Raw genomic sequence first — 57671 nt, 5'->3', positions numbered from 1 at the left:
CAAGTGCGCCCGGCTGTTCGTCGACGTGCAGACGATGTCCGCCGCGGCGTGGGACGCGGCGCGGGCGATGGAGCAGGGCGACGATCAGCTCGCGGTGGCCGCGGCCGGCGCGGCTGTCGCGTGCCTGCCCCGCGCGACCGGGATCGGGCTGGAGACGATCACGCTGCTGGGCGGGATCGGCTACACCTGGGAGCACGACGCGCACCTGTACTGGCGCCGGGCGATGACGCTGGAGAGCCTGCTCGGTCCCGTCTCCGGCTGGGAGCACCGGCTGGGCGCACTGGTGCACGGCACGTCCCGTGACTTCAGCGCCGATCTCTCCGCCGCGGACCCCGCCTTCCGCGCCCGCATCGCCGGGCTGCTCGGCGAGGTTGCGGCGCTGCCGGCCGAAGGCCCGGCCCGGCGCGAGCGGCTCGCGGCCGAGGGCCTGGTGGTGCCCCACTACCCGAAGCCCTACGGGATCGCGGCGACCCCGGTCGAGCAGTTGGTGATCCAGCAGGAGTACGAGCGGGCCGAGGTGGCGCCACCAAGGCTGATCATCGGAGACTGGGCGCTGCCCACCATCCTCGCCTACGGCACCGAGGAGCAGAAGGACTTCTTCGTCCCGCCGACGCTGCGCGGCGAGCTCGTGTGGTGCCAGCTGTTCAGCGAGCCCGGCGCCGGCTCCGACCTCGCCGCCCTGTCGACCCGCGCCGAGAAGGTCGAAGGTGGCTGGCGGCTCAACGGCCAGAAGGTCTGGACGTCGAACGCGCACGAGGCGCACTTCGGCATCTGCCTGGCCCGGACCGATCCGGCGGCTCCGAAGCACAGGGGAATCTCCTACTTCCTCGTCGACATGACCTCGCCCGGTCTGGAGATCCGGCCGCTACGCGAGGCGAATGGCGGCTACCTGTTCAACGAGGTCTTCTTCAACGACGTGTTCGTGCCGGACGACCGGCTCGTCGGAGAGGTCAACCGCGGGTGGGGGCTCGCGCGGACCACGCTCGGCAACGAGCGGGTGAGCATCAGCGGGATGCAGCACATCCCGACCGACCTGCTCGATCTCGCCGCCGGCCAGGCACTCGCCGCGGACCCGGGCGACGTCCGGCGGGACGTGGGCGCGACGTTCGCGATGGCCCACGCCCTGGCCGCGCTGGCCCTGCGCACCACGTTGCGCAGCCTGTCGGGGCTCCGACCCGGCGCTGAGTCGAGCGTCTCCAAGATCGCCTCGGCCACGCTGGTGACCCAGATCGCCGAGCGCGCGCTGCGATGGACCGGGCCGGCCGCGGCCATCGCCGACGGCCCCGGCGGCCAGGCGGCGGGGCGTTATCTCACCGTGCCGCCGCAGCTGATCGGTGGGGGAACGGTCGAAATCCAGCTCAACGTGATCGCCGAGCGCATACTCGGGCTCCCACGCGAGCTGATGCCCAGCTGAGGACGCGCACAGTTGACCTGGGAACTGATCGACTGACCTGGGAACTGACCGACGTCCACCGACGCCTGGTTGAGGGGTGGCCACCGAAATGGACAGCGATTTAGGAATCGAGCTTCCTGCTCTGCACCCGTTCGTGGGTATGGACGTGACCTCGGCGCTGGAGGAGCGGGCGCGGCGGTACGGCGAGCGCCCGTTCCTCGTCTGGGAGCCGCCGGACGGAGCGCGCCGCACCTGGAGCTACGGCGAGTTCGGCCGCGACGTGCGCGCCGTCGCGGCCGGGCTGGCGAGTCGGGGTGTCCGCGCCGGCGACGCCGTCGTGATCCATCTGGACAACAGCCCGGGCTTCCTGCTGGTCTGGTTCGCGTGCGCGCGGCTCGGCGCGGTCGCGGTCGACCTGAACACCCGGTACGTCGAGGATGAGCTCGCGCACGCCGTCGAACTGACCGGCGCCGTCGGGATCGTCACCGACCCGCGGCTCGGGCTCGCCGACTGCCCGGCGGTGACCGCGCTCGGGTGGACGGCTCTGCTCGACCCGGCTACCGGAACCGTGCCGGAGCTGGTCGGTGACCCTGAGCGGGCTCCCCGCCGGGAGGCCGACCCGGCGGCGGCGCTGTGCGTCCAGCTGACGTCCGGAACCACGGCCCGCCCCAAGGCGGCCCTGTTCACCCACGCCAACGCCCTGTGGGCGGGCCGGGTGGGGGCGATGCTCTGGCGGCTGGCGCCGGACACCGTCCAGCTGATCTACGCCCCGCTGTTTCACACCCACGCGCTGTGCTGGCAGCTGTTGCCGACGTTCTGGGTCGGCGGCACCGTGGTGGTCCAGCCCAGGTTCTCCGCCTCCCGGTTCTGGGAGGTCTCCATCCGCAACAGGTGCACCCATACCGGGCTGCTCCCGCTGCTGCTGAAGGTCGTCACCAGCCAGCCGGTTCCGGAACACAGCTACCGAAGCTGGATCTTCGGTCTCGAGATGCCCCGGCTGGACGCCCTCCTCGGCGTGAGGATCTTCAGCGCCTGGGGCCAGACCGAGGTCGTCAGCACACCTGTCGTCAGCGAGCTCGACAATCCGGTCGACGAGGGCGCGATCGGCCGGCCGGCGCCTGGCTATCAGGTCCGGGTCCGCCGGGACGACGGCGCCGACGCCGGCCCCGGCGAGACCGGTGATCTGCTCATCGGAGGCGTCCGTGGCCTTTCCGTGTTCGCCGGGTATCTCGCCGACCCGGCCGCCACCGCCGCCTCGTTCGAGGACGGGTGGCTGCTGACCGGGGACCGGGTGACGGTGCTGCCCAGCGGCGCCCTGAGGTTCGCCAGCCGCGCCAAGGACATGCTCAAGGTCGGCGGCGAGAACGTGGCCGCCGCGGAGATCGAACGCGTCATCACGACCGTGGCGGGAGTAGGCCAGGCCGCCGTCGTCGCCCGGCCGGACCCGGTTCGAGGTGAGGTCGCCGTCGCGTTCGTCATCGCCGCGGCCGCGGATGCCGACGAGACGGCGCTGCAGGAGGCCGTCGTCACCGCGTGCCAGCGGCAGCTCGCCGACTTCAAGGTCCCCCGCGCCGTGTATGTCGTGCCGGAGCTGCCGACCGCGACCCTCGAGAAGGTGGCGAAGGGGACGCTGCGGCAGTGGGCCGCCGCCCGGCACCTCACGGAAAACACCCCGCCCCACCCGGAGCTGCCCTGACGAGGGGGAGATGTCTTGATCTCGGGCAGTGTCGCGGGCGGTGCGGCGCCGAAGCCAGCACCCCGCCGTGGTCTCGCGACTATCGGTCCGGGCTGGCCGGTCTGCTGCCGTCGTCGGATGCCGCGTTGACGGACGCCGCGTTGACGGCGGCGGCGGCCCGGGTCACATGGGTCGCGATCTCGTCGGTTCGCCTGGCGGACAGCGCCCGCAGCGGATGGACGCCGATGCTCGCCGTGACCTGGCGGGTATGCGGGTCGAACACGGGCGCGGCGATCGCCGTGACGGGCCGCCGGTCGTGATCCGTCACAGCGGTCGATCGCACGCCGAGGCTGGCGATCTCGGCCAGGAGCCCGTCCATCGCTCGCCGAACCGGCTGGGCCTGCGGGTCACCGCGCAGGGCCGCCATGGCCTTGGCGGCCTGCGCCATGGCGGGGTCCATGCGCTCGAGGGTGTAGCCGCGTTCGCGGGTGGCGGTGAGCAGGCCGTCGAGGCGCTCGGCCAGCACGGGGTCGGTGATCGCGCCGCGGTCCATCCAGGCGCGGCGCCCCTCGCTGTTCTCCCAGGCGGCGAAGGCGACGCCGAGCGGCGCCGCGAACGGGAAGCGGTCTCCGGCCGCGGCGTCGGCGACCTGGCACGGGCCCAGGTCGATGGTCGTGATGACGAGCTCGTCACCGACGCGCTCGGTCACCGCGGCGGGGTAGCCGAGGTCTTTCGCGAGTCGGTGGACCGCGGCCCTGGCCGGCTGATGACGCGAGCGCTCGGCGGCGGCTCGGGCCGCCACCGCCGCGAGCGCGGGGCCCAGGGTGAACGTCCGATGATCCGGGTCTCTGACGGCCCAGCCGCGTTCGCAGAGGGTTGCCATGATCGCGTGGGCGGTCGCCTGGGTCAGGCCGAGGTCGCGCACGAGGTCACCCAACCGCGGAGCGGGCCCGCTCTGCCCGCGCTGGGCGAGGAGTTCGAGGACGTCGAGCACCCGCGTCGTCGGCGGCGATGCGGCGTTCGGCACGGCTTGACCTTTCTCTCGCAGCCACTCTACGGTATCGAATTAACGATGAAATCTCATCGAATATTCGACACCTTTGTTTTCGATCTCCACTTCGGAGGCCGAGCGCCCCGGCCGGGCGCAGTAGAAGAGAACGCCGACATGAGAGCGAGGCCTCGTGCAGCCTGACCTGATAGGCACCCAACGCCGGGGACGTCGGATCGCCCTGACCTCCGACGAGGTCGACGCGCTGCTCACCGAGCAGCGGGTGTGCCGGGTCGCGACACTGACCTCCAGCGGCGCGCCGCACGTCAGCCCACTCTGGTACGTCTGGGACGGCACCTCGCTGTGGCTGTACTCGATCGTGCGCAGCCAGCGCTGGGCCGACCTGCTGCGCGACGGGCGGGCCGCCGTCGTCGTCGACGCCGGTGACGACTTCGGCGAGCTGCACGGTGTGGAGCTGCGCGGCAGGTTCGAGCAGGTCGGCAGCGCCCCCCGCACAGGCGAGGAGGACCACCCCGAGCTGGCTACGCCGGAACGGCTGTTCGCCGCGAAGTACATCGCCAACCCGGACGGGTCGATGTACCACGACGGCCGGCACGCCTGGCTTCGCCTGACCCCCGACAAGGTGGCCTCCTGGGACCACCGCAAGATCTAGTTCTGGCGCCCGCCTTCCAGCCCCCACCGACGAACATCCCGCAGGACGGAGGCCAGGTACACATGAGCTATCTGAACGGCAAGGTCGTGCTGGTCACCGGCGGAGCGAGCGGCTTCGGCCGGGAGATCACCACCCGACTCGCGCGGGGCGGCGCGACCCCGGTCGCGCTCGACGTCGACGCCGAAGGCGCCGAGAAGCTGGCGGCATCCCTCACCGCCGAGGGCCACCAGGCCCGCGGGCTCGGCCTGGACGTCCGCGACCGCCGGGCGTTCTCCGAGGTCGTCGACCGCGCGGTAGCCGACCTCAGGCGGGTCGACGTGCTCGTCAACAACGCCGGCATCATGCCCCTGGCCCACTTCGCCGACCACGAACGGGCCGCCGACGCCTGGGACCGGTGCATCGACATCAACCTCAAGGGCGTGCTGCACGGCATCTACGCCGTCCACGACCACATGCTCCGCCAGGGCGGCGGGCACATCGTCAACATCTCCTCGGTATACGGCAACGTCGGCATCGCCGGGGCGGCGGTCTACGGTGCGACCAAGGCCGCCGTCGCCACCGTGTCGAACGCGCTGCGCGTCGAAAGCCAGGGCCGCATCAAGGTGACGGTCGTCCGTCCCAGCGGCGTCGTCGACACGAACCTGGCCAGCGAGATCATCGACTTCACCGCGCCCGCCGCGCTCACGGCGCACCGCGTCGACGCGTTCCAGGAGCACGCCCAGGCCTTCTTCGGCGGCGGCACGCCAGCCGCCGGGCTGACCGACCCTGAGGACGTCCGCTACTGGTCGCTGACCGCCGCCCAGGTCGCGGACGAGATCGTCCACCTCATCGACCAGCCGCTCGGCGTCGCGGTCACCGACATCACCCTGCGAGCCACCGGAGAGGACTATGTCTTCTGACGCCGCGACGTCCGCCGCCTCCGCACCCTCCGCCAGCAACAGCCTGGTGGCGCTCGAGCAGACCCTCGCAGAGACTCTCGACGTGTTCGGCGCTCTCAACGCCGAGGAACTCGCGGCGCCGTCCGCCTGCGCCGGCTGGACGGTCCACACCACTCTCGCGCACCTCACCATCAGCGTGGCCGGGTTCGCCGGGCTGATCCCGATCACGCCCTACGACCAGGGCCTGGAGTTCGAGGCGGCGGTCGACGCCCACACCCAGGAGGTCGCCGAACGGCCGACCGCGGAACTCCTCGACATCATCAGGTCGTCGATGCCAGCCGTCCTGGCCATCTTCGGCGGGCTTACCGACGAACTCGCCATCACGCCCGTGAACATGGGCACCGCCGGCACCTACCCGCTCGCGAGCCTCGCCGACGCCATCGTCTTCGACCACACCTGCCACACCCGCTGGGACGTCATCACACCCCGCGGGCCCGTCCGGCGCACCCTGCCCGGCCTCGACGGCGATCGCCTGGCCGCCGCGAGCCGCTGGCTCATCGGCGGCATCCGGCAGATGACCACCGAACAGTTCCGTGAGCTGCTCACCGACCCGCTGGCCCTCGTCCTCACCGGACCGGGCGGCACGGCGCTGCGGCTCCTCCCCCACGCCGAGGCGACCGAGATCCACCACGACGCCACGGCGGCACAGGACGGGACGCGCGCCACCGTGCGCACGAGCGTCACCGACTTCATCCTCTGGGGAACCGGCCGGGAGGCACGACACGGTCGAGTCGAGATCACCGGCGACACCGCCTACGCCGGCACGGTCCTCGACGCCTTTCGCGTCTACTGAACCGCACATTCCCCGCCTGACGTCAAGCCGTTGCGGCCTGACGTCAGGGCACGGGCCTTCAGACAGTCAGAAGTTGCTTCTGCGCGTTGAGCAGGGCGCTGTTGGAGTTCTCCGGGAGCGCGTCGAGCGGCTCGGCGATCTCCTCGGCGCTCGGCCCGTACTGTTCGGCCAACGGCGCGAGTGCGTCGAGGTCGAAGTCGTAGAGGCGGGCGGCGTTCCCGGCCAACAGGTCGCGCAGCTCCGGCTCGGGCAGGTCGTGCATCACCTGACGCAGCGCCTGGCGGGTGTACGGCCCGGTTCCCTCGTCGTGCGGGTAGTCGCTGCCCCACATCCACCGGTCACGGCCGATCACCTCGCGGGCGGCGACGTCGTCCGGCCGCGGGAAGCTGGCGCCGACCCAGCAGTTCTGGTGGAAGTACCCGGTCGCCGAGCGGGGCAGCGCGTTGTCGCTGGTGTACTTCAGCTCGCCGATCTCACCGCCGCGGATCTTGGCGATGATGTCGTCGAGCTGTCGCAGCAGTGGTGGAACGGCCGAGGCCGAGGCCTCGGTGATGACGAACTTCAGCCGTGGGAAGCGCTCGAACACACCGGCGAGCAGCATGTGGACGAACGGGCGCAGGCCGTAGAAGCCGACCTCGCTGATCATGATCGCCGGCACCGCGGCGAAGCGGCCGTAGTTCGGGGAGCCGGTGCCGCCGTGCAGGTTGACCGGGATCTCAAGATCCTGAAGTGCCGCCCAGAGCCGGTCGTAGTCCGGGTGGTAGAGCGGCTTCACCCACTTCACGTCGGGTGCCACGTTGGGCAGCAGCACGCCGCCGCGCAGGCCGTGCTCCTTGATCCAGGTCGCGTCCGCGATGGCGTCGTCGATGTCGTTGAGGAAGATCTGCCCGACGCCGGCGCGCTGCGCCGCCCTGCGGGCGCAGAAGTCCGCGAGCCACCGGTTGTGAGCCTGGATGCCGGCGCGGCGGTGCCGGTACTCCTCGGCGGTGGGAGGGCCGGCGAACAGCACGAAGCCCGGGTAGAACGGCGGTACAGTATTCGGGAAGATCACTTCGCCGACGACGCCGTCGGCGAGCTGGTCTCGGTCACGCCGCTCGTCGTCCCAGTTGCGGACGCGAAGGTCGGTGTCGCGCAGGTCCTTCCAGGGGTTCTTGTACTTCCCCCGCCAGGCGTCGAAGTCCTCCCGGAAGGACGGGTCCAGGTACTCGCGGTAGGTCTCGTGGTTCGCGCCGGCGTGGGTGTCGGCGGAGATGATCGTGTACCGGGCGCCCATCGGCACTCCCTCGGCTCGAACGGACTGGGCTAGACAGATGCTAGAACACGAATCTATTCCGGGTCCTGCGTAGCCGCCCTGTCAGCCGTCGCGGCAGTACCCGCGCGGCCCGTCGACCGCGGCAGGAACGGGCGGGCCGCCCCGGCCCGCCGTTTCGTGGTTCGAACTGACGCCGGCCGGACAGCGCGGCGGCCAGGCCGAGTTCTGCGGCAGGAAACAGACCCCCCGGAGGGAGCCCGCCGGGTTTCCTACCCGGTCCCGCCGCGTACGACCGACTCGACCAGCGTTCTCATCCACTCCCGTACCCGACGGTCGACATCGGAGGTCGCCTCGACACCGGCGCCGGTGAGGCCGATCGAACCGAACAGCCGCCAGCCGAGCGCGACCACCTGCAGGAAGGCGGCGAGCAGCCGCGCCTCGTCCTCCGGCAGGTCCAGGCCGTCCTGCCGCGCGGCCCGGACCATCATCGAGGCGACCTGCTGGAGTCCAGGCGAGGGCCCGAACACGTCGGCGGGATCACCTTCGAGCGCCGCCCAGCCCATGATGCGCCCGACGCTGTCGTCCGCGGTCAGGAAGATGTCGATCGCGTCGGCGAGATCGTCGATGTGCTCGAAGCGGGTCGCCGACCTGGCCGAGACACGCTGGTACACAGCCCGCAGCAGCTCTTCCCGGGTGCCGAGGTACTGGTAGACGAGGCCGAAGTTCACGTCGGCGGCCTCGGCGATCTCACGCAGCCGCACCTTGGACGGCCCCTGCTGCGCGATCAGCCGCTGCGCCGATTCCAACAGCGCCTCGCGTACCTCCGCACGACCGCGCGGCCGCCGAGCGCGGCCCGCGCCTTCGGCCACCGAGTCCGCGTCGTCCGGGCACGGCCCGGACGACGATTCCGCTCCGCTGCTACCTGGGGCCACAGGGTCGCATCCTAGGCGCTCCCGGACGGCACGGCCGGAGTCCTCGATGACCGACAGGATGGCCCTTGCGTTGAGTTAGTCGCCCGACTACAGTCACCTGACTAGATTACCAATTAGAACCTCGATACAGGATCGCCGACACGGCGATTCACGTGGTGCCGGCAGCCCTGACCAGAGACTCGCCGCAGGGCTCCCCTCGGCGATCCCGCATCGACGCCCGCTTCGGCCTGCACACGCACCACCCCGCGGCCGGCAACTCGCAGCTCAGAATCGACATCACCTACGGACGCACGGACCGGAGTCGCTTCGTGGCAGACCACCTCACGTTCGACCAGCTCTACATCGACGGCCGCGCCGTAGCCGGAGAGTCGGATGCCCTCGCGGTCGAAGACCCAGCATTAGAACATAGTTTCACTCATGTGCCCACGGCCTCGCTGGCCCAGGTGGACCAGGCGGTCGACGCGGCGCGGCGGGCGTTCGACGGCGGCCCGTGGAGTCGCCTCCCGGTAGCCGAACGGGTCACCGTGCTGCGGCGCCTCGCCGATCGGCTTCGGGAGAGCCGCGACGAACTGATCGAGACGGCGATCCGGGAGACCGGCGCCACCAAGCTCGTCGCGCAGTGGGCGCAGGTCGACATGGCCCTCGACCAGGCCCGTCAGCTGGCGGACCTGTTCGCGACGCTGCCCGAGTGGGAGCACAACGAGCTGCCGTTGGCGGACTCGTTCGACCCGGCCGGCCGCGACGTGCTGCTCAGCATCCGCCGTTACGAGCCGTGCGGGGTGGTCGCGGCGATCAGCCCGTACAACTTTCCGCTCCAGACGAACGTGTGGAAGGTGGTCTCGGCGCTGGCCGCGGGATGCAGCGTCGTCCTGCGGCCGAGCCCGCTGACGCCGCTGACCGCGCTGGCGCTGGGTGCCGCCGGGCTCGACGCCGGCCTGCCACCCGGGGTGCTCAACGTCGTCGTCGAGCGTGACTCCCACGGCGCGGAACTGCTGACCAGCGACCCGCGGATCGACTGTGTGTCGTTCACCGGGTCCACGGCGGTGGGCCGGCGGATCGCCGCCCAGGCGGCACCGACGGTCAAACGGCTGCTGCTGGAGCTCGGCGGCAAATCGGTGCAGCTCTTCCTTCCCGACGCCCTGGGCGGCGTCGAGGCCGGGGTGTCGACCGTCTTCGGCTCGCAGAGCGGACAGGGCTGCGCGCTGCAGACCAGGGTGCTGGTGCCGCAGGAGAGCCTGGACGAGGTCGCCGGGCGGCTCGCTGCCGTCGCCGGCGCGCTGCGGGTGGGTGACCCCCACGACCCGGCGACCGTCGTCGGCCCGGTCATCTCGGCGGCGCAGCGGGACCGTGTCGAGCGGCTGGTGGCCGCCGGCGTGGCGGCCGGTGGGCGGCTGGTGGCCGGCGGGGGTCGCCCGGCTCATCTGCCGGTCGGGTACTACGTCGAGCCGACCGTCGTCGTGGTCGACGACAACCGCAATCCGCTCGCCCAGCAGGAGGTCTTCGGCCCGGTGGTGACCGTGCAGGGCTACCGCGACGTCGACCATGCCGTCGCGATCGCGAACGACAGCGAGTACGGCCTGTCCGGCGGCGTTTACACCGCCGACCTGCGGCTCGGGCTCTCCATCGCCGAGCGCATCCGCTCCGGGACGGTGCAGGTGAACCGGGGCGCGGCCAACGCCTACACCCCGATGGGCGGGTACAAGCAGAGCGGGATCGGCCGCGAACGCGGCGTAGCGGGGTTCCGGGAGTACCAGGAGCTCAAGCATGTCGTCGTCGCCGGCACCCGCTGACCCGATGGCCACCGACGGCAACCGGGGTCCTGACGTGGGCGGATCCAGCCTGCACGTGGACCGCGACCTGTGCATGGGCTCAGGGTCCTGCCTGTTCCAGGCACCCGCGACCTTCGACCTTGACGACGAGATGAAGGTCGTGGTCCTCGACGAATCCGACTCCGCGGACGCGGTGCGCGCCGCCGTCGAGTCCTGCCCGTCCGGTGCGCTCAGATTCGTCGCCCGATCCGAACCAGGGGAGAACTCGTGACATCACCATCGTTAGCCGGACAGACAGCAGTGATCACCGGCGCCGGCTCCGGTGTGGGTCGTGCGTCCGCCCTGCTGTTCGCCGCCGCGGGTGCGCGCGTGGTCTGCGCCGACGTCCGAGAGGACTGGGCGAAGGAGACCGCGCGCCTGGTCGGCGCGGCGGGCGGGACCGCGGTGGTCACCCGCTGTGATGTCGCTGTGGAAGCCGAGGTCGCCGGCGCGATCGCGGTGGCCGTCGAGAACTTCGGCCGCCTCGACATCATGTTCAACAACGTCGGAATCACCGGCTTCAAGCCGGGCGCGTCGTTCGAGGACTTCACCGCGGACGACTTCGCCCGGCTGACGGACGTCAACTTCCGGGGCGTCTTCAACGGCTGCAAGTTCGCGGTGAAGCAGTTCAAGCAGCAGGGCCGCGACGGTGACCGCGGCGGTGTCATCGTCAACACCGGTTCGGTCGCGGGCATCGTCGGGTTCGGCAGCGTCGTCTACGGCGCGACGAAGGGCGCGGTCAACCAGATCACCCGCGGTATCGCCATCGAGTGCGCACCGTTCGGCATCCGGTGCAACGCCATCTGCCCGGGTGCCATGCCGCTGACGAACTTCACGCCCGTCTCCCCCGGCGCCGAGTTCCAGCCGCCGGCGCAGCAGTACCTCGACGAGGTCGCCGCCCTCCAGCCACTGGGCCGCTACCTCACCGCCGAGGACTGCGCCGAGGCGGCGCTCTTCCTGGCATCGGACGCGTCGAAGAACATCACCGGCGTCCTGCTGCCGGTCGACGGCGGCTACACCGCCCGTTGAGGACGCGAACGGGGCCCCGTTCCGGTGGCCCCAGGGAGAGGAGGCGAGATCCTTGACGGAAAATCCCGCACCGACGACCGGCGGCGGTTACACGGCGCCCGATCTGGCGTTGTTCGGCGCGGAACACGTCCGCCGTTATGTCGAGACCGGCGGCGCCGCCGGCCACAGCTGGAACGGCGTGACCTGCCTGGTGCTCTGGACGACCGGGCGACGCACCGGGCAGCGCCGGGCGACGCCGCTCATCTACACCCAGGACGGCGACCGCTTCGTCGTCATCGCCTCCCAGGGAGGCGCGCCGGCTCATCCCGGCTGGTACCACAACCTCCTCGCCCAGCCCAAGGTCGAGGTGCAGGTGCTGGCGGACCGGTTCACGGCGACCGCGCGCACCGCCGAGGGCGCGGAACACGAGCGCCTGTGGAGCCTGATGGCCCAGCGGTGGCCCAACTACAACGAGTACACGAAGCGGACGACACGCAGGATTCCCGTCGTCGTTCTCGAGCGAGGCTGACATGGTCGCGAGTGACGTTCCCACCCTGGACCCGCAGCGCATCCGCGAGCTGTTCGACCTGCGTAGCGACGTCTACGCCGCCCGCGGCGGGGCCTTCGAGACGGACCTCTACCCGGCGTTCCACCAGCTCCGCGAGACCGGGCCGGTGCATCCCGGCATCGTCGGGCCGCTGGTCGGATTCCACGGCGAGGCGTTCTTCCAGGGCCTGCCCTACCCGGAGCTGGCGCACTTCTCGGTCTTCGACCACGCCACCTGCCAGGCGGTGCTGCGCGACAGCGAGACGTTCGTGTCGGCGCCAAGCGCACCCGGCCCCGAACGCGCGATGGCCGACACGTTGCTGCTCTACATGGACGGGGTGAGGCACCGCCGCTACCGCGCCCTGGTGCAGCCGTCGTTCGTGCCGAAGCGGGGCGGCTGGTGGAGCGAACGCTGGATCGAGTCCACGGTGCACGCCCTGATCGACACGATCGAGCCGCTCGGCCGTTCCGATCTCAACGTGGATTTCTGCGCGGCGATCCCGCTGCTCACGATCTGCGGCAGCTTCGGCATCGGCGTGTCCGACGCGTTGCGGATCCGCGCGGCGGCCACCGCCGACGGACGCGACGCCCACACCCTGGTCGACATCCTGGCCCCGATCATCGCCGAGCGCCGCCGGGAGCCGGCGGACGACCTGATCAGCGTGCTGGTCCAGGCGGAGGTCACCGAGGAGGACGGCGAGCGCCATCGGCTCTCCGACGTGGACATCCTGGGTTTCTCCCATCTGCTGCTCGCCGCCGGCTCGGGCACGACGTGGAAGCAGATGGGCATCACCCTGTTCGCTCTGCTGACCCACCCACAGTGGCTCGCCGCCGCCCAGGCGGACCGGGCGGTGCTGCGCGCCGCGATCGAGGAGTCGCTGCGCTGGACGCCGACCGACCCGATGTTCTCCCGCTACGCGACGAAGGACACCACGCTCGGCGGCGTCGACGTCCCGGCCGGATCGGTCGTACACCTGTGCTTCGGTGCGGCGAACCGCGATCCGGCCCGCTGGGAACGGCCGGACGAGTTCGACCCGAGCCGCCCGCCCGGCGCCCACCTCGGCTTCGGCGGTGGCCCGCACATCTGCCTCGGGATGCACGTCGCCCGCGCGGAGATCCTCACCGCGATCTCCGCGCTGCTCGACCGCCTCCCGAACCTGCGCCTCGACCCGGACGCCGAGACGCCGCGGATCATCGGCATGTACGAGCGCGGGCCGACCGCGGTGCCGGTGGTGTGGGGATGACGACGAGGCAGGCCGAGCACGTCGAGGCCGCCGAGCACACCGCGGCCGGCGAAGTGGAACCCGGGCAGTCGTGGGTCGAGGGGTTCAGCCGGGTGGCGCCCCCGCTGACGGAACGGACGGCACCGTTCTGGACCTCGGGCGCGGACGGCGTCCTGCGGATCGCGCACTGCCGTGACTGCGGGCGCTACCTGCACCCGCCGCGGCCGGTCTGCCCGGCCTGCCGGGGCCGCGACGTCGGGTTCGACCCGGTGTCCGGCCGGGGCACGGTGTGGTCATGGACGCTGAACCGCTACCAGTGGGTTCCCTCCATGCCACCGCCATATCTGGTCGCGGACGTCGAGCTGGTCGAGCAGCCCGGGCTGCGCCTGCTGACCAACGTGGTCGACTGCCCGCCGGAGCGGATCCACGTCGGTCTGCCGGTGCGGGTGTGTTTCAGCCAGGCCGGCGACGCATACATCCCGCTGTTCCGTCCGGCGAGCCCGGCCAGCGAGCTTCGAGGAGCCGGCGATGCGCGGGAGTGAGGGCCGGCGGGCTGAGGACTCGGCACTGATCACCGGGGTCGGCCGGTCGGCGATCGGCCGTCGGCTGCGGGTGGACCCGTGGGTGCTCACCGCGGACGCCGCACTGGCCGCGATCGCCGACGCCGGGCTGACGCCGGACGACATCGACGGGGTCTCGACCTACCCGGGCGCGTTCTGGTCGACGCCCGGCATCACCGGCGCCGGTGTCGACGACGTCCGGGCGATGCTCGGGCTCAACCTGCGCTGGCACACCGGCGGCGGCGAGCTCGCCGGCCAGCTCGGCTCGATCGTCAACGCCGTGCTGGCAGTCGCCGCGGGGCTCGCGACCCATGTCCTGTGTTTCCGGACGGTGTGGGAGTCCACCGCGCAGGAGGGGTACGGCAGCCGGTCGGCGACGCTGCTCGGCGGCGGCGGAACCCAGGGCCAGCCGGTGCGCTTCGGCCGTGAGCTCACCCAGTGGTCGACGCCGTTCGGGATCGGCTACCCCTGCTACGCGGCGATGGAGATGCAGCGGCGCATCGAGCTGGCCGGCGCCAGCCGGGAGAAGTACGCCGCGCTCGCGCTCGTCACCCGCTCCTACGCGGCCCGCAACGAGGCCGCCGTGTACCGCGATCCGCTCACCCTCGACCAGTACCTCGGCGCCCGGATGATCTCCGATCCGATCTGTGTCTACGACTGCGACGTCCCGGTCGACGGTTCGGTGGCGTTCGTGGTCTCGAACGCGGCCGCGGCCGGGGACCCCGGTCGGGCGCTGCGGCTGGAGGCCATGGGCTCCGCCTCCGGTTTCGACGAGTCCGCCGCCATGATGTGGGAGCGGACCGACCTCAGACCGGCCGACGTCGACCTCGCGCAGGTCTACGACGGCTTCTCGGTCTACGCACTGCGCTGGCTGGAGGCCCTCGGGTTCTGCGGCCGCTACGAGGCGCTCGACTTCATCGAGGGCGGCGACCGGATCGGCCCCACCGGCGATCTGCCACTGAACACCGGCGGTGGCCAGCTCTCCGGCGGGCGGCTGCACGGCTACGGCGGCCTGCTGGAGGCCTGCCTGCAGCTGCGCGGCGAGGCCGGCGCCCACCAGCTGCCCACCGCCCGTCAGCTTGCCGTCGTCACCAGTGGCGCGGAGTCGTTCACCTCGTCCCTGCTCGTCGGGGCACCGCACTGAGCGTGCGTCCCCACCAGCGGCACGGTCGCGAACAGGAGTAGTGCACATGTTGCCAACGACCACCCGAATCATGTCGGCGGACGACCATCTGATCGAACCGGCCCACCTGTGGGTCGACCGCGTCCCGGCGAAGTACCGCGACGGCTGCCCGAAGATCGTGGAGGTCGACGGCCGGCAGGCCTGGCTCTACGAGGGCGAGCTCACCTACATCCCGATGGGCTCGTGCCGTGCGCTGCCCGGCTTCTCCGAGGCCGGCTACCCGCCGGCGCCCGGTACCGCCCGCTTCGACGAGATCCGTCCCGGCTGCTACGACCCGGTCGAGCGGCTTAAGGACATGGACGTCGACGGAACGTGGGGCCAGCTCTGCTTCCCGAACTACGCGCGGTTCGCCGGGCACCGCTTCTTCCTGAACGTCACCGACCTGGAGCTGGGGCTCGCCTGCCTGCGCACCTACAACGACTACCTGCTCGACGAATGGTGCGCGACCGACCCCGAGCGGCTGTTCGGCGCCGTCATCCTCCCGCTGTTCGACGCCGAGAAGGCCGTCGAGGAACTGAAGCGGGTGCTCGCCAAGGGCGCGCGGGCCATCGCCTTCTCGGAGAACCCGACCGTGCTCGGACTTCCCTCGGTCCACACCGACCACTGGGATCCGCTGTGGGCGGTGGCGAACGAGGCCGGCATTCCCGTCTGCATGCACATCGGCAGCTCGTCCCGGCTTGTCACGACCTCGGCGGACGCCCCGCCGACGGTGCTCGTCGCGCTCAACGGCGTGAACTCGATGATGGCCGGCGTCGACTGGCTGTTCGCCGGCATTCTGGAGCGCTTCCCCCGGCTGAAGGTCATCCTCTCCGAGGGCGGCGCCGGGTGGATTCCGTACATTCTCGAGCGGGCGGAGAAGGCGTTTCACGACGGCCGCCTGAGCCAGGACATCTCCATCGGCCAGGCCGGCGTCAAGGCCAACCGGTCGCCCCGTGAGGTGTTCGCCGAGCACATGTACGTCTGCCTGGTCGACGAGCAGTTCGCGCTGCGCAGCCTCGCCGACGTCCCGGTCGACAACCTGCTGTTCGAAGGCGACTTCCCGCACGGGGACGGGCTGTGGCCGAACAACCGCGCCTACCTGGAGAAGGCACTCGCGGACGTGCCCGACGCGGACGCCGTGAAGATCGCCGAAACGAACCTGCGCGGTCTGCTGCAGGCCTGAGTTCGTTCCTCGTCCCGCCTTCGCCGATCGGCGTTCCCGTAAACGAGAGACCGACGAGAAACCGGAGAGTCATGCCCTACGACCTGCTTGCCGGTGTGCGCGTCATCGAGGCGTCGATGTACGCGTTCGCGCCGTCCGCCGGCGCCGTGCTCGCCGACTGGGGTGCCGACGTCATCAAGATCGTGCCGCCCGACGTCCGCGACCCGATGAGCGGCAACATCATCGCCGGGCTGCCGGAGCGCGAGGTGGGCGTCGCGTTCATGTGGGAGATCACGAACCGCGGGAAGCGCTGCATCGGCGTGGACCAGCGCACGGAACAGGGCCAGAAGATCGTGGCGGAGCTGGCGCGAGGCGCCGACGTCTTCATCACCAACCTGCTACCGGACGCACGCCGTCGGTTCCGGGTGGACGCCGAGGACCTCACCGCGATCAACCCGAACCTCGTCTACGCCCGGGCGAGCGCGCACGGGCCGGCAGGGCCGGAACGTGACGCCGGCGGCTTCGACCACACAGACTTCTGGGCGCGCACCGGGATGGCCCACGCGGCCAGCCAGGTGAGTGACGAGTTCGTCCCGCAGCCCGGTCCGGCGCTCGGCGACCTCGCCTCGGGCGCCTTCCTGGCTGGCGGCATCGCAGCCGCGCTCTTCCGGCGAGAGCGCACCGGCCGCGGTGCCGTCGTCGACGTCTCGCTGCTCTCCTCGGGCATGTGGATGTTCGGGCCCGGGGTGGTCGCGAGCCAGCTCTACGACGTCGACGCGATCCCCCGCAACCGCCACCATGAGCTGCCGAACCCGTTCGTCGCCGCCTACACCACGCGGGACAGAAGGCTCGTCTACCTCTCCGGCATCCAGACGGAGAAGCACTTCGACCGCTTCTGCGAGACCGTCGACCGCACCGACCTGCTCACGGACCCGCGGTTCGCGACCGCCGCGGGCCGCGCGGAGAACGCGCCGGCCTGCATCGCCGTCCTCGACGAGATCTTCGCCTCCCGCGACCTCGCCGAGTGGATCAGCCTGCTGGAGAAGATCGCCACCCCGTGGTCGCTGGTGCAGACCGCCCGGGAGGCGGCGGACGACCCGCAGGTGCGCGCGAACAACTTCGTCACCACCGTCCAGAAGGACACCTTCTCCTACCCGCTGGTAGCCAGTCCCGCGCAGTTCGACGGCGTCGCTCCGGCCCTCGCGCCGGCCCCCGGCCACGGCGAGCACACCGACCAGGTCCTGCTGGAGCACGGCTACAGCTGGGACGACATCGTCCAACTCAAGGTCGACGGAGCCGTGCTGTGACGACCGGACGGAGGCTGCCCCGTTGACTAGCGCCGCGTCACCGATACCGGATTCCACCGCGCCCGGTCTGGCCGCCACCACCCTCTGGCAGCTCGTGCAGCGGCGTGCCGACACGACGCCGGACGCACCGCTGCTGCTCGACGACCTCGGCCGCACCCTCACCGCCGCCGGGATGCGCGACGCGGCGGCGGCGACCGCCGCCGGGCTGCTGGACCTGGGGGTCGGCAACGACTCGGTGGTGAGCTGGCAGCTACCGACCTCCCTGGAGGCGGTGGTGCTGGCCGTGGCCTGCGCGCGGCTCGGGGTCAGCCAGAACCCGATCGTCCCCACGCTGCGCGAGCGCGAGGTCTCGTACATCGTCGAGCAGGTCGGCACCACCCTGCTGGCCGTCCCGCCGACATGGCGCGGATTCGACCACCAGGCGATGGCCACGGCGATCGGTGCCGCGCAGAGCGCTCGCATCGTCGCGGTCGACCACCGTGCCGCCGCCGCTGCCGGTGGGCTCGGCCTGCCGACGGGTGTCGGACCGCTCCCGCCGCTCCCCCTTCCCCGCGGCTCTCGGCCGCTGTGGGGCAGCCGGTCCGCTGGATCTACTACACGTCCGGGACCACGGCAGCGCCGAAGGGCGTGCTGCACACCGACGCCTCGGTGATGGCCGCCGCGGCCGGCTCGGTCACCGCGATGCGCCTCGGCCCGGACGACGTCTACCCGATCGCCTTCCCGATCGCGCACATCGGCGGCACCGTCATGCTCGCCGCCGCCCTGGCGTCCGGCACACGGCTGCTGCTGGTGGACACCTTCGACCCGGCGACCAGCCCGCTGACGATGGCCGCGCACGGCGCGACCATCCTGGGTTCGGCGACACCGTTCCTGCGGGCATACCTCGCGGCTCAGGCCGACCAGCACCGCAGCGACGCGGACAGCGCGGACGGCGGTGACGCAGCGCTGTTCCCGCGGCTGCGGGTGGCGGTCAGCGGAGGCGCGGCCAAGCCCGCCGGCCTGCACCGGGAGATCGCCGACCGGCTCGGTGGACGTGGCCTGGTGTCGAGCTGGGGTATGACCGAGTTCCCGCTCGCCACCCACGGCGCCCTGGACGACACCGACGACGACCTGGCCCGCACCGAGGGCCGCCCGACGCCCGGCGTCGAGGTGCGCGTCGTCGGGCCGGACGGCCGGGACTGCCCGGCCGGCGTCGAGGGCGAACTGCTGGTTCGCGGTCCGCAGATGTTCGCGGGTTACCTCGCCGCCGCCGAGCCGGATGCGGGCCGGGACCGGCCGATCGGCGAGCGGCGGTCACGCCCGGCGGACCTGTTCGACCCGGACGGCTTCTTCCGCACCGGCGATGTCGGCATCGTCGGCCCGGGCGGGCATGTCCGGATCTCCGGCCGGCGCAAGGACATCGTGATCCGCAACGCCGAGAACATATCGGCGAGCGAGGTCGAGGAGGTCATCGCCACCCACCCGGCGGTCGGCGAGGTCGCCGTCATCGGACTGCCCGACCCACGCACCGGCGAACGCTGCTGTGCGGTGATCACCCTTGTTCCCGGGGCCACGCCGGTCGACCTCACCGATCTGGCCCGTCACTGCGAACACGCCGGCCTCGCCCGCTACAAGATCCCGGAACAGGTCGAGATCGTCGAAGCGCTCGCGCGCACCGACATGGGGAAGATCGCCAAATCCGTCCTCCGGAATCGCTTCCAGCCCTGACACCCCGACCGACCGCCACCCCCCAAGGCCCGGGGCTCCCGTAGCTCTCCGGCCCTGTGTCCCTTTCCGCGCCTCGGCAGGGGCACCTGACACCCGGCTTCCCGCACCTGCACACCCACGGAGGAACCGATGAGACGATCCAAGGCCGGACTGGTCACTGCCAGTGTTCTCTTACTCTGCATCGCCGCGTGTGGCAGCGGAGACGACTCCACTGCCCCAACGGCGATCGATCAGAAGATGTTCGACCCGGGACCGGCCACCGGCTGGGACAACACAGGCATTTCCGTGGACCCGGCCAGCCTGAAATGCGCCGACCCGGGCGGCCCGCAGGCCCGCGGCGTGACCGACACCGAGATCCGGGTCGGTGGCCTGTTGAGCATGACCAGCCCCGCCGGGGTGGCGCTCGCGGCTGCCGAGGCCGGGGCGAAGGTCCGGTTCGACCGGGCCAACGCCGATGGCGGCGTGAACGGCCGAAAGATCAACTATGTGGGCACCCTCGACGACGGCAGCGACCCGGCCCGCAACGTCTCCCAGGCCAAGGCACTCGTCAACGAGGATGTCTTCGCGGCCGTTCCGACGATGGTCCGTTCGCCCAACTATCGGGACACCTTCTGTGACGAGGGCGTGCCGTACTTCGGCTGGGGCACCCAGGAGGCGTACTGCGACACCGCGATCGGCTTCGGTATCACCGGCTGCCTCGTTCCCAGCTCGGGGCACAGCACCAGCTCGGCGTGGGGCATGGTCGGGCGGTCGATTCTCGGTGACAAGGCCACCGGGGCCAGCGTCGCGGCCGTCGGGACCGACCAGGACAACGCACGTCTCGGTCTCGCGAGCATCACCAAGTCCTTCAAGCAGTCCGGGATGGAGATCGTCTACGACAAGAGCCCGGTTCCGGCGGCCGGGCTGGCCGACGCCACCCCGATCATCGGCGACGTCATGAGCGCCGACGGTGGCGCGCCGCCCGACCTGGTCGTGCTGACCACGGACTTCGGGCCGACCGCGAAAATCGCCGAGGCACTCGCCGCCGCCGGCTACCAGGGCGCGGTCCTGAGCGCCGTCGGCTACGACCCCCGGCTCGAGGGGTACGCAGGACTCCAGGGCACGTACACGCTGCTCCAGTGGTCACCGACACAGGCCGACTCGCCCGCGGTGGAGCAGCTCAAGGCCGACTTCGCCAAGTACGCCCCGGACCAGGCGATAGGGCTGGTCGCGATGGCCGGTTACTGGTCTGCCGACTTCTTCCTCGACGCGGCGGCCAAGACCGGCAAGGACCTCACCGTCGACAACCTGTTGAACACCATCAACGGTGGTGACTACACCTTCCACCGGGACGGCGCGCTCGCCGAGACGCAGTGGCCGCTCAACCACACCATCTCGGCGCCGTGTGCCAGCACCGTCAAACTGCAGGACAAGAAATACGTCGAGGCCCTGAAGCTGTCCTGCGGCGCCCCGCTGCCCAGCAGCTGACCCCCGACCGAGCCGGCGCCCGCCACCTGGTGCTGCTACCGGCCGTCCGTGACGGCGGTGACGACCTGCTCCTGCGTCTCATGACGGACATCGCTCCGCGGCTGCGCACAGCACCCGCGGAGCAGCCGTCCACCACCAGCCCACCGAGGCCGGACGGCGGCGACAGCGGCGACAGCGATGAGAGAGGCTACGTATGACCGTTCCCGTTCCTGGCACGCTCGACGAGATGCTTTCGCCGGACTGGCTGACCGGCGCACTCGGCGCCCGGTTCCCCGGCATCACGGTCACCGCGGTCAGGCCAGGACCCGTGATCAGCCGGATCGCCACCAACGCCCGGTTCCGAATCGAGTGCGCGGATGGTGTCCCGGCAGGGCTTTCCCCCAATCTTTGTGGCAAGGGCTACTTCACCGAGGCGGGCCACGCGTTCCGGCACGCGGGGATTCCGGAGGCCTCCTTCTACCGGGACGTCGCGGCCAGATCCGGCGTCCGCACGCTGCGCAGCGTCTACGCCGACGTCGACCCGCAGGAACAGCAGGGTGTCGTCATCACCGAGGACGTGATCGTCGAGCACGCGCAGTTCCTCGACGCGCGCAGCGACTACACCCCCGACCAGGCCGCCGAAAGCCTCGCGCAGCTCGCCACGCTGCATGCCTCGACCTGGGGCGCCGCCGACCTCGCCACCACCGGATGGCTCGCCCCGCGGCTGACCAGCTATCTCCAGCTGCGCGGGGTGGACGACATTCGGGTCAACTTCGACGGGCCGATCGGCGCCGGCGTGCCAGCGGAGGTGCGCGACGCCGAGCGGCTGGTGCACGCCTACCGTTCGCTTGCCGCGCTGACCAGGCAGGACGATGAGCCCTGGTGCGTGATCCACGGCGACGCCCATGTCGGGAACGTCTTCCTCGACGGCGCGGGCCGGCCGTCCTTCCTCGACTGGCAGCTGGTCCAGCGCGGGCCGTGGTACCTCGACGTCGGCTACCACATCGCGTCCGCGCTGACCGTTTCCGACCGCCGCCGAACCGAACGGGATCTCGTCGCGCACTACCTCGACCGGCTGCGGGCGGCGGGAGTCGAGGCACCGCCCGACAATGCCGTCTGGCAGGGGATCGGGCGCGGCATCATCCACGGCCTCTACCTGTGGGCCATCACCCTCAAGGTCGACCCGGCTGTCACCAGCCTGCTGCTGACCCGGCTGGGTACCGCGGCGGCTGACCACGACGCCCTCACCGCATTCGACCGATGACCCGCGTCAGTGCAACCACCCACCTCGCCGGACACGACCGATGAAAACCGGGAACCAGCGTCAAACCGAACAGGACGGAGTACGGACGATGACGACGTCAATCGAGGACCGCTGGCTACGCCTCGAGCCGATCAGGATCGGCTGGCTGGGCATGGAATGGCAACGTTTCAAGCGAGAAATTCAACTGGCCTTCGACGAGGGCATCGAGCGCGGCCTGCTCGACCGCCGCTACGAGTTCCTCTTCGAGGACAACGCTGGCCTGCCCCAGGGCACCGCCAAGGGCGGCATCGACGCGTTCAACCGGCTGGTGGACGCCGGCTGCCTGGCGGTGGTGGGCGCCAACTACACCGATTCGGCGATGGCGCTGGCCGAGCACGCGAACGCCCGGAAGGTCCCGCTCATCAGCATGTGCGGAACCGACGCGTTCCACGGCGAGTACTGCTTCCGGCTCGGCAACGGTGACGTCGGAGGCGACCCGGCGTTGATGGTCAACTGGCTGAAGCGCGAGGGTCACCGACGCGTGGCGGTCGTCATGCCCTGGTCGCCGATCAGCCCCGAGTACGTCCGGTTCTTCCACCAGGAGTGCCGCCGGCTCGGCATCTCGGTCGCCGCCGTCGAATCGATCACGAACAAGACCACCACCGACGAGCTCGCGGAGAAGTTCGCCCTGCTGCGCGATTCCAAGGCCGATGCGCTGGCCTGGCTCGGTTACGGCGGCCTGGTCGTGAACGGGACGGTACGCGCAGCACTGGAAAAGATCGACTGGGATCCGCCGCGGATCATGACCACCGCGTTCATGCAGTACATCTGGGGCTTCGAACAGCTTGAAGGCTGGGTCGGCATCGACCAGTGGTGCCCGGAGAACCCGCGCATGCACCGGTTCCACGAGCGGTTCGTCGCCCGCTACGGCGAGGACCCCTGGATGTGGCCGAACGCCATTCCCGGCCTCGCCTACGATATGGCTGCCACCACCGTCGAGGCCCTGCACCGTGCCACCGTCCTGACTGGCGAGGGCGTCAAGGAGGGCATCGAACGGATCCGTTTCATGCCGGCCGTCACCGGTGGCCCGAACACCCATATCGCCGGCGGCCCGTTCGACCACCAGCTGTTCAAGGGCGACTGGCTGCATTTCGGCCGGGTCCGCGACGGCAAGCTCGAGTTCGCCGGCCTCTTCGAGCCGACCGACGACTACTGACGGCTGCTGAGCACTACTGACGACATTCGGGGCGCCCGGGCATCTGGTAGATACCGGGCCGCACCGCCGATTTCATGAGAGCAGACGCCGGCCGGCCCGAGCGCAGCCGCCGGCCGGCCCGTCGGCGTCGATCGGAAGGGCAGAAATGCTTCGGTGGCCCGACCTTCACCGAGTTCCAGAATCAGTTCGCCCGAGGCTCGTCGGGCCCGGTGCGCCATTCGAACTGGCCCGCGAGGACGTTCGCGGCGTCGAGATGACGGTTTTCGCGAACCGGCCGCGCAATGTGGTGGAGGTGCTGCGGGCCGCGGGCCGCGACCACGCCGACCGGCCATACCTCATCCTGGGCGACCGCACGGTCACCCACGCCGAGGCCGCGGCGGTCGCGGAACGCGTCGCCGCCGTGTTGCACGGCCGGCACGGCGTCCGGCGCGGTGACCGGCTGGCGCTGGTCGGCGCGAACAGTGTCGAACATGCCCTGACCATCTGGGCGGTTGTCCTGCTCGGTGGGATCGTCGTCGGCCTGAACGGCTGGTGGACCGGTCCCGAGCTGCGCCACGGCCTCGTACTGACCGACCCCAGGCTGCTGGTCGGGGACGAACGCCGGCTCGAGCGGATCGCCGGGATGCCGGACGCCGGCCTGCCGGTGGTGGCTTTCGACGAGCTGGCCGCCTCGGCCGCTGTCGACGCCCCGGCCGGCGTCGTCGGATCCCGATCGTCGTCCGCCCGGGACGGGGGTGCGGACGAGAGCCTGTTCGCCGGCGACATCGGCGAGGACGAGGCGATCGCCGTTCTGTTCACCAGCGGGACCACCGGCCGCGCCAAGGGCGCGGTGATGAGTCACCGGGCGGTCGTCAACTTCGGCCTGGACGCGGGCCTGCGCGGCGCGGTCGATGTGGTCAGCGGGGCGGCGCCGCCGCCCGCCGGGGCCGCCGTCAGCGTGCTCGCGAGCCCGCTCTTCCACATCTCCGGGCTCGGCCCGCTGCTCGGCGCGGCGCCACGGTCCGGCATGACACTGGTACTCGCTCCGCCCGGCCGCTGGGATCCCGCCGCGCACCTGGAACTCACCCGCCGGTACGGCGTCACCCAGTGGACCGGCGTCCCCACCCAGTTTCTCCGCCTGCTGGAGCATCCCGACCTCGACCCCGCCACGCTGGTCACCCTGCGGGGCATCGGATGCGGCGGCGCGCCGATGCCCCCGGAGCTGCCCCGGGTCGTCGCCGAACGGCTGCCGGGCGTGCGGGTCGGCGGCGGCTACGGGATGACCGAGACCTTCGGGATGGGCACGGCGATCGGCGGTCCCCGGCTCGTCGCGCATCCCGGCGCGGTCGGGGTTCCCACGCCGACCTCGGAGCTGATGCTGCGAGACGCCGACGGCGCCGAGATCACGGCAGACGGAGCCGTGGGCGAGATCTGGCTCCGTGGCCCCAGCGTCTTCCTCGGCTACTGGAACGACGAGGGTGCCACGGCGGCGGTCCTCGACGCCGACGGCTGGTATCGCAGCGGGGACTACGGCCGGATCGTGGATGGCGTGGTGTACCTGGAGAGCCGCCTGCGCGACATGATCATCCGTGGCGGCGAGAACATCTACCCGATCGAGATCGAGAACCGGCTGATCGAGCATCCGGACATCGCCGAGGCCGCGGTGATCGGAGTTCCCCACGAAAAGCTCGGCCAGGAGGTGCTGGCCGTCCTGGTCCCGCGCGACGGGACCACCCTCGACCCGGCGGATGTGCGCGACTGGGTTGCGGCCACGCTGGCCGCCTTCAAGGTCCCCAGCCGGGTACGCGTTGTCGACGCGCTACCCCACAATGCGTCCGGCAAGGTCATCAAGCACGATCTCGAGGTCCGTTTCGCCACGGACGCCGATCTTCCACACCATTGACGAGACTATTAGTTTGTCGTCTACTGGCGGAGTCACCTATCCGCAGGATGCGCCGAGGCGCGCTTCGCCATCCGCCTGACACCGACGACCAGCGGTCCCCGCGGGTCCGCAAGGCGGGATTTCACAGCAGATGATTGGGCCTTCAGCCGGCGCCGCGGAGTCGGGCACGGCCCCGCTCCCGCGGGTGCGCCAGGTACGCACGGGGGAAGAGAAGACCGCCCCCACGCACGCTCACAGCGAGACTATTAGTCTCGCAACAGATGGGGCTCGGGAGCTTCGCGCGGCCGCCGCGGGCATACCGTTCGCCCCACGCACGCCGCTGACCGAGCCTTTCTGGGTCGGCTGCGCGCGGGGGGATCTGCTGTTCCAGCGGTGTTCGGACTGCGGACGTCCGGGCTTCCCGCCGGCGGTGGCCTGCCGAAGCTGCCTGTCGCGGGCGCTGCGCTGGGAACGCTCAGCCGGCGGCGGCACCCTCTACAGCTGGACCGTCGTGCACCGCCCGGCCAGCCCGGCGTTCCGGACCCCCTACGCTCCCGCGATCGTCACCCTGGACGAGGGCTACCAGCTGATGACCTGCCTCGTCGGTCTGGATGTCGCCGCGATCCGGGCCGACCTGCGGCTGCGGGTCGTGTTCCACGAGATCGAACCCGGGACGTCCCTCCCCTACTTCGCGCCCGCCCACGCAGCGTGAAGCCGGCGCACCGGCCCTCGGCCCGGGCCGCCACCTGCCCACAGCACACGAACAGGAGCCGTCATGCAGGTCGACGATCTGATTCTCATCAGCGTGGACGACCACATCGCCGAGCCCCCCACCATGTTCGACGCGCACGTCCCGGCGAAGTTCAGGGAACTGGCACCCCGGGTCGTCGAGGAGGACAGCGGCGCGCAGCAGTGGTATTACGGCGATCGGCGCGGTCGCAACCTCGGGCTGAACGCGGTGGCCGGCAAGCCTCCGGAGATGTTCAACATCGACGCGAGCCGCTACGACGAGATGCGTCCAGGCTGCTACGACGTGCATGAGCGGGTCCGCGACATGAACGCCGGCGGGCAGCTCGCCGGGCTGAACTTCCCGAACTGGACCGGGTTCTCCGGCCAGGTCCTCAATCAGGGCCCCGACCGCGACGTCAACCTCGTCATGATCAGGGCGTACAACGACTGGCACGTGGACGAGTGGTGCGGCGCCTACCCGGACCGGTTCATCCCGTGCGGGATACTGCCGCTGTTCGACGTCAACGAGGCGGCCAGGGAAATTCACCGGCTCGCCGCCAAGGGCTGCCACGCCGTGACCTTCTCGGAGAATCCCGAGGCGCTGTCGATGCCGAGCATCCACACCGACTACTGGCATCCGCTGTTCCGCGCCGCCAGCGACACGGGAACCGTGCTGTGCCTGCACGTCGGTTCCTCGTCCAGGGCGCCCATGTTCTCGTCCGACGCCCCGCCGAGCGTGAACATCGCAGCCTCGTCACTGATGTCGTCCTACTCGCTGCTGGAACTGGTCTGGGCGGAGTTCTGGGCGGACTTCCCGGACCTGCGTTTCTCCCTCACCGAAGGGGATGTCGGCTGGATCCCGTACTTCCTCTGGCGGTCCGAACACGTCCGCCGCCGGCATTCCGCGTGGGCCCGGCCAAGCTTCCCGGCCGGTATGGACGGCCCGATCGACATCTTCCGCAAGCACATCCTGACCTGTTTCATCAGCGACCGCGTCGGTGCCCGCCTGCTCGACTGGTTCGAGCTCGACAACCTGTGCTGGGAGTCGGACTTCCCGCACTCCGACTCGAACTGGCCCCACGCTCCGGAGGACGTGCTGGAGAACCTCGGCGGCCTGCCGGAAGACGCCGTGAACAAGATCACTCACGAGAACGCGATGCGGCACTACCAGTTCGACCCGTTCCGGCACCGGTCGCGAGAGCGCTGCACCGCCGGCGCTCTGCGCGCCGAGGCCGGCGACGTCGATGTGGTCACCCACGTCGGCCGGCTGGCCGACCAGCGTGACCGCGACGCCTGGGCGCGCCTGACCGCCCGCCCGCGGAGCTGACCGTGACGGTTTCCGACCTCGGGTGGTCGGCAGGTCGGGACGTCCCGAAGGGCGACGTTTCCGACTGGAAGGACGGAGCATCCATGGCTGGCCACCCACTCGGTGGAGTCCGCGTGCTGGAGCTGGCCACCGGCATCGCCGGGCCCTACCTCGGGAAGATGTTCGCGGACGCCGGCGCCGACGTCGTCAAGATCGAACATGGTGCCGGCGACCCGATGCGCGGCTGGTCCGCATCCGGCGCACGTGCCGACAGCGACAGCGCGTTGTTCCGGTACCTGAACACCTCGAAGCGCTCGGTCGTCGCGGATATCGCCGGCGCGCCGGTCGCGGACCTGGCGGCGAGGGCGGACGTCATCGTCATCGGCGACGGCCTGCGCTGCGCCGCCGCGGGCGAACCCACCGCAGCGCGCATCGCCGAGCTGGCCCGGAGCCTGCATGACGCCCATCCTCAGGCAGTGGTCGTCGCGATCACGCCGTTCGGGCTGACGGCGACCGGCGAGGACCAGGAGCAGCCGGTGACCGAGTTCCTGCTCCAGGCGCTGAGCGGGTCGACAGCCGGCCGTGGCTCACCGCAGGGCCCGCCGCTGGCGGCAGGCGGGCGGATCGGCGAGTGGGCGACCGGCGCCTACGCGGCAGTCGTCGCGCTCGCCGCGCTGCGCGGCGCCCGCCGTGACGGCATCGGTGATCTCGTCGACGTCTCCATGCTGGACTGCATGACCGTCATCCTCGGCGGGCTCAGCGTCGTCGGCCCCACGGTCATGGGCACACCGCCCGCCGCGGCGGGTAACCCGGCGGCATCCAGCCGGGTTCCGGAGCTGCCGTCCATCGAACCGACGCAGGACGGGCTCGTCGGCTTCTGCACGGTCACCGCGCAGCAGTTCCAGGACTTCCTGCTCCTCATCGACCGGCCCGACCTGATCGCCGACGAGGACCTGGCACGGCTTCCCAACCGCTACGCCCGCCGGGAGGAGTTCCTCGCCGCGGTGCACGCCTGGACCACCCGGCACACCACCGAGGAGATCATCGAGCTCGCCGCCGCCCTGCGCATCCCGGCGTCGCCGATCGGCTCACCGCGCACCGTCACCGGGATCGACCAGTTCACCGCGCGCGAGGTGTTCATCCCGAACCCGCGCGGGGGCTTCTTCCAGCCACGGACGCCCTATCGCTTCGGCCAGTTCCGCGGCCGCCCGCCGGCGCCCGCGCCCACCCTCGGCGAGCACACCGGAACCGTCGCCTGGCCGGCCCGCACGGCTTCCGCGGGCGCTTCCGGCCCGGCGGGTGGTACCGGCCCGGCGAGCGATGCCGGGCCAGCAGCCGATGCCGGGCCGGCGGGCGGACGGCCGCTGCCGCTGGCGGATCTGCGGGTGCTCGATCTGACGGCCTTCTGGGCAGGGCCGTCGGCGACACTGCTGCTCGGCTCCCTCGGCGCCGATGTCATCAAGGTCGAAGGAGTGTCCCGCCCGGACGGGATGCGCTTCTCCGGCGGCAAACCGCCGTCGGAGGAGAACTGGTGGGAGTGGGGCGTGATGTTCCTCGCCACCAACCCCAACAAGCGCGGCATCAGCCTCGAGCTGACCGACCCTCAGGCCCTCGACGTCGCCCGCCGACTGATCGCGGCCAGCGACGTCGTCATCGAGAACTTCTCGCCCCGCGTCCTGCCGAACCTGGGCCTGGGCTGGGACACCGTCCGCGCCGCGAACCCGGCCGCGGTGCTGACCCGGATGCCCGCCTTCGGCCTGGACGGCCCCTGGCGTGACCGGACCGGCTTCGCCCAGACGATGGAGCAGGCCAGCGGGATGGCCTGGCTGACCGGCACCGCGGACGGCCCACCACTGATCCCACGTGGCGCCTGCGACCCCATCGCCGGGCTGCACGCCGCGTTCGCGACCCTGGTCGCGCTCGCCGAGCGGGACCGGACCGGCACCGGTGCGCTCGTCGAGGCCACCATGGTCGAGGCGGTACTCAACGTGGCCGCCGAGCTCACCATCGAGTACACGGCGAACGGCGCCGAGCTCGTCCGGGACGGAAACCGCGGACCGGTCGGCGCGCCGCAGGGCGTCTACCGTTGCGCCGGACCCGACCACTGGATCGCGATCGCCGTAACCGACGACACCGCCTGGGAGCGGCTGCGCGAGCTGCTCGGACGTCCCGACCTGGCAGCCGGGAGCGACCTGGCAGCCGAGAACGACCTGGCCACCGCCGCCGGCCGGCGCCGCGCCCACGACCGGATCGACGCGGCGATCGCGGCCTGGGCCGCGCCCCGCGACCGCGATGACGCCGCGGCCGAACTCACCGCCGCCGGTGTGCCCGCCGCCCCCGTCGTTCCCGCCGCCGACCTGCGCACGAGTCCGCGGCATGTCACCCGAGGCTTCTTCGAGCCGCTGCACCACCCCGTGGTCGGCGAACACCCGATGCCCGGCGTCGCGTTCCGCCTTGCGAGCCACCCTGGGCCGCTGCTGCGCCGCGCCGCGCCGATGTTCGGACAGCATGACGAAGAGGTCTACGGCGGTCTGCTCGGACTGTCCGCGGCCGAGATCCAGGCGTTGCGGGACCGCGGGCTCATCGCTCACCGGCCGGCCGGCGTATGACAGCCTGGCGCGGCATCGATGTGCCGCCGTGGGAAGGGGAGTGCAGCAGTGGCCCGACGGGACGCGGCCGGACTGCCGCCGACCAGCTACGCGGTGCTCGGGCTGTTGGCGGTCGCGGACGTGCCGTTGTCCGCGGTCGAGCTCAAGACCCGAGCGGACTTCAGCCTGCGCTTCTTCTACTGGGCACCGGCGGTCAGCCACATCCGCAAGGAGCTGGCCCGCCTCGGCGAGCTGGCTCTCGTCACCGCCGAGGTGGTGCCGGCGCCGAGAGCCCGGCACACCGTCGTCCACGAGATCACCCCGGCGGGCCGGGCGGTGCTGCGCGGCTGGCTGGACGACCTGCCCGACGACGAGCCCGTCGTCGTCAAGGATTCCGTCCTGCTGCGTGTGTGGCTGGGTGCGGAGGGCGAGCCGGACCGGATCGTGCGACTGCTCGACCAGCACCTGGAACGGACCCGAGCCGCGATCGACGAGCTGCAGTGGGGCCGGCGGCGCGCCCGTGAGGTCCATCTGGACGGCGTGACGCGGCTGCGTCACTCCCACGCGGTCGGTGATTACGTGCTGCGCCGGATGTACGCCGAACTCGCGAACCTCACCCAGCTGCGGGACGAGATCGCCGATCGGCCGACCGAGCCACGCCCGCCGATGGCCGGCCCGCCGCCCCTGCACGACTACGACGAACCGGAATGACGACCGGCGACACCCGTCTGGAGAGGCTGGAGAGGGAAGTGAGATGAGCCGCCACCGGGAACCAGCGGTGATCGCCGGTGTGTACAACACGATCCAGGCGCGTCGGCTGCCGGAGGAGACCTCCCGCACTCTGACGCTCGATGCCGTGACCGGCGTCCTGGCTGACGCGGGGGTACCACTCGACGCGGTCGACGGTCTGTCCGCCGGCGCCGACGGGGCCGCGCTCCTGTACGACCTCGGGCTCGGGCCCTGCTGGCAGGGCAGCCAGTTCGGGATCTCGATGGTGCTGGAGGCCGCCGCGGCGATCGAGGCCGGCCAGGCCGACACCGTGCTGGTGGTCGCGGCCGAGGCGGGCATCTACACCGAGCGAGCCGCGACCGCGCCGTGGACCCGGCCGGAGAACGAGTTCGTCGTCCCGTGGGGGCTGTTCACCGCCGCCGAGTTCGCGCTCGTCGCCCGCCGCCACATGATCACCTATGGGACGACACCCGAGCAGCTCGCCACCGTCGCGGCGACGATCCGCAACAACGGGCATGCGAATCCGGCCGCCGTGTACGCCGGCCGCGGTCCGTTCACCGCCGCGGACGTGCTCGCCTCCCGGATGGTCGCCGACCCCTTCCACCTGCTCGACTGCTCGATGACGTCCGAGGGCGGCTGCGCGCTGCTGCTGACGACCGCGCGGCGGGCCGCCGACCTGCGCCACCCGCCGGTGCAGGTGCTCGGCGGCGGCGCGGATCACTTCGGGCCCAGCTACCGCTTCCCACCGGCCTGGGATCATGCCGGCCGGTCCGGCGACCTGGTGAACGGCCAGGTCGGCGGGCGTGCGTTCGAACTCGCGCTGGACGCCTCCGGGCTGTGCCGCGATGACGTCGACGTCCTGGAGCTCTACGACCCGTTCTCGTTCGAGATCATCCGCCAGCTGGAGGCGTTCGGGTTCTGCGGCCCGGGAGAGGGCGGCCCGTTCGCCGAGGACGGCCACATCGCGATCGGTGGCAGCCACCCCGTCACCACCGACGGCGGCACGCTGTCGTTCAGCCACGCCGGAGCCGCACCGCAGATGCTTCAGCGCGTCATCCGCGGCGTCGAGCAGCTGCGCGGCACCTGCGGACCGCTGCAGGTCGCCGACGCCCAGGTCGCGCTGTGCTCGGGAGGCGGCGCCGGCGCACTGTTCACCGTCGTCGCCCTTCTCGGCCGCGACGTCCACTGACCCGTCCAGGTCAGCTCAGGTCAGGGTGCACGCGGGGCCGCGGCGTGCGCCGGTCAGCGGGAACGGTTCAGATCGCCAGCGGATCGCGCGGCAGGCCGAGAATGCGTTCCGCGATCTGGTTGCGGGCGATCTCCGACGTTCCGCCCGCGATCGTCGCCGCGCGGGATACCAGCTGGCGCCATCCGACGCCGCCGAGCTCGTCGCTGAACGCGGTCTGTTCGCCGACGAGGTCGGCGGCCAGGGTCGCGGTTCGCTGCGCGTGTTCGGCGACGACCAGCTTGGTGATGTTGCCCTCCGGTCCTGGGCCGCCACCGGCGACCGCCCGCTCGGCGCGGCGCAGGTTCAGCTGGCGCAGCGCGAGGTTCTCGGCCAGGTGCGCGCCGATCCGGGACTCTGCGCCGGGCAGCCGGTGACCGTGTGCCCGGTACAGGTCGAGGTAGTCGACCGATCCCATCATGTCGACGCTGCCACCGAGGCTGACCCGCTCGTTGCCGAGAGTCGCGCGGGCAACCGTCCAGCCCGCTCCCGGCACCCCGACGACGTCGGCGTCCGGGACGAAGACATCGGTGAAGAAGACCTCGTTGAACATGCTGTCGCCGGTGCTCTGGCGCAGCGGGCGGATCTCCACCCCGGGCGCGGACATGTCGATCACCAGGGTGGTGATGCCCTGGTGCTTGCCGGCCCCGTGCTCGGTGCGCACCGTGGCCAGGCCCCAGCGGGCCAGGTGCGCGTCGGATGTCCAGACCTTCTGGCCGTTGACCACCCAGCCCCCGTCGGTCCGCACCGCCGAGGTCCGCACGGCGGCGGCGTCGGAGCCGGCAGCCGGCTCGCTGAACAGCTGGCACCAGATCTCGTCCCCGGCCAGCGCGGGCCGGACCCACCGGTCGACCTGGTCGGGGGTGCCGTGCTGGACCAGGGTGAGGATGACCCAGCCGGTGATCGACAGGTTCACCCGAGCGACGCCGGCGGCCCGGAACTCCTCCTCAATCACCAGCTGCAGGCCGGCGGGAGCCTCGATCCCCCACGGCTTCGGCCAGTGCGGCTGCACGTAGCCGGTCTCGATGAGACGCTCGCGCTGCTCGGCCGCGGGCAGTGCGGCGAGCTCCTGCGCGAGGCGGCGGACAGCCGGTCGCTCGGCCTCGACCTCGGGCGGCAGGTCGAGGGCCGTCGCGCGGGTCACACCGGCCGCGCTCAGGCGGGTGACGTCGGCCGCCGCCTCGATCGGCGAGAACAGCGCCCTGAGGACCACGGCACGCCGCTGCAGCAGGTGGGCGTCGTGCTCCCAGGTGAAGCCGATGCCGCCGTGCAGCTGGATGTTGCGCTCCGCGTTGGTGACGAAGGCCGGCACGGCCAATGTCGACGCGACCGCCGCGGCCAGCGCGAACTCGTCCTGGGACCCTGCGGCGGCCCGCGCCGCGTCCCAGGTGGCCGCGGTACCGAGCTCGGCCGCGACCAGCATGTTCGCCAGGTGGTGCTTGACCGCCTGGAAGGTGCCGATCGTGCGGCCGAACTGCTCGCGGACCTTCGCGTACTCGGTCGCGACCGTCACGCACTCGTGGGCACCGCCGACCGCCTCGGCGGCGACCAGCGTGCGGACGACCGCCTCCGCGAAGGGCCGGGCCCCGGCGAGGACGGCGTCCGCGGCGACCGGCACGTTGTCGAGGCGCACCCGGGCCGACGGACGAGAACGGTCGAGGTTCGACGCCGGCACCTCGACCACGACTCCCGGCGCGGAGGCCGGGAGCACGACCAGGTCGTTACCGACGGCAACCAGCAGGATTTCGGCCAGGGCACCGCCGAGCACGGCACCGCCATCGCCGGAAAGCACGTCGCCGTCGCGGGTCACCGCCCCGCCGAGCCCGATGGCCGCCACCGTCTCGCCACCGGCGAGGCCCGGCAGCAGCCGCGCTCGTAGATCCGGGCTGCCCTCGGCCGCGATGACCGCGGAGACCGCCATCGTCGGCAGCACAGGCCCGGGGGCGACGGCCCGGCCGAGCTCCTCGACCACCGCGACGAGCTCCGGAAATCCCGCCCCGCCGCCGCCGAACTCCTCCGGGAGGTGCAGGCCGAGCAGGCCGAGCTCGGCGAGCCCCTTCCAGAAGTCCGGCACCGCTGTGGGTGGCGCGTTCAGCAGTTCCCGGCCCGCGGCACGCGCCCCGCGGCTCTCCAGGTAGGCCCGCATTGTACGCGCGATCTCCTGGTGCTCGTCGCTGATGGCGATCGCCATGACGCCTCCCCCTTCGCCGCGCCCATAACGGTTGAGATTTCGGACGAACTTGTTCTGTAACAGGCGCAAAGTATTCGACCGCCCAGTCGGCGTCAAGATGACCCAGGACCCGCGCACAGCCACGGCCACCACCGCCGGATCGTGAACCAGGGCGGGATACCCACATGATCAACAGATCATGTGGGCCTGTGGGATGGTGGGGCGATGTCCACCCCTCCCAGGCGCCGGATCGGGCGCCCAGTGGATCCGACGATCGAGGAGAAGGTCGCCGGGGCGGCGATCCAGATCTACGCCGAGGTGGGCTGGTCAGGCTTCACCTTCGACGCGATCGCGGCGCGGGCCGGCGTCGGCAAGGCCGCGATCTACCGCCGCTGGTCCTCCAAGATGGAGATCCTCTCCAGCGCCTTCGCGGCGACGCAGCCGGACCTCGTCGAGCTGCCGGACACCGGCAGCATCCGCGGCGACCTCGTCGCCCTGGCCCGGGCCCTGCTCGACCGCCTGGACCAGCCCGCGGGGATCGCGGAGATCCGGCTCCTCCTGGACACCAAGCTCTACACGGGAGACGTCACCTTCCCGGACATCGACGCGGCCAGAGGGCGCAGCCGCGCGCTGGTCCGAGAGGGGGTGAACCGCGCGATTGCGCGGGGCGAGCTTCCGCACGGCACCCGCCCCGAAATGATCGTCGACGCGGTCCGCGGGACCATCATCCACAACTTCCTTCTCATGCCGTCGGACAAGACCGACGTCTGGCATGCCCGGCGGGGCGCCTACGCCGAGGAGGTCGTGGACCTGGTCCTGGCAGGAGTCCACGCCCGCGCCGCGATCAGCTGATCGCGGCCGAACTCCAGGCTCCCGACCATCGACTTGATCCGGACGAGTCTCGTCCGGAACTCTTGACTCGGCGCTTGCGGCCGCTCTAGCGTGCCGCCGAGTGCACATCGTCGGACTTCGCCTGGTTCGTCGAACGCTTCCGGCCGGGCATTTCCTCGGTGCACGCACTCGGGCAGGAGCCGCGCGGCTCCGCGTCGGAAAGCAGCCGCGCTCCCTGAACCGACACGGGACTCAACGCGTCTCGGTGCTCGGTGGGCCGGTTCCATTCGTCGAGAGCACGTTCGGAGAAAGCCATGATCGACAGCACGCCCGGCAGTGCGGCCGCGGATGCCGCGCCTGGTCCGCCCACATCTCGCCGTGACGGTCCGCTCGCGCGCCTGCGTGTCGTGGAGCTGGCCGGCATCGGGCCTGGTCCGCACGCCGCGATGCTGCTCGCGGATCTGGGCGCGGATGTCGTGCGCGTCCAGCGCCCCGGGGCGACCGGCATGAACGATCTGATGCTCCGCAACCGTCGCTGGGTGCTCGGGCAGATGGCCTGGGCGCATCGGGCCATGGGGGTCTGGTCGGACGAGCGGTCGTCGAACATCCTCGACGGGGCCGCGCCGTTCTATCGCACCTATGTCTGCGGGGATGGGCGCTACATCGCGGTCGGCGCGATCGAGCCGCAGTTCTACGCCCAGCTGCTCGCCGGCGTCGGGCTCACCGCCGAGGAGCTGCCGGGCCAGTATGACCGGGCCGGATGGCCTGTGGTGGGCGCTCGCCTCGCCGGGATCTTCGCCACCCGCCCGCGCGACGAGTGGGCGGCGGTGTTCGCCGGCACCGACGCCTGCGTGACGCCGGTTCTCGCGTTCGGCGAGGTGTCGACCCATCCACACATGGCCGAACGACAGACGATCGTGACGGTCGACGGCGCGGAGCAGGCCGCCCCCGCGCCGCGCTTCACCCGCACCCCGACCGCCGCACCCATCGGCCCGCGGCCCACGGGCACGCCGGTCGAGGACGTCCTGGCCGGCTGGCGGCAACAGACGGCGGCGCCGGAGCCGGCGGCAATCGGACTCGACCAGCGAACCCCACGGACACCATGAGCCACATAGACGCCCTGCCGTCCGACGGCACGCCGACGCTCCTCACCCGCGCGGCGATCACCGAGACGGCCGACGCCATCGCGGCGATGCAGGAACCCGACGGGGCGATTCCCTGGTCCCCCGGCGACCACACCGATGCCTGGGACCATCTCGAGTGTGTGATGGCCCTGCAGCTGGCGGGGAGACCGACGCCGCCGTCCAGCTGGTGCGCGACATCCAGCACCTGCGTCACGACGACGGCAGCTACTGGACCGGCTGGCAGTTCGAGGCCGGCGTCAACTGGCCCGAGGAACGCAGCTCCTGGACGGCCGCGGCAGTGATCCTGGCCGTGGACGCCCTGGCCGGCGGGGTGACCGAGACCCTCTTCCGCGGCGACGATCTGCCCACCGGCCTCGTTGTCCCCCGCGACGAAACCACGGCACGGCCAGGGCCGGACGAGGTCCTTCTCCCCCGGCCGCGGATGGGCGAACTCGACGAGCGCCGCAGTTGACCCCGGTCACGGGCCCGCTCCAGCGCCGTGCGCATCGCCGGCGTGTGGTACTCGTCGTGCCCCTGCTGCCACGGCCAGGCCGGCGCCCGCTCCAGGTCGACTGCTACCGTCGATGTCGATGTCAAGGTCGACAATCTCTGACCGTCATCGGTCGTGTGGCGCACGCAGGGGATGCTGCTGCCGGGGCTACGCAGAGCGCGGTCCCACCGGCCTTGGCCGCGGGCTGTCGAGATGACGGAGGTTGCGATGGGCAGGGACGTGGTGGTCGTCCTCGGCGTGGGCGGCATGGGCGCGGCGATCGCCCGCCGGTTCGGTGGATCCCGAACCCTGTTACTCGCCGACGCCAACGACCACACGCTCGCGGCGGTCGCCGGCGCGCTGCGGGATGAGGGGCACGAGGTCGTCACCCGTCCCGTGGACGTGGCCGAGGGAGAGTCCGTGGCCGCGCTGGCGGACGTCGCCGCCGACCTGGGCCCCGTCACACATGTCGCCCACACGGCCGGCCTCTCGATGGCGCAGGCGGCGCCGGACGCGATCATCCGGGTGGATCTGCTCGGTGTCGCGCACTTCCTCGACGAGTTCGCGCGCGTCGTCGCGCCCGGCGGGGCCGGCGTGGTCATCTCCAGCACCGCCGGGCACTTCGCGCCGCGGCTGCCCGCCGACCAGGAGCGAGCACTCGCCATCACACCCGCCTCCGAGCTGCTGCAGCTCCCGTTCCTGTCAGGCGAAGTGGTCACGGAACCGGCCGGCGCCTACAGCCTGGCCAAGCTGGGCGCGATGCTGCGGGTACGCGCGGCGGCTCCGTCCTGGGGGCGGAGCAGGGCACGAGTGAACTCGGTGAGTCCGGGTGTGGTCTCGACGCCGATGGGGCGCCTCGAGCTGAACGGACCGTGGGGTGCCGCGCTGCGCTCCGTCACCGACGCGGCCCCCGCGGGACGGATCGGAACACCGGACGACGTGGCCGACGCGGTCTCGTTCCTGCTCGGCCCCCAGTCGACGTTCATCACGGGAACGGACCTCCTGGTGGACGGTGGTTCGGTCGCGGTGCACCTGAGTGAGAGCTGGGCTCGCCCCCCGCTCCCGTAGGCGTGGCGGCCGCATCGGGCGAGACGACCGCGAAAGTCGCGAGTTCTCCGGTGAGACAGATCTGTCGTACTGTGTCGCTCTACAACGTCAGATAGAAGCTGTCTCACCGTTCATGAGCGCTCCGCGTCCACCGGAGCGGGCCGCTCGCGGCGCCCGATCCGGCTCCCAATCCGACGGGGCCGCGGCCTCGAACGGGAGACCAGCGGCGCCCCACGCTTCCAGGAGGACCGCCAGATGGCGCGAGGTGTTCACAGCGGGGACCAGCACAGCCGTCCCTTACAGCGAGGCGAGGACCAGTGACGGGCGGCACACACTCCGCGTGGGTCGCTGTCGTCACCGGAGCCGCCAACGGAATCGGAAGGGCCGTCACCAGGCGGTTCGTCGCCGAAGGCGGGAGAGTCGTCGGCGGTGACATCGACGAGGCGGGCCTGGCGGCGCTGAGTGCCGAGCTCGGCCCCGATGCCTTCGCGGCCGCCCGGTGCGACGTGACCGACGAGGACGATGTGGCGGCACTGGTCGCACTGGCCTCGGCCAGGTTCGGCGGCCTCGACGTCGTGGTCGCCAATGCCGGTGGCGGCACCCTCGGCGAGGTCGCCGACCACGATTTCGGTGAGTGGCGGCGGATTGTCGATCTGAGTCTCCACGGGGCTTTCCTGACCCTCAAGCACGGCGGCCGCGTGCTTCGGGATGCTGGGCGAGGAGGTTCGATCGTCACGGTCGCGAGCCTCAACGCCGTCCAGCCCGGCCGCGGTGTGGCGGCCTACTGCGCGGCGAAGGCCGGTGCCGTGGCGCTGACCGAGGTCGCCGCGCTGGAGCTGGGCCGGCACGGAATCCGGGTGAACGCGGTCGCCCCGGGCCTGGTCCGTACCGGGCTCACCACCGGGCTGTGGCATCTACCCGGTCTGGTCGACGAGTTCGTCGACAACGCCCCGCTCGGGCGGTTCGCGGAACCGGAGGAGGTCGCGAACGTCATCTACTTCCTCGCCTCGGAGCAGGCGTCCTTCGTCTCCGGCTCCCTGTACAGCGTCGACGGGGGCGCGCGGACCGGGCGCTATCCCGACATGATCGCCGGAATGGAGCGGGCGATCCACTCCGCCGGAAACGGCGCACCCCGCGCCGACGGCTGATTCGCTTACTCAGGCGGTCCCGCCGACACAGCGCCGGGTGACGGCGCACGGCGGGACCACGATCTCTCCGGAAGGCAGGGCATGGACCTCTCTGGCGTCGGCGTGTGGAGCCAGCAGCTGCGCTACGGCGACCCCGGCGAATCCGCCGAGGCCGCCGCCGAGCTCGAGGAGCTCGGCTTCAGCGCGCTGTGGATCCCGGACATGGGCGGCGACACGTTCGAGGCCGCCGAGCACCTGCTCGCCGCCACTCGCTCCGTCGTCGTGGCGACCGGCGTCCTCAACCTCTGGTACTGCCCGCCGGAGCAGGCAGCCGCCTCCTATGCGGCGCTGGCGGCGAAATACGACGACCGGCTGCTGCTCGGCATCGGGGTAAGCCACGCGATCGCCGTGGACTCCGCGGAGCCCGGCAGATACCGGCGGCCGCTGACCGCGATGACGACCTACCTGGACGGCCTCGACGCCGCGGAACAGCCCGTCCCCCAGGACCGGAGGGTCCTCGCCGCACTCGGCCCCCGCATGCTGGAGCTCGCGTCCAGGCGGGCCCGCGGTGTCCATCCCTACCTGGTCACGCCGGAGCACACCCGGATCGCGCGGGAGGCGGTGGGCGACGGTCCGCTCGTGCTGCCCGAGCAGGCCGTCGTCCTGTGTTCCGACAAGGATGAGGCCCACGCGATCGCGGGCGGGTGGCTGCGCGGCTACCTCTCCCTCCCTAACTACGCCAACAGCCTGATCCGACTGGGGTTCGAGGCCGACGAGGTGGCATCCGCGGACGGCCGGGTGTTCGACGCGATGATCGCCTGGGGTGACGAGGCGGCGATCAGGCGCAGGGTGGAGGAGCACCGGGCCGCGGGCGCGGACCATGTCACCCTCCAGGTGCTCACCGCGGACCAGACCGCCTTCCCCCGTGAGGAGTGGCGCAGGCTCGCCGCGGCCCTGCTGTAGCCGGGCTGGACGCCCTGGCGCTCCTCTGCTCACCGGGACACGTGCGCTGTCGCCACCGCCGGCCGCGCACGTGCGCTCGAGACTGTTGCGTCCCTGACAAGCATTCAGGGCCATCGGTACATCCTGAGAGGTCACCGCCGTTGCTCAGCAACCAGGAAGTTCACGAGGCTGCGCGCCCACGGCGGGAGCGCCCAGGGCGTCAGGCCTGGTCGTAGGGGCCCAGGATGAGGCGGACGACCTCCTCCAGCTGGCGGGAGAAGTCGGCGAAAGTGAGGCGGCCGCAGATCCACGCGGTGAGGCCGGAGCCGAGCGTCGCGTTGATGGCCGTCATCGCCGGGCGGACGACATCGGCGGGAACACCGTCCATGAGGGCCACGAGGGTCGCGAAGTTGTCCGAGCGCAGGCCGGCGAGCTCCTCGCTGGCGAACGGGTCGCTTGACACCTCGACGTAGGCGACGAGGCGGGCGAAGTTCGGGTGCCGCTGGAACGCCCGCGTCTCCCGACTGAGGAACGCCTGCACCCGGGTGCAGGCACCGCCCGGGGCGGAGCGGTTGCGGGAGGCGTCCCGGCTCACCTCGGCGCGGACCCGGTCGGTGAGCCGCCGCTGCCAGTCCGCCCAGGCCGCCGCGAGCAGGTGGTCCTTGGAGGAGAAGTAGCGGTACGCGGTGCCGAGCGCCACGCCGGACCGCTCCGCCACGTCGCGCATCTGCAGCTGCTCGGGACCCATCTGGTCGATCATCTCGATGACCGTGTCGGTCAGCCGGCGCCGTCGCTCGAGCTGGGCCGGCGTCATGGTGCTGACCGGCTGCGGCAGCGTCTCCTCTTTCGCCACAACTACACGCTACCTGAAAGCCGATTCCATCCCGACCTGGCCACTCGGGGACCACCAGTCGATGAGACCGTCACCCACCACGACAGAACGCGGTTCTAGTCGTTGACAGATCAGGTGTGGTTCCCGTCGACGTAGACGTCGACCTTCTCGTCATAGAAGCAGACCAGGCCGGCGATACGGATGCTCTCGGGCAGCGGGGTGCGGTAGATCCAGACGACGTCCTCGTGGACCTTGTCGTTGACCTGGACGGAGAAGTAGCCCGCGGTGCCCTTGTACGGGCAGTGAGTGGACGACTCCGACGGCACCAGCAGCTCCGTCCGCACGTCGGTCAGCGGCACGTAGTAGCGCGGGCGGATACCTGACTCGAACAGGACGACCGGGCGGGTCGACTCGGCGACCGTCACGCCGTCGATCTCCACCCGCACCTGCCGGGAGCTGGAGAGGATGTCGATGCGGTGATAGGGGTTGCGCGCGTGCCCGTAGACGACCTCGTCCTCCTCCAGCCATTCGTCCATCGCGTCCCAGTCGAGTCGGACGAGGCCGCGCAGCTGCGGGATGGGGGAATCGGGGTAGGTGCCCGCGGCGTCCGGGGCCGTCCGGCCGCCGATGACCACGTCGTGGCGGACCGCGTCGCCCCGGCTCGGCGAACGCGCGATCTTCCCGTTCGGCTCCAGGGTCGCGCGGACGTCCTCGGCTGGCAGGTAGTACACGGGATAGTGCGGGCCCTCCCAGACCAGCACGGGACGGATCGTGTCGACGACGACGTGGCCGCCGAGCAGTGCTCGGACCCGCTTGTTCGCCTGCTCGGCGTGGACCCGCCCACGGGCGATGGTGGTCGCCGGCTTCATCGACCCGGCTGCCGGCAGGGACTCCACCGGCGCCGCCGTGCCGGGGCTGGGGAGAGGAGGTGTGGTCATCGCGTTTCGTTCCTTCCGCCGGGTCCACCCGCGTGCGCGTGCTCCGCCCGACCATTCGATCGTGCGCCCGGTGTCGGGGTCCAGCGGTGCGCGCCGGACTGCCGCGGTTCCGCGGAACCGGCGCGCTCCGGAACGGGCGGCACCGCGGAACCAGCCGCACCGCGGTTCCGCGGAACCGGCGGCACTGCGCAACCGGCGAGATGCGGCACGGCGAGCGATGGAACAGACGCGGCGGGTGCTGGCCCCTCAGGTGCGGCGCTGGCGATCCAGGAGGTGCGCCGGATCCGCCCGGCCCGCGTTGGCGAGCGCCGTCGTCGTGCAGGTGCCGAGCAGGCCGGCGGCGTCGTGGATCGTCGTGAGGCCGAACGAGACGCCGTCGACGGCGTGCTGGTCCTGGGCGAGCACGCCGAAGAACTCGCCGACCGGCTCGCGGACCAGCGTCAGGGTGAAGTCCGTGTTGATGTACTGGAGGCCGCCGGTGCCGCGGTGGGTCAACGGGCTGGTCATGTCGGCTACCAGCATCGCCCGTACCAGGGGTGTCAGCGCCGTGCCCTCGACCACGTCACGCAGCTCACGCAGCCACGACCCACCCCGCTGGACGCCGGCGGTCGGAGCCACCGCGCCGCCGGACCCGTCACCGCGCACCATCGGCCGCACGTCGGCACGTGAGCCCTCCGGCTGCTGCGGGACGGGCGAGCCCAGCCCCGGGGCGGGCCAGACCTCGCGCTCGGCGTGCCAGAGCTCGCCCGGCGCGTTGCTGGACGGGCGCAGGAACACCGCCGTCGCACGGGTGACGGTCACACCGTCATGGCTGACGTCGACGTCGGCGACCCTGATCCGCCCGCCGGCCCGGACCAGCGACGTGGTCACCCGCAGCGGCGCGTACGGGATCGAGCGGAACATGTCGACCGTGAGCCGGGCGAGCTGGTACCCGGGCTCCGCCTGCTCCTGCACCAGGACGTGCCCGATCAGACCGCCGAGGATGCGCCCGCTCACGGATCCGCTCGCCCAGATGCCGCTGGCGAAGCGGCCGGGCTGGTAGCGGCCGTCGTCGAGACGACGGAAGTAGGCCGACGACGGGCCGCCGTCGGAACCCGGATCATCGGACGAGGCCTGGTCTGCCAGCACCGCAGGCCGGCCCCCACCCGGGTCGGACATACCTACCTCCTCGCACGGACCGCGGCACCACAGAGACAGCGAGCTTAAGAACGCCTTTCCGTACTACACGTCGGTCGCCACGGCCGGCAAGCAATCCGGCGGGCCCTCGGCGCCCGCGGGACGTCGGCTCCCGCCGGCCCCGCCCACGGTCACAGGGAAAGGATGGTGACGGCGGCGGTGCCGGGGGCTCCGTAGACCTGCGCGTAGCCGACCCGCGGGCTGCCGGGAACCTGCCGCTCGCCGGCCTGCCCGCGAAGCTGGCGGAACAGCTCGTGCACCTGCCGCAGCCCGGAGGCTCCGATCGGCTCGCCGTTGGCGATCAGGCCGCCGTCGGTGTTGACCGGCAGCCGGCCGCCGATCTCGGTGGCGCCCTCGGCGAGCAGCTTCTCCTGCTCACCGTCGACACAGAAACCGTTCTCGGCGAGATGTATGACCTCTGCGCCGGCGTCGGTGTCCTGCAGCTGGACGACATCCACGTCCTCGGGGCCGATCCCGGCGGCCTCGTAGGCCGCCCGCGAGGCGTACACCGTCGGCGCGGCGTCCTCCTCGACGGCCGCCCACGTGGTGTTCACCTCGTACGCGCCGTAACGGCGGGTACGGATTACCGAAGCCCGCACGAAAACCGGCGCGTCGGTGTAGCGGTGGGCGATTTCGGCCCGGCACAGGACCACGGCCGCCGCACCCTCGTCCGGAGCGCAGAACATGTACTGCGTCAACGGGTGGTTGAGCACGGGCGAGGCCAGGATCTCATCCTCGGAGATCGGCTTGCGCCGGAACGCGTTGGGGTTGAGCACGCCGTTGCGAAAGTTCTTCGCCGCCACCCGGGCCAGGGTCCGGGAGGTGATTCCGTGGTCGTGCATATAGCGATTGATCTTCATGCCGAAGAACTTCGTCGTGACGTACTGGCCGTTCTCCGCGTACCACGACGGCATGTTCACCAGCATCGGGTCCTCGACGAAGGCCCCACGCGGATGCTTGTCCAGCCCGACGGCGACGGCGATCTCGCACTGACCGGTCCGGATGGCATTGGCCGCCTGTTGTATCGCGCTGGCCGCCGTCGCGCAGGCGTTGAAGACGTTGATGAACGGGATACCGGTCAGGCCGAGCAGCCCGGTCAGGGGATCGGTCTGCGCCACCTCCCAGCTGCCCCCGCAGGCGAACTGGACGTCCTGCCAGCCCACTCCCGCGTCGGCGAGCGCGAGGTCGATCGCCTCGGCGCCCATGGCGAACGCCGACTTGGCGCCGAACCGGCCGAAGGGATGAAGACCGGCTCCGATGATCGCGACGTCGTTCATCGTGGACTCCTCAGCGGCCGTCGGTGCTGTCGGTGCTGTCAGTGCTGTCGGAAACGGGCGCGAAGGCGAAGGTCATGACCTCGTCGCCGGCGTCGTCGACATAGAAGGGAACGATCGACAGCTCCATCTCCATGTCGAAATCCAGTTTCGCCGGGTCGTTCTCCGTCAGCCTCGACTCGACCCGGATGACGTCGTCCAGCTGCACGAGGCCGACCCCGAACGGAGTGAAACCATCCGCCTTGTCGGATCCCGCGTACGGCAGCTTGGGAACGAAACCCTGCGTCGTCCAGGCCACCAGCCGGCCGCGCCGCGGCAGGAGCAGCTCGGTCATGCTGGACCTCCCGCAGCGGGGGCAGCGGGACTGCGCGGGAAACGTCGTCGCCGCGCAGTCGCCGCACCGGCTGCCGATGAGTTGCGGCGTGTCGTGCGGCCAGGTGAAGACTTCGGCCAGCGGCTTTTGCATGAGCGCCTCGCCCTCTGCTCGATCGACGGCGCCCACCATAACACCAAATATCTAGAGCTTTCACTCCCTCTTCGGCAGGGCCTGGTGGCCGGCGCACCCCACGGCACCGCTGACGCCGCGTCGGCCGCGGGCCCCGACGACCGGCCCGGCGCACGCGGATCGGTTCCAGCTGGAGGTCACCGCAGACGGTGGCACCGCAGAAGCCACAGACCGAGTTCGGTCGCGCAGCAGAGGGAGTCGTCGTGCCAGGCGAGTGCCGTGACGGCTACCCCGAGCCGCAACGACGTCCTGGCCCCGGCGGCCTCCCACTCTCCCTTGTCCCACAGCCGCACTGTCTGGTCTCTGCTCGCGGTGGCGAGATACCGCCCGTCGGGTGAGAACGCCACAGCGGTCACCCAGTCCGTGTGACCGGCGAGGGTGATCGGCCCGCCATCTCCCTCGGGATCCCACAGCCGCACTGTCGCGTCCTGGTCTGCGGTGGCCAGCAGACTGCCATCGGGCGAGAACGCCATTGCGGTGACACCGTGGCCGTGACCGTCGATGGTCCTCGTCGGTTCGGTGGCGTCCGCCGGGTCCCACAGCCGAATCGTCCGATCGCTGCTGGCAGTGGCGAGGAGCTGCCCGTCGGGCGAGAACCCCACGGCGGTCACCCATTCATCGCCGACGGCGAAGGTCGCGACCGGGCCGCCACGATTCTCGCGATCCCACAGGATCGCCTGATCACGACCAGCCACGGCGAGGAACCGGCCGTCAGGATCGAACGCCACGGCGGTCACCCATTCACCTCTACCGGGGCCGGCAAGGGTCGCGACCGGTTCGCCGCCATTCTCGCGGTCCCACAGGATCGCCTGATCACGACCAGCCGCGGCGAGGAACTGGCCGTCGGGTGAGAACGCCACGGCGGTCACCATGTCGCAATGGCCGGTGAAGGGCGTCCTGATCGGGGTGCCGCGGACCGGGTCCCACAGCTGCACCGCCCCGTCGGCGCCGCCGGTAGCGAGCAGCCCTTGTCGCGAGAACGCCACGGCTGTCATCCAGTCGCCGAGGCCGGCGACCGGGTCACGGGCGGCGCTGGCCCGCGGGTCCCACAGCCGGACGGTCCCCTCGGCGCCGCCTGAGGCGAGGAGACTGCCGTCCGGCGAGAACGCCACGGCGGCGACGCCGAGGCTGTGGCCGGCAAGGGTGGTGATCGGGTCGGCGCCGGCTTCGGGTTCCCAAAGCCGCACCTTCCGGTCGCCGCTGGCCGCGAGGAGGCTGCCATCCGGCGAGAACGCCACGGCGGCGACACTGCCCTCGGCGCCAGCGAGCGCCTGGCTGTTCGTCTCCATCGCCGGATCCCAGAGCCGCACGGAGCCGTCAGCGCCGCCGAAGGCGATCAGATGGCCATCGGTGGCGTAGGCCACGGCGTTGACCGCGTCCCGGTGATCGGCGGAGGTCGGCTGTCTCTCGCCGGTCGCCGGGTTCCACAACCGCACGGTCCCGTCGTAGCCGGCCGTGGCGAGCAGCTTGCCGTCGGGTGAGAACGCCACCGCGTTCACCCAGCCGTCAAGCCCGACCAGCGCGGGCTTCTCGACGTTGGCCGCCAGGTCCCGCAGCCGCACCTTCTCGTCGTAGCCGGCGGTGACGAGCAGTTTGCCGTCGGGCGAGAACGCCACCGCGGTAACGCCACGCTCGTGACCGGCGAGGACCTCGTTCGTCCTGGCAACCGGATCCCACAGGCGCACCGCACCGCCGGTGCCGCCGACAGCGATCACCTGCCCGGCGGGGGCACCGGCCAGGGTGCTCACCGGCTCACCATGGGCGAGGGAGGCGGGCAGTTCGGTGCCGGTAGCCGGACTCCACAGCCGCACCGTCCCGTCACCGCCGCCGGCGGCGAGCAGCCGGCCGTCGGCCGAGAACGCCACCGCGTTCACCGATCCGCCCGCCCCCGAGCGAATGGTCCGCAGAAGGGCGTGCTGGGCCGGTTGGGTGGACCAGACGAGGCCGAGACAGGGACGAGGGATCGTCGCGCAGTACTCATCCGCGCTCGAGGCGAGGGTGGGGACGGCTGCGAGGGTGGCGGCGAGGGTGGGGCCAACGCCGCCGGGCAGCGCCGGCCCGGCGACGACATGGGCGTTCTGGGCGAGCGCGCGCGCGAGGATGACGGCGTGGCCGGTGCCGACGCTGGCCAGGTCGTGTTCAGCGGTCATGGTGGAGCTGGTGCGGCGGAGGGTGACCTCGATCCACCGAGGGTCCGTGGCGACGGCGGCCGCCTCATCGGTCTGGAGTGCGGCGAGAAGATGGTAGATGAGGTGCGTGACCAGGTAGTCGCTGCCCGGGGTGTCACTCAGGTGCCACCACGCCGTCCGCCCCTCCGCGGCCGGCAGGTCACGGCGGAAGGCCTCCAGAAGGCGACGATGCAGGCCGGGAAGTGTCTTCCCGATGCGGCGATCCAGATACCTGTGGAGTACGTCGTGCAGCCATGGGGACCCGGCCGGGTTGGCGAGATCGCCCTTCCCAGCAGGAACGAGGAGAGAAAGGTCCACGAGGACGTCGCGGAACTGGCGAACCTGCCAAGCGCCCCAGCCTGCCGTGTGGCCCCACAGCTTCTCGAGCACAGCGAGGTCGATGGCCGTTTCCGCGGGGAACACGGCCAGCTCGAGAAAGCGGTCCAGCAGATGTCCCCTGGCCGAGCCCGGCGGGTTCAGGAGCCGCAGACTCGCCTCGACGGTTGCCTCGACCGCACGGTCACGCGTTTTCTCGTCGCCCACCGGGTCGTCGAATGCCACGACTCCCGCATCCTCAAGCCCTTTGATCAGCTCTTCGGCGGCCTCGGTGGCCGGCGCCCCCCCGGTGACCCGGCGTCTGAGGTTCTTGGCCGCCAGGTCCAGCAGGAGGGGCCAGCTGCCACAAAGCCTGGCGAGGCGGTCCGCGACCGTGGCCGGCAGATCTGGCGCCGCCCCGACCAGCAGCTCCCGCGCTTCGGCCTGGCGCATCATGTCGATCCAGACCACCGAAGGGTCACCAGTGAGGGTCCGCTGGTCTCGGGTGGTCACCAGTCTGGTGCAGCGCGAGCCACCAGACAGGAACGGCCCGAGCTGCGCGGCCGACCAGACGTCGTCGATGACGAGCAGCGTCCGTCTCTCGGGGGGCAGGGCGTCGAGCAGTTCACCGAGCCGCATCCCGGCCTGCTCCGGCTCTGATGGGAGTGGCTCCTGGCTACCTCGGCCCAGCTCCTGCGCCAGTCGCACGACCAAAGCGTTGATCTTGCCGGTGAGCTGGCCATGGTCCTGGCCGAGGCTGGTCCACAGCAGCCCGCCGGGAAAGGCAGCCCGGACATCGTCGCGGTGGCAGACGAGCTTCGCCAGGGTCGTCTTGCCGAATCCGGGCCCGCCGTGCAGGGCGACCACCCGCAGCGGCTCCTCGCTCTCGGCGGTCAGCATTCCGACGAGGCGCTCAGCCAACTCCGGTCGCCGCACCTCGGTTCCGACCAGCGCGGGTAGCCACACCACCGGCTTGGGGGCCGGCTGGTGGGGCGCTCCCGCAGCGGCCCCACTCCCGCTCATACGCCGACCGGGTAGCTGCGGCGGGACCGTCGGCCGGGCAGGGCTCTTCGCGGCGACCTGGCTCGCGGCCTTGAAGAGCAGATCGCGCGCGTCCGCCTCCCTCTTCCTCTTCTCCTCTTCTATCTCCTCCTGTGACAGGTAGGTCTCCTGGGTTCTCAGGAGGTTGGTCAGGTTCACGGGGATGATCCCGGCGAGTAGTCCGGTCGGCGGGCAGTCCTCAATACGGACAGGCAGCAGCCTGCCCGTCGCACCATCAGGGTCGGCGTCGAAGGCATCCGACACCGCGCGGAGCACTTGTGTGAGATACGCGTCGGAAACCAGAGCTACGGTGATACGGGACTCACGGACGGCGTCCTTGACCCGGCTGGACCAGTCCGTTCCCGCAGGCAAAGAATCCCCTGAGGAACCCCATTCCGGCCGCTGGACCTTGTAGCGGCCGCCATTCTCAAGATGCCAGGCGACCCACTCGCCCACCTTCTTGTCCTTGTCTTCGTCCGCGCACGAGACATAGAAGTCCCAGCGGTACGGGCCCCCGCTCACCACCGCCCCGATCTTCTCATCGTCGTCGTCTGTTCACCGAGCGGGCCGTCAGGACCTCCTCCGCTCAGAAAGACGGGAAGGGTGGCGCCTGCTCCGGCTTTTTCCTCCGGCCGCTGAGGGAGGCCTCGACACCCGCGAGGAGACGGTCCGTGGTCTGGTCCTCGGTCAGGTCGAACAGGTCGACGGAGACCACGGTCTCCAGCAGCTCAGGGCGCGGGCAGTTCTCCACCCGAACGGGTATCACCTTGCGCCTGAAGCCGTCGGGGTCACGGCGCAGCGCTGCCTGCCATTCAGCGCGCCCCCACACCGAGTTCAGGTAGGGATAGGAGAGCACCGCGATGGTCCGCTGGGAATGCTCGATTCCTCTGGTCATCATGTTCATCCAGTTCGCACCCGGCACGAAGTCCCAGGCCTGGACGTAGACCGAGTAACCCGCTGCTTCCAGCTGCCAGGCGATCCACTCCGCCCACTGCTGGTCGGCCCCGGTGTAGGAAATAAAGAAGTCCCATCCGCCGGCCGGGCCCGTCGGCGTGGCGCTGGCCGCGCCGGTACGCGTGGCCCCGACTGTGCCCACCGCGGCGTGGGCATCCTCGGGTGAGGAGACGGTCGTCGCGGCGCCGGCGATCGGGATACCTGCGGCGATCGGGACGCCTGCCGCGGCCGCCGCCGCGGCGATGACCGGATTCGCCGGCCGCTCCAGGTGAGCCTCGCGCAGCAGCTTCGGCCAGCCGCCAAGAACCGCGCCGCCCTTGTACAGGCGGTGCACCTCCGACCAGAACAGTTCCGCGTTTCCGGCATGCCAGCTGGGCTGCCGGCCCCGCCGCAGCCCCGCGCGCTCCACCACGATCCCCGCCCTGAGCTGGTCCGAGAACACGTCCGCCAGTTCGCTGATCACCTCACGGTCCGTCGGAGCGGCCACCGCCCGGGCGCCCTCTGTCGCCAGTCGTCCGCTCGTCGGCTCCCCGTCAGCGGGCTGTCCGTTTCCGAGACCCGCCAACGAGCGGTTGCCGGGAACCATCAGCACGGCCTCCTCAAGAAGCCGCGCGAGCCAGCCCTCGGCCAACGCACTCTGCACGACGTGGAACACCACCTCCGGCAGCGGGCTGGCCTCCGACGCATAGTCCGTGAGCCTGCGGTCGAGGCGGTCGAGCAGAACCTCCAGTCGCCCCCGGGACGGGAACGCCGCTGTCAGCGCATCCCGAACGGCCTGCCGGTCCACACCGCCCAGGCGTTGGAGCCGCGCCTCATCGAACCGCGCCATCGAACTGTGCCCCCTGTCCCCCGCCCGTGTCCCCGTTGGCGCTCGGGCGCCGGGCGGTGGACACATCCATACCAAGCTGATCGCCTCGGGCGACTCTAACGATTGACCGCCCGCATCATCTACACGTGCCGGTTGGCACCGGGCCGTACTCAGTCACCCGGGGTCGCCCCGGACTGCCAGGGCTCGGCGGCCGGGAAGCTGAGGCGGCGCACGTCTGCCACCCAGCGCTGGTAGACGTCGGTGCCACGCATCACAGCGTCCCGGCCGCCGTACCTGGCGCTGAGATCACGGACCAGGCCCGCGACCTCGATCCGTAGCTCCTCCACCTCGTTCCACGCCCCTGGGGTGTTCATATTGCCGGTTTTGACGTTGGGTGCCTGCTGCCGGAGTACTCGCGAGATATCCGAGTCCTCGCCGTCGATCCTGACCAGAAGATCGAAAAGCTGCTGGGCCTCGTCGGCCTTCCGGATCAGGACGGCGAGGAGGACCGCGACGACCTGGTATTCGCCGCCGGTGTGTCGCCACCTCGGGTCGTCAGGCGTGCTCGGCGCGGCGCCCGCGGTCTCGGCGCCCGCGGTCTCGGCGTACCCCAGGAAGTCCGCCCGGTGCTCCGGACGGATGCCGATCCGGATCAGCCGATAGAGGTTCAGCAGCCGCTTGCAGGCGCGCGGCGTCGGGAGCAGCGGAAAGAGCTCGGGCAGGAACTCCTCCTCGAAAGGGAGCAGGCGCAGCACGTCACCGGTATCCGGTGGTCGCGTGTCCGCCGAGCCCTGTACCGCGTCCCGGCCGGCATCCGGGTCGGCATCCGGGTCGGCGTCCGTCCTGGCGGCGAGCAGCAGTTCACGCAGGTAGTCCCTGCCCCGGCTGCCCATCTCCGGGAGCATGAAAGGAATCTGGAAGATCTTCTCCAGGTAGTCGGCCGTGGTCCAGAACTCCTCGCCAGGCTGGTTGCCGAACAGTCGGCCACGATGCTGATGGACCGCCCGGCTCAACCAGGCCGGGTCGACCGCGACCACGACCACGAACAGCGGCAGCGCGAGCAGCAGGTGAACCGCGGCCAGCATGTCGGCGACGACGTTCGGTGGGCACCGGTCGAGGTCGTCGATGTACAGCACGATCCGCTCCAGCGGCCGGCGTTCCGGCAGGATCTTCAGCATGCGGGCCCTGGCCTCGACTGCCCGTCTCGCCCGCCGTTGCCCCCACCAGAGTTTGGCCTTCACCCGCCATTGGGCCGATGACGCGGGAGCCGGAACCGGGGCGAGCCTGGCCTTCTCATCCTCCGCCCAGGTCTGGCGGGCCTCCGCAAGCTTCGTCGCCAACTGGTCGAGGTCGTCGCGTACCCGGCCGACCAGGCCGCGATAGCCGGCGTAGGTGGCCTCGCTGGAACGCTCCGCCAGGAACGACGCGAGCCCTGCCGCGGCGTCGGCGACGATCAGCTGCCGGTCCAGTTCGTGAATCCTCCACTGGACGTCGGCCAGCGTCCCTTCCAGGCCTCTACGCAGCCTGTTGTAGAGCGACCTGCCTCCCAGATAGATCTTCCATCCGGGGTAGACAACCGAGATCACGATCACGGACCACGGGACGAGGCGGACGAGTGTCGGGGAGTCCTTTCCGCCCTGGGCCTGCCCGGCGGTCCAGGCTGCCAGCCTGATGCCGTACCTCCAGGCCAGTCCCGCGACCGCCACGAACACGACAATCCGCAGCAGCACCGACCGGCTTGCCCACAGGTCCGCCGCCAGGTCCCGCGCCCAGGACCACATCGCCACGAAAATCGACGTCGGTGCGGTGGCGTCCTGGAAGCGCCCCTGCCCGCCGGCCACATCGTCGATCTTCTCGAAGCTGCCTGTCAGACGGTGTTGCCGCCGCAGCTCGCGGGCCAGCTCAGAGCGCAGGCGGTCACGTTGTGCCCGCGCCTGCGCCGCGGAAGGGGACGGCTGACGGCTGTCGTCGTGTGCCGCGGCGAGCTCGCGGAACAGGCGGTCGACAAGACCCGTCCAGACCTGGTCGTCGCTGTAGTGCCAGGCGTTGAAATCGACCTGCAACACCCGGCCGACGAAGGCGGTGCTCGTGGGGTCGGGATCCTTCGCCGCATCCTGGACGAGTCGTTCCACCCGCTTACGCATCTGCACCATGAAGGTGGATTTGCCTGATCCCCACGGGCCGAGCAACGCGATCGCCAGCGGCGGATCCGGTTTCCGGGCCGCGACCAGCTTCGCCAGCATGGCCACATCACCGTCGATGCCGAGCAGGTCCCTGTCCGCCGGACTGTCTCCGGCCGGCGCAGGACGGTGCGAGTCATCGGAGTACCGCGTCCGCAGCTCCGGGCGTGCCCGTTCCGGCCGCCGACTCGACTCCGGAATCGTCAGCGGAAACTCCGGCCCGAAGCCGCTGGCCGCGTCGTCCGGGCCTTGCCGAGTGACAGGAACCTCCCTGCCGGTCAGCCCTACCTCGGATTCCATGTCTGGCAGACCCCCCGCCCGTTGGGGAAAGCAGCGGCGCTGTCGCATCCGACCAGGGACATGGCCGTGCGACCCCGCCAGGCTGATCAAACCAAATGTCACCGAGGCCGTCTCCAGGCGGCCTACGACAGGCTCGCGGGCCGCCGACGGGCGAGCTCAGCCGGGCCGGTGGACGGCTGGCTGATGCGGTAGACGCAGCGAGTGCCCGAATAGATGGTCGGCATGCACTCGTTGCAGTGCACGCAGGCGGACCGGGTGGATTCCTCGGCCTGGATCCGCAGGAGCAGGTCCGGCTCACGCAGCAGAGCGCGGCCCATGGCGACGAAGTCGAAGCCCTCCGCCATCGCCTCGCGCATCACGTCCAGGTTCGTGATGCCGCCGAGCAGCACCAGCGGCATGGACAGCTCGCGGCGGAACTGCCGGGCCCGCTCGAGCAGGAATCCGTCCCGGTAGGGGTACTCCCGCAGGAAGGATCGGCCGACCAGCCGGAATCCCCAGCGCGCCAGCGGCGGGAGGGCCTTCGCGAAGGACTTCCGCGGCGCGGCGCCGTGGAAGAGCAGCATCGGGTTGAGCAGCGAGCTGCCCGCGGTCAGCACCAGAGCGTCCAGCGCGCCGTCCGCCTCCAGCCAGGCCGCGACCTGGAGCGACTCGGGAACCGTGAGGCCGCCCGGAACACCGTCCTCCATGTTCAGTTTCGCGATCACCGCCAGCCGGTCGCCCACCGCCTCCCGCACCGCACGGGCGACCTCACGCGCCAGTCGTGCCCGGTTCTCCAGCGGCCCACCGTAACGGTCCCCGCGCCGGTTCAGCCTGGGGCTCAGGAACGAGCTGACCAGGTAGTTGTGACCGAAGTGGAGCTCGACCGCGTCGAACCCGGCCTGCTCCGCCAGCTTCGCCGCATCCGCGTGGGCGGCGATGACCCGCGCGATGCCGTCGATGTCGGGGACCTGCACCGGCCGCATCGCGAGCGGGCTGAACATCCGGCTGGGTGCGAGGGCGGGGGCCCGGTTGGAGGCCGCGTTGGCCACCGGGCCGGCATGCCCGACCTGCGCGCTGGCCGCCGCGCCGTGCGCGTGGACCGCGTCGGTCAGCCGGCGCAGCCCCGGGACGGCCTGCGGACGCATCCAGATCTGGTGGCGGTCGGTGCGCCCGCCCGGGGCGACCGCGCAGTAGGCCACGGTGGTCATCCCGACCCCGCCGGCGGCGACCTCCCGGTGGAACTCGATCAGCTCGTCGGTCACCAGGGCGTCCGGAGTGCGGCCCTCGAACGTCGCCGATTTGATCACCCTGTTGCGCAGCGTGATCGGGCCGAGCGCGGCCGGCGCGAAGACCTCGTTCATCTGTTCCTCCCCGCGGGCACGGTCAGCGGCAGCGGTCAACAGCGACGGGCGGCGAGCAGCGACGGTCAGAGGCGTTCGATGATGGTGACGTTGGCCTGGCCGCCGCCCTCGCACATCACCTGCAGGCCGTAGCGGCCACCGGTGCGTTCGAGCTCGTGCAGCAGCGTCGCCATCAGCCTGGTGCCGGTGGCACCGATCGGATGCCCCAGCGCGATGGCCCCGCCGTTGACGTTGGTGCGGTCGTGGTCGGCGCCCGTCTCCCGCAGCCAGGCCAGCACGACGGAGGCGAACGCCTCGTTGACCTCGAACAGGTCGATGTCGTCGATCGACATCCCGGCACGCTCCAGTGCCCGGCGTGTCGCCGGGATCGGCGCGGTGAGCATCCACACCGGGTCGTCGGCGTACGCGCTGAGGTGGTGGACGCGGGCCCGCGGTGTCAGCCCATGGGTGCGCACCGCGGCCTCGGAGGCCACCAGCAGCGCCGAGGCCGCGTCGCTGATCTGGGAGGCGACGGCGGCGGTGAGCCGGCCGCCGTCGGTCAGGGTGCGCAGGCCGGCCATCTTCGCGAGCGAGGTCTGCCGGCGCGGGCCCTCGTCCACCGCGAAGTCGCCGACCGGCTCGATCTCCCGCGCGAAGCGGCCCTCGTCGATCGCCGTGAGCGCACGCTGATGGCTGGCGAACGCGAACTGTTCCATCTGCTCACGGGAGACGCCCCACTTCTCGGCGATCATCTCCGCCGCACGGAACTGGGAGACCTCCTGGTCGCCGTAGCGTTCCCGCCAGCCGGGTGACTGTGCGAACGGCGTGCTGAAACCGAACTGCGCGCCGACGGTCATCGCCGCGGAGATCGGGATCGCGGACATGTTCTGCACCCCGCCGGCGACGACGAGATCGGCCGTCCCGGACAGGACGCCCTGCGCGGCGAAGTGCACCGCCTGCTGGCTGGAGCCGCACTGCCGGTCGACCGTCACCCCCGGGACGTGCTCGGGCAGGCCGGCGACCAGCCAGGACGTCCGGGCGATGTCGCCGGCCTGGGAGCCGATGGTGTCTGTGCAGCCGAAGATCACGTCGTCGACGGCGCCCGGGTCGATCCCGGTGCGCCGCATCAAAGCGCGCAGCACGTGCCCGCCGAGGTCGGCGGAGTGCACCTCCGCCAGCGAGCCACCGCGCCGGCCGACCGGTGTCCGCACCGCGTCGATGATGTAGGCCTGACCCACCTGAGTCTCCCGTCGCTCACGGACACCGGCTACGGACGCCGGCCAGGGATGCCGGCTACCGAAGCCGGCTACGGATGCTGGCTGCTGACCGAGACGACCTCGCCGGTCAGGTAGGACGAGTAGTCGCTGGCGAGGAAGACCATGACGTTCGCGACCTCCCACGGCGCCGCGGCGCGGCCGAACGCCTCCCGGCCCCGGAGCTCGGCGAGCAGGTCAGCGCTGGTCACCTTCTCCAGGAACGGGTGCATCGCCAGGCTCGGGGCGACCGCGTTCACCCGGATGCCATGCGCGGCGACGTCGATGGCCGCGCACCTCGTCAGCGCCATCACGCCGGCCTTCGCCGCCGCGTAGTGGGCCTGGCCCTCCTGGGCGCGCCAGCCGACGACCGAGGCGTTGTTGACGATGACACCGCGGGTACCGCGCTCGATCATCCGCCGGGCGGCGGCGCGCACGCAGCGGAACGTGCCGTTGAGCGTGACGTCCAGAACCTTCGACCACTGCTCGTCGGTCATGTCCACGATGGAGGCGGTGCCACCGAGACCGGCATTGTTGATCATGACGGAGACTCCGCCGAACCGTTCCGCCGCGTCGATCAGGGCGGCGACATCCGCCTCGCGGGTGACGTCGCAGACCAGCGACGCGACGCGCTCGGTGCCGAACTCCGCGCCGAGGGCCTCGGTCGCCTCGGCGAGCCGCCTGGAGTGGGTGTCGCTGAGCACCACGGCGCGGGCGCCCTCCTCCAGGCAGCGGCGGACCACGGCGGCGCCGATGCCGGCGCCCGCCGCGGCCGTCACGACCACCGTCCGCTCCTCGAGCAGCCCGTGCCCGGGCACGTACGGCGGCGGTGTCGACGCCTCCGCCGGCACACCGCCACCACCGCTGCTGGTCGCCCTGGTCAACCGCGTGGCTCCTTCGGGAGACCGAGCACCCGCTCGGCGATGATGTTGCGCTGGATCTCGTCGGAGCCGCCGTAGATCGTGTCGGCCCGGCTGAACAGGTAGAGCGCCTGCAGCCGATCGAGGCCGTAGGGCGGCTCCGCGACGGTCAGGCCGGCGGTGCCGCGCACCGCCATCGCCAGCTCGCCGAGGTCACGGTGCCAGCGCCCCCACAGCAACTTCGAGACCGACGCCGCCGACGACGACACCGGCTCCGCGGAACCTGTGTCGTGGGCGCTCAGCGTCCGCATCGCGTGGGTGCGCAGCACCTCCAGACCGAGCCGGGCACGCGCGAGGCGATCGGCGAGCACCGGGTCGTCGACCGCGCCGGTGCGCCGCGCCTCGGCGACCACCGCGTCCAGCTCCCGGGCGAAGCCGACCTGCTGGCCGACCGTGGACACACCGCGCTCGAACCCGAGCGTCGCCATCGCCACCCGCCACCCGTCGCCCGGGGCGCCCACGACCAGGTCGGCGGCGGTCCGCGCGCCGTCGAAGAAGACCTCGTTGAACTCCGACGTCCCGGTCAGCTGCACGATCGGACGGACCTGTACCCCGGGCTGGTCCATCGGCACCAGCAGGTACGACAGGCCGGCGTGGCGCCGTGAGCCCGGATCGGTGCGGACGACGGCGAAGCACCAGTCGGCCTGCTGCGCCAGCGACGTCCACACCTTCTGCCCGTCGATCACCCACTGGTCACCGTCCAGCCGCGCCCGGGTGCGGACCGACGCCAGGTCGGAGCCCGCATCCGGCTCCGAGTAGCCCTGGCACCACAGCTCGGTCGCCGCGGCGATGCCGGGCAGGAAGCGGGCACGCTGCTCGTCGGTGCCGTGCGCGATCAGCGTCGGGCCGAGCAGCTCCTCGCCGAGGTGGTTCACCCGGGCCGGCGCGTCGGCACGGGCGTACTCCTCGTGGAAGATCACCTGCTGAAACAGACTGAGCCCGCGCCCACCGAACTCGACCGGCCAGCCCAGGCAGGTCCACCCGGCGGCGGCCAGATGCCGGTTCCAGGCCACCCGGGCCTCGAACGCCTCGTGCTCCCGGCCGGAGCCACCCAGCCCGCGCAGGCCGGCGAACTCCCCGACGAGGTTCTCGGCGAGCCACTGCCGCACCTGCTGGCGGAACTCCTCGTCGGCAACGGAACTGGTCAGATCCATGGCGACCTCCCAGCCCGCCGCGCGGTGCCGGTGGCGGGCGGCCACACACTATCCCACCAAGCACTTGTTTGGTACGGTCACGGCCGACCCGCACAGTCTGGAGACCCGCACAGTCTGGAGGCGCGACCTTGACCACGCAGGAGCCCGCCGCCGACACCGGCGCGGTCGTCACCTACGAGGTGCGCGGCCCGGTCGCGGTCGTGACCGTCAACCGCCCGCAGTACACCAACGCGCAGAACTCGAAGGTCACCTACGCGCTGGACGCCGCCTTCGTCCGCGCCACCGATGACGACGACGTGAAGGTCATCGTGCTCGCCGGCAACGGGAAACATTTCAGCGGCGGGCACGACATCGGCACCCCCGGCCGTGACATCGACGAGACCTTCGACCGCAGGGCCGTGATCTGGTGGGACCACGTCGGCCGGCCCGGCCTCGACGGGCGCTTCGCCCGCGAGTCGGAGGTCTACCTCGGCATGTGCCGGCGCTGGCGCGAGATCCCCAAGCCGATGATCGCCATGGTGCAGGGCGCCTGCATCGCCGGCGGGCTGATGCTGGCCTGGAGCTGCGACTTCATCATCGCCTCCGACGACGCCTTCTTCTCCGACCCGGTGGTGCGGATGGGCATCCCGGGGGTGGAGTACTTCGCCCACCCCTGGGTGATGAACCCGCGGGCGGCCAAGGAGTTCCTCTACACCGGCGACCGCTTCCCGGCGTGGCGAGCGCACCAGCTCGGGATGGTCAACCACGTCGTGCCCCGCGCCGAGCTCGCCGACTTCGTGTTCGCGATGGCCGGGCGGATCGCCGCGATGCCGAGGCTGGGTCTCGCGCTCACGAAGAAGGCCGTCAACCAGATCGAGGACATCCAGGGCCTGCGCACCGGAATGGACGCCGCGTTCGGCCTGCACCATGCCGCGCACGCGCACAACGCCGAGGTCGGTACCGACTCCCTCGGAGGCCTGGACGCGAAGGCCATGGCCCGCACCAACAAGCAGGCGGCTGGTGAGGCCGTGGCAGGCGAAGCCGTGGCAGGCGAAGCCGTGGCAGGCGAAGCCGTGGCAGGCGAAGCCGTGGCAGGCGAAGCCGTGGCAGGCGAAGCCGTGGCAGGCGAAGCCGTGGCAGGCGAAGCCGTGGCAGGCGAAGCCGTGGCAGGCGAAGCCGTGGCAGGCGAAGCCGTGGCAGGCGAAGCCGTGGCAGGCGAAGCCGTGGCAGGCGAAGCCGTGGCAGGCGAAGCCGTGGCAGGCGAAGCCGTGGCAGGCGAAGCCGTGGCAGGCGAAGCCGTGGCAGGCGAAGCCGTGGCAGGCGAAGCCGTGGCAGGCGAAGCCGTGGCAGGTGA

At 71.2% G+C, this 57671-nt stretch carries 46 protein-coding genes and 2 pseudogenes (1 of these 48 running past the window's edge); 32 read left to right on the top strand and 16 right to left on the bottom strand.

Going from position 1 to position 57671, the window contains the following annotated elements; all coding sequences use genetic code 11:
* Together FREUN1FDRAFT_RS00835 and FREUN1FDRAFT_RS00830 are read left to right on the top strand one after the other, a co-directional pair.
* Positions 1-1414, top strand: the 3' portion of a protein-coding gene (locus FREUN1FDRAFT_RS00835) for an acyl-CoA dehydrogenase (protein ID WP_006538013.1). 689 nt of this gene lie to the left of the window's left edge; the window shows 1414 of its 2103 coding nt (coding positions 690-2103); the start codon falls outside the window, past its left edge; its stop codon occupies positions 1412-1414.
* Between the two features lie 88 nt (positions 1415-1502).
* Positions 1503-3089 carry a class I adenylate-forming enzyme family protein gene (locus FREUN1FDRAFT_RS00830; protein ID WP_006538012.1) on the top strand — a complete coding sequence of 529 codons (1587 nt, stop codon included), beginning with the start codon at positions 1503-1505 and terminating at the stop codon, positions 3087-3089.
* Positions 3090-3168: 79 nt separating this feature from the next.
* Here the strand turns inward: FREUN1FDRAFT_RS00830 and FREUN1FDRAFT_RS00825 are convergent, their stop codons facing one another.
* Positions 3169-4095 (bottom strand): helix-turn-helix domain-containing protein, encoded by a 927-nt coding sequence (locus tag FREUN1FDRAFT_RS00825; protein ID WP_006538011.1) that lies wholly within the window; start codon positions 4093-4095, stop codon positions 3169-3171.
* A gap of 169 nt (positions 4096-4264) precedes the next feature.
* Here FREUN1FDRAFT_RS00825 and FREUN1FDRAFT_RS00820 point away from each other — a divergent pair, with 169 nt between their 5' ends.
* The 3 genes from FREUN1FDRAFT_RS00820 (at position 4265) to FREUN1FDRAFT_RS00810 (ending at position 6460) form a co-directional block, all read left to right on the top strand.
* Positions 4265-4729 (top strand): pyridoxamine 5'-phosphate oxidase family protein, encoded by a 465-nt coding sequence (locus FREUN1FDRAFT_RS00820; RefSeq protein ID WP_035948496.1) that lies wholly within the window; start codon positions 4265-4267, stop codon positions 4727-4729.
* Positions 4730-4791: 62 nt separating this feature from the next.
* Complete coding sequence (locus FREUN1FDRAFT_RS00815) at positions 4792-5628, top strand: SDR family oxidoreductase (protein ID WP_006538009.1); 837 nt, start codon at positions 4792-4794, stop codon at positions 5626-5628.
* The gene (locus FREUN1FDRAFT_RS00810) at positions 5618-6460 is read left to right on the top strand and encodes a maleylpyruvate isomerase N-terminal domain-containing protein (protein WP_006538008.1); all 843 of its coding nucleotides are present in this window, start codon (positions 5618-5620) and stop codon (positions 6458-6460) included. Before FREUN1FDRAFT_RS00815 ends, FREUN1FDRAFT_RS00810 begins: the two co-directional genes overlap by 11 nt.
* A 58-nt stretch (positions 6461-6518) precedes the next feature.
* Here the strand turns inward: FREUN1FDRAFT_RS00810 and FREUN1FDRAFT_RS00805 are convergent, their stop codons facing one another.
* The gene (locus tag FREUN1FDRAFT_RS00805; RefSeq protein WP_006538007.1) at positions 6519-7733 is read right to left on the bottom strand and encodes an amidohydrolase family protein; all 1215 of its coding nucleotides are present in this window, start codon (positions 7731-7733) and stop codon (positions 6519-6521) included.
* Positions 7734-7981: 248 nt separating this feature from the next.
* The gene (locus FREUN1FDRAFT_RS00800) at positions 7982-8644 is read right to left on the bottom strand and encodes a TetR/AcrR family transcriptional regulator (RefSeq protein ID WP_006538006.1); all 663 of its coding nucleotides are present in this window, start codon (positions 8642-8644) and stop codon (positions 7982-7984) included.
* A gap of 308 nt (positions 8645-8952) precedes the next feature.
* Between FREUN1FDRAFT_RS00800 and FREUN1FDRAFT_RS00795 the strand changes: the two genes are divergently transcribed.
* The 20 genes and pseudogenes from FREUN1FDRAFT_RS00795 to FREUN1FDRAFT_RS00705 all read left to right on the top strand — a co-directional run bounded on the left by FREUN1FDRAFT_RS00795 (position 8953) and on the right by FREUN1FDRAFT_RS00705 (position 31434).
* On the top strand, positions 8953-10434 hold the full coding sequence (locus FREUN1FDRAFT_RS00795; RefSeq protein ID WP_035948494.1) for an aldehyde dehydrogenase family protein: 1482 nt from the start codon (positions 8953-8955) through the stop codon (positions 10432-10434).
* Entirely contained in the window at positions 10409-10684 is a 276-nt protein-coding gene (locus FREUN1FDRAFT_RS00790) for a ferredoxin (RefSeq protein ID WP_006538004.1), read from the top strand. The genes FREUN1FDRAFT_RS00795 and FREUN1FDRAFT_RS00790 overlap by 26 nt, the downstream gene beginning before the upstream one ends.
* Positions 10681-11481 (top strand): SDR family NAD(P)-dependent oxidoreductase, encoded by an 801-nt coding sequence (locus tag FREUN1FDRAFT_RS00785; protein WP_006538003.1) that lies wholly within the window; start codon positions 10681-10683, stop codon positions 11479-11481. Before FREUN1FDRAFT_RS00790 ends, FREUN1FDRAFT_RS00785 begins: the two co-directional genes overlap by 4 nt.
* Before the next feature lie 52 nt (positions 11482-11533).
* On the top strand, positions 11534-11989 hold the full coding sequence (locus FREUN1FDRAFT_RS00780) for a nitroreductase family deazaflavin-dependent oxidoreductase (protein ID WP_006538002.1): 456 nt from the start codon (positions 11534-11536) through the stop codon (positions 11987-11989).
* Between the two features lies 1 nt (position 11990).
* Positions 11991-13250, top strand: coding sequence for a cytochrome P450 (locus FREUN1FDRAFT_RS00775; RefSeq protein ID WP_006538001.1), 1260 nt, complete (start codon positions 11991-11993; stop codon positions 13248-13250).
* Entirely contained in the window at positions 13247-13771 is a 525-nt protein-coding gene (locus FREUN1FDRAFT_RS42825) for a Zn-ribbon domain-containing OB-fold protein (protein WP_006538000.1), read from the top strand. The genes FREUN1FDRAFT_RS00775 and FREUN1FDRAFT_RS42825 overlap by 4 nt, the downstream gene beginning before the upstream one ends.
* Positions 13758-14933, top strand: coding sequence for a thiolase family protein (locus tag FREUN1FDRAFT_RS00765; protein WP_006537999.1), 1176 nt, complete (start codon positions 13758-13760; stop codon positions 14931-14933). The genes FREUN1FDRAFT_RS42825 and FREUN1FDRAFT_RS00765 overlap by 14 nt, the downstream gene beginning before the upstream one ends.
* Before the next feature lie 46 nt (positions 14934-14979).
* On the top strand, positions 14980-16134 hold the full coding sequence (locus FREUN1FDRAFT_RS00760) for an amidohydrolase family protein (RefSeq protein ID WP_006537998.1): 1155 nt from the start codon (positions 14980-14982) through the stop codon (positions 16132-16134).
* A gap of 71 nt (positions 16135-16205) precedes the next feature.
* Entirely contained in the window at positions 16206-17420 is a 1215-nt protein-coding gene (locus FREUN1FDRAFT_RS00755) for a CaiB/BaiF CoA-transferase family protein (RefSeq protein WP_006537997.1), read from the top strand.
* 130 nt (positions 17421-17550) lie between these two features.
* Positions 17551-19127, top strand: a pseudogene (locus FREUN1FDRAFT_RS00750) (AMP-binding protein).
* 129 nt (positions 19128-19256) lie between these two features.
* On the top strand, positions 19257-20594 hold the full coding sequence (locus tag FREUN1FDRAFT_RS00745; protein WP_006537994.1) for an ABC transporter substrate-binding protein: 1338 nt from the start codon (positions 19257-19259) through the stop codon (positions 20592-20594).
* A gap of 29 nt (positions 20595-20623) precedes the next feature.
* Complete coding sequence (locus FREUN1FDRAFT_RS43310; protein WP_157474178.1) at positions 20624-20791, top strand: hypothetical protein; 168 nt, start codon at positions 20624-20626, stop codon at positions 20789-20791.
* Positions 20788-21837 carry an aminoglycoside phosphotransferase family protein gene (locus tag FREUN1FDRAFT_RS00740; RefSeq protein WP_006537993.1) on the top strand — a complete coding sequence of 350 codons (1050 nt, stop codon included), beginning with the start codon at positions 20788-20790 and terminating at the stop codon, positions 21835-21837. Before FREUN1FDRAFT_RS43310 ends, FREUN1FDRAFT_RS00740 begins: the two co-directional genes overlap by 4 nt.
* 88 nt (positions 21838-21925) lie before the next feature.
* Entirely contained in the window at positions 21926-23032 is a 1107-nt protein-coding gene (locus FREUN1FDRAFT_RS00735) for an ABC transporter substrate-binding protein (protein WP_006537992.1), read from the top strand.
* A gap of 253 nt (positions 23033-23285) precedes the next feature.
* A complete protein-coding gene (locus FREUN1FDRAFT_RS00730; RefSeq protein WP_006537991.1) occupies positions 23286-24914 on the top strand; it encodes a class I adenylate-forming enzyme family protein in 1629 nt (542 codons plus the stop codon).
* A gap of 130 nt (positions 24915-25044) precedes the next feature.
* Entirely contained in the window at positions 25045-25605 is a 561-nt protein-coding gene (locus tag FREUN1FDRAFT_RS00725; RefSeq protein WP_006537990.1) for a Zn-ribbon domain-containing OB-fold protein, read from the top strand.
* A 63-nt stretch (positions 25606-25668) separates the two neighbouring features.
* Complete coding sequence (locus FREUN1FDRAFT_RS00720; protein ID WP_006537989.1) at positions 25669-26949, top strand: amidohydrolase family protein; 1281 nt, start codon at positions 25669-25671, stop codon at positions 26947-26949.
* Positions 26950-27032: 83 nt separating this feature from the next.
* On the top strand, positions 27033-29537 hold the full coding sequence (locus tag FREUN1FDRAFT_RS00715) for a CoA transferase (RefSeq protein ID WP_035948443.1): 2505 nt from the start codon (positions 27033-27035) through the stop codon (positions 29535-29537).
* 48 nt (positions 29538-29585) lie between these two features.
* Positions 29586-30227, top strand: a complete 642-nt coding sequence (locus FREUN1FDRAFT_RS00710; RefSeq protein WP_006537987.1) for a hypothetical protein — start codon at positions 29586-29588, stop codon at positions 30225-30227.
* A 43-nt stretch (positions 30228-30270) separates the two neighbouring features.
* A complete protein-coding gene (locus FREUN1FDRAFT_RS00705) occupies positions 30271-31434 on the top strand; it encodes a thiolase family protein (RefSeq protein ID WP_006537986.1) in 1164 nt (387 codons plus the stop codon).
* A gap of 67 nt (positions 31435-31501) precedes the next feature.
* On the opposite strand, the gene FREUN1FDRAFT_RS00700 is transcribed toward FREUN1FDRAFT_RS00705, so the two are convergent.
* The gene (locus FREUN1FDRAFT_RS00700) at positions 31502-33661 is read right to left on the bottom strand and encodes an acyl-CoA dehydrogenase (RefSeq protein ID WP_006537985.1); all 2160 of its coding nucleotides are present in this window, start codon (positions 33659-33661) and stop codon (positions 31502-31504) included.
* A gap of 204 nt (positions 33662-33865) precedes the next feature.
* Between FREUN1FDRAFT_RS00700 and FREUN1FDRAFT_RS00695 the strand changes: the two genes are divergently transcribed.
* From FREUN1FDRAFT_RS00695 to FREUN1FDRAFT_RS00665, 6 genes are all read left to right on the top strand, one after another.
* Entirely contained in the window at positions 33866-34492 is a 627-nt protein-coding gene (locus FREUN1FDRAFT_RS00695) for a TetR/AcrR family transcriptional regulator (RefSeq protein ID WP_006537984.1), read from the top strand.
* Positions 34493-34785: 293 nt separating this feature from the next.
* Positions 34786-35577 carry a CoA transferase gene (locus FREUN1FDRAFT_RS00685; RefSeq protein WP_006537983.1) on the top strand — a complete coding sequence of 264 codons (792 nt, stop codon included), beginning with the start codon at positions 34786-34788 and terminating at the stop codon, positions 35575-35577.
* Between the two features lie 154 nt (positions 35578-35731).
* A complete protein-coding gene (locus FREUN1FDRAFT_RS40850; protein ID WP_006537982.1) occupies positions 35732-36067 on the top strand; it encodes a hypothetical protein in 336 nt (111 codons plus the stop codon).
* Between the two features lie 246 nt (positions 36068-36313).
* Positions 36314-37153, top strand: coding sequence for an SDR family oxidoreductase (locus FREUN1FDRAFT_RS00675; protein ID WP_006537981.1), 840 nt, complete (start codon positions 36314-36316; stop codon positions 37151-37153).
* Positions 37154-37449: 296 nt separating this feature from the next.
* On the top strand, positions 37450-38280 hold the full coding sequence (locus FREUN1FDRAFT_RS00670; protein ID WP_006537980.1) for an SDR family NAD(P)-dependent oxidoreductase: 831 nt from the start codon (positions 37450-37452) through the stop codon (positions 38278-38280).
* 81 nt (positions 38281-38361) lie between these two features.
* Positions 38362-39222, top strand: coding sequence for a TIGR03620 family F420-dependent LLM class oxidoreductase (locus FREUN1FDRAFT_RS00665; protein WP_006537979.1), 861 nt, complete (start codon positions 38362-38364; stop codon positions 39220-39222).
* Positions 39223-39421: 199 nt separating this feature from the next.
* On the opposite strand, the gene FREUN1FDRAFT_RS00660 is transcribed toward FREUN1FDRAFT_RS00665, so the two are convergent.
* The 12 genes from FREUN1FDRAFT_RS00660 to FREUN1FDRAFT_RS00605 form a co-directional block, all read right to left on the bottom strand.
* Positions 39422-40054, bottom strand: coding sequence for a TetR family transcriptional regulator (locus tag FREUN1FDRAFT_RS00660; RefSeq protein WP_006537978.1), 633 nt, complete (start codon positions 40052-40054; stop codon positions 39422-39424).
* A gap of 110 nt (positions 40055-40164) precedes the next feature.
* The gene (locus tag FREUN1FDRAFT_RS00655; protein WP_006537977.1) at positions 40165-40971 is read right to left on the bottom strand and encodes a DUF427 domain-containing protein; all 807 of its coding nucleotides are present in this window, start codon (positions 40969-40971) and stop codon (positions 40165-40167) included.
* Positions 40972-41217: 246 nt separating this feature from the next.
* Positions 41218-42129 (bottom strand): thioesterase family protein, encoded by a 912-nt coding sequence (locus tag FREUN1FDRAFT_RS00650; protein WP_006537976.1) that lies wholly within the window; start codon positions 42127-42129, stop codon positions 41218-41220.
* Positions 42130-42278: 149 nt separating this feature from the next.
* A complete protein-coding gene (locus tag FREUN1FDRAFT_RS00645) occupies positions 42279-43424 on the bottom strand; it encodes a thiolase family protein (protein ID WP_006537975.1) in 1146 nt (381 codons plus the stop codon).
* A 10-nt stretch (positions 43425-43434) separates the two neighbouring features.
* Entirely contained in the window at positions 43435-43887 is a 453-nt protein-coding gene (locus tag FREUN1FDRAFT_RS00640) for an OB-fold domain-containing protein (protein ID WP_050795692.1), read from the bottom strand.
* 176 nt (positions 43888-44063) lie between these two features.
* A complete protein-coding gene (locus tag FREUN1FDRAFT_RS39325) occupies positions 44064-47972 on the bottom strand; it encodes a TIR domain-containing protein (protein ID WP_157474177.1) in 3909 nt (1302 codons plus the stop codon).
* Between the two features lie 64 nt (positions 47973-48036).
* On the bottom strand, positions 48037-49233 hold the full coding sequence (locus tag FREUN1FDRAFT_RS00630; protein WP_006537972.1) for a toll/interleukin-1 receptor domain-containing protein: 1197 nt from the start codon (positions 49231-49233) through the stop codon (positions 48037-48039).
* 149 nt (positions 49234-49382) lie between these two features.
* Entirely contained in the window at positions 49383-51692 is a 2310-nt protein-coding gene (locus FREUN1FDRAFT_RS00625; protein ID WP_006537971.1) for a KAP P-loop domain protein, read from the bottom strand.
* 122 nt (positions 51693-51814) lie between these two features.
* The gene (locus FREUN1FDRAFT_RS00620; protein ID WP_006537970.1) at positions 51815-53032 is read right to left on the bottom strand and encodes an NADH:flavin oxidoreductase; all 1218 of its coding nucleotides are present in this window, start codon (positions 53030-53032) and stop codon (positions 51815-51817) included.
* Positions 53033-53097: 65 nt separating this feature from the next.
* Positions 53098-54249: an acetyl-CoA C-acetyltransferase gene (locus FREUN1FDRAFT_RS00615; protein WP_006537969.1), complete on the bottom strand. Its 1152-nt coding sequence runs from the start codon at positions 54247-54249 to the stop codon at positions 53098-53100.
* Between the two features lie 68 nt (positions 54250-54317).
* The gene (locus FREUN1FDRAFT_RS00610; protein WP_006537968.1) at positions 54318-55148 is read right to left on the bottom strand and encodes an SDR family oxidoreductase; all 831 of its coding nucleotides are present in this window, start codon (positions 55146-55148) and stop codon (positions 54318-54320) included.
* On the bottom strand, positions 55145-56338 hold the full coding sequence (locus FREUN1FDRAFT_RS00605; protein ID WP_006537967.1) for an acyl-CoA dehydrogenase family protein: 1194 nt from the start codon (positions 56336-56338) through the stop codon (positions 55145-55147). The genes FREUN1FDRAFT_RS00610 and FREUN1FDRAFT_RS00605 overlap by 4 nt, the downstream gene beginning before the upstream one ends.
* A gap of 128 nt (positions 56339-56466) precedes the next feature.
* Here FREUN1FDRAFT_RS00605 and FREUN1FDRAFT_RS00600 point away from each other — a divergent pair.
* Positions 56467-57333 (top strand): annotated as a pseudogene (locus FREUN1FDRAFT_RS00600) (enoyl-CoA hydratase); the annotation flags it as partial.
* Between the last annotated feature and the right edge of the window lie 338 nt (positions 57334-57671).

The sequence above is a fragment of the Parafrankia sp. EUN1f genome, assembly GCF_000177675.1.
Taxonomy (GTDB): domain Bacteria; phylum Actinomycetota; class Actinomycetes; order Frankiales; family Frankiaceae; genus Parafrankia.
This window is presented reverse-complemented; position numbering and strand designations above follow the sequence as displayed.

Bases quoted from the DNA above. Each gene is read 5' to 3' on its own strand.
- FREUN1FDRAFT_RS00665 (WP_006537979.1), top strand. From the start codon at position 38,362: ATGGACCTCTCTGGCGTCGGCGTGTGGAGCCAGCAGCTGCGCTACGGC.
- FREUN1FDRAFT_RS00655 (WP_006537977.1), bottom strand. From the start codon at position 40,971: ATGACCACACCTCCTCTCCCCAGCCCCGGCACGGCGGCGCCGGTGGAG.
- FREUN1FDRAFT_RS00675 (WP_006537981.1), top strand. From the start codon at position 36,314: ATGGGCAGGGACGTGGTGGTCGTCCTCGGCGTGGGCGGCATGGGCGCG.
- FREUN1FDRAFT_RS42825 (WP_006538000.1), top strand. From the start codon at position 13,247: ATGACGACGAGGCAGGCCGAGCACGTCGAGGCCGCCGAGCACACCGCG.
- FREUN1FDRAFT_RS00705 (WP_006537986.1), top strand. From the start codon at position 30,271: ATGAGCCGCCACCGGGAACCAGCGGTGATCGCCGGTGTGTACAACACG.
- FREUN1FDRAFT_RS00735 (WP_006537992.1), top strand. From the start codon at position 21,926: ATGACGACGTCAATCGAGGACCGCTGGCTACGCCTCGAGCCGATCAGG.
- FREUN1FDRAFT_RS00715 (WP_035948443.1), top strand. From the start codon at position 27,033: ATGGCTGGCCACCCACTCGGTGGAGTCCGCGTGCTGGAGCTGGCCACC.
- FREUN1FDRAFT_RS00645 (WP_006537975.1), bottom strand. From the start codon at position 43,424: ATGAACGACGTCGCGATCATCGGAGCCGGTCTTCATCCCTTCGGCCGG.
- FREUN1FDRAFT_RS00630 (WP_006537972.1), bottom strand. From the start codon at position 49,233: ATGGCGCGGTTCGATGAGGCGCGGCTCCAACGCCTGGGCGGTGTGGAC.
- FREUN1FDRAFT_RS00695 (WP_006537984.1), top strand. From the start codon at position 33,866: ATGTCCACCCCTCCCAGGCGCCGGATCGGGCGCCCAGTGGATCCGACG.
- FREUN1FDRAFT_RS00765 (WP_006537999.1), top strand. From the start codon at position 13,758: ATGCGCGGGAGTGAGGGCCGGCGGGCTGAGGACTCGGCACTGATCACC.
- FREUN1FDRAFT_RS00650 (WP_006537976.1), bottom strand. From the start codon at position 42,129: ATGTCCGACCCGGGTGGGGGCCGGCCTGCGGTGCTGGCAGACCAGGCC.
- FREUN1FDRAFT_RS00810 (WP_006538008.1), top strand. From the start codon at position 5,618: ATGTCTTCTGACGCCGCGACGTCCGCCGCCTCCGCACCCTCCGCCAGC.
- FREUN1FDRAFT_RS00605 (WP_006537967.1), bottom strand. From the start codon at position 56,338: ATGGATCTGACCAGTTCCGTTGCCGACGAGGAGTTCCGCCAGCAGGTG.
- FREUN1FDRAFT_RS00830 (WP_006538012.1), top strand. From the start codon at position 1,503: ATGGACAGCGATTTAGGAATCGAGCTTCCTGCTCTGCACCCGTTCGTG.
- FREUN1FDRAFT_RS00640 (WP_050795692.1), bottom strand. From the start codon at position 43,887: ATGCAAAAGCCGCTGGCCGAAGTCTTCACCTGGCCGCACGACACGCCG.
- FREUN1FDRAFT_RS00775 (WP_006538001.1), top strand. From the start codon at position 11,991: ATGGTCGCGAGTGACGTTCCCACCCTGGACCCGCAGCGCATCCGCGAG.
- FREUN1FDRAFT_RS00760 (WP_006537998.1), top strand. From the start codon at position 14,980: ATGTTGCCAACGACCACCCGAATCATGTCGGCGGACGACCATCTGATC.
- FREUN1FDRAFT_RS00730 (WP_006537991.1), top strand. From the start codon at position 23,286: ATGACGGTTTTCGCGAACCGGCCGCGCAATGTGGTGGAGGTGCTGCGG.
- FREUN1FDRAFT_RS00685 (WP_006537983.1), top strand. From the start codon at position 34,786: ATGATCGACAGCACGCCCGGCAGTGCGGCCGCGGATGCCGCGCCTGGT.
- FREUN1FDRAFT_RS00790 (WP_006538004.1), top strand. From the start codon at position 10,409: ATGTCGTCGTCGCCGGCACCCGCTGACCCGATGGCCACCGACGGCAAC.
- FREUN1FDRAFT_RS00720 (WP_006537989.1), top strand. From the start codon at position 25,669: ATGCAGGTCGACGATCTGATTCTCATCAGCGTGGACGACCACATCGCC.
- FREUN1FDRAFT_RS00745 (WP_006537994.1), top strand. From the start codon at position 19,257: ATGAGACGATCCAAGGCCGGACTGGTCACTGCCAGTGTTCTCTTACTC.
- FREUN1FDRAFT_RS00805 (WP_006538007.1), bottom strand. From the start codon at position 7,733: ATGGGCGCCCGGTACACGATCATCTCCGCCGACACCCACGCCGGCGCG.
- FREUN1FDRAFT_RS00725 (WP_006537990.1), top strand. From the start codon at position 25,045: ATGATTGGGCCTTCAGCCGGCGCCGCGGAGTCGGGCACGGCCCCGCTC.
- FREUN1FDRAFT_RS00740 (WP_006537993.1), top strand. From the start codon at position 20,788: ATGACCGTTCCCGTTCCTGGCACGCTCGACGAGATGCTTTCGCCGGAC.
- FREUN1FDRAFT_RS00815 (WP_006538009.1), top strand. From the start codon at position 4,792: ATGAGCTATCTGAACGGCAAGGTCGTGCTGGTCACCGGCGGAGCGAGC.
- FREUN1FDRAFT_RS00620 (WP_006537970.1), bottom strand. From the start codon at position 53,032: ATGAACGAGGTCTTCGCGCCGGCCGCGCTCGGCCCGATCACGCTGCGC.
- FREUN1FDRAFT_RS00625 (WP_006537971.1), bottom strand. From the start codon at position 51,692: ATGGAATCCGAGGTAGGGCTGACCGGCAGGGAGGTTCCTGTCACTCGG.
- FREUN1FDRAFT_RS00700 (WP_006537985.1), bottom strand. From the start codon at position 33,661: ATGGCGATCGCCATCAGCGACGAGCACCAGGAGATCGCGCGTACAATG.
- FREUN1FDRAFT_RS00755 (WP_006537997.1), top strand. From the start codon at position 16,206: ATGCCCTACGACCTGCTTGCCGGTGTGCGCGTCATCGAGGCGTCGATG.